This window comes from Pigmentiphaga sp. NML030171 (assembly GCF_002188635.1).
In the GTDB taxonomy this organism is placed as follows: domain Bacteria; phylum Pseudomonadota; class Gammaproteobacteria; order Burkholderiales; family Burkholderiaceae_B; genus Pigmentiphaga; species Pigmentiphaga daeguensis.
Genome location: NZ_NINX01000041.1, coordinates 114,481 through 155,502, shown reverse-complemented (window position 1 = coordinate 155,502; position 41,022 = coordinate 114,481). Strand labels below are relative to the sequence as shown.

Below are 41,022 nucleotides of genomic sequence, written 5' to 3'. Positions count from 1 at the left end.
ATGCCTTGCTGCTTCGCGCCCCGCTGCGGCTGGCCTCCGCCGATGGACGCTTCGCCTTGCGCGCGCCCCGCCTGCCCTCGCCGCTGCACGGCGTGGCCGCGCTGCTGGGCGCGCGCGGCCTGAGCGCCGGCGCGCGCTGGGCGGCGCTGCGCTTCGTGCTGGGACTGCGCGCGCAGGGATGGCTGGCGGCGGGCCGGGACCCGATGCCCGGACAGGCCGGCGGCTCGCCCACGGTCGCGCGCCTGCTCGCCACCTGGAACCAGCCACGGGAAGCCGTCGCGCGCCTGTGGCGCCCGCTGTGCCTGGCCGCGCTCAATACCCCTCCTGAACAGGCCTGCGCCCGTCTGTTCGCCGCCGTGTTGCGCGACAGCCTGGACGCGCCGCGCAGCCACAGCGACCTGCTGCTGCCGCGCTGCGACCTGTCCAGCCTGTGGCCGCGCGCGGCCGCGGCCCGCCATCAATTGCGCCGTGGACAAGCGGTGCGGGAACTGGTGCCTGGCGACGAGCGCGTGCTGGTCGATGGCGAGCCCTATGCGGCCGCCGTGCTGGCCGTCCCGCCGGGCATCGCGGCCCGCCTGCTGCCCCCCCATCCCGCCATGCAGGCGGTCCGGCAGGCGCTGCGCGCCTTCCGCCATCTGCCCATCGCCACGCTGACCGTGCGGCTCGCGGCGCCGTTCCGGCTTGCGTTTCCCATGTTGATGCTGACGGAAGACGCCGCGCGCGGGCACCTGGGCCAATGGGTATTCGACCGGCGCGCCCTGCTGGGCCACGATGAAGGACACGGGGAACTCGCCGTCGTGGTCAGCGCGGCATCGGACTTCGAAGGGCGGGACCGCGCCGCGTGCGCGGCGGGCCTGCTCGATCAATTGCGGGAACAATTGGCCGGCCAGGGCGCGGGCGGCATGCCGCCGGTGCAAGACTGGGAATTGCTGGTCGACAAGCGCGCGACCTTCGCCGCCGTGCCGGACCTGGCGCGGCCGGGCAATGCCACGGCCTGGCCGCGGCTGGCGCTGTGCGGGGATTGGACGGATACGGGCTACCCAGGCACGCTGGAAGGCGCCGTCCGCAGCGGGCTCGAGGCCGGCCGCCTGCTGGCAGACGCTGCGGACGCACGCGGCTGACCCGCGCCGCGCCCTCACTCCTGCCCGGACTCCCAGCGGCGGGCCGCCTCGTCGTCGGAATCGCGCGCCTCGACCCAACGATCGCCCCGGCCCGTGGCCTCCTTCTTCCAGAACGGCGCCTGCGTCTTCAGGTAGTCCATGATGAACTCGCAGGCGGCGAAGCACGCGCCGCGATGCCGCCCCGCCACGCCCACGAAGACGATCTGGTCCAGCGCCCGCAGCGTGCCGACGCGATGAATGACCCGTACGGCGTTCAGCGTCCAGCGTTCCCGGGCCTGCCGGACGATGTCGGCCAGCGCCTTCTCGGTCATGCCGGGATAGTGTTCGAGCGTCAGCGACGAGACGCTGTCGCCTTCGTTGATGTCGCGCACGGTGCCGACGAAGGTGACGACGGCCCCCACCGACGGATCGGCCCGCAGCGCGGCGATTTCCGCGCCGGCGTCGAAGTCGGCGGTCTGGACGCTGATGGACATGTCACCCTCCGGTGACGGGTGGAAAGAAAGCGACCTCGTCGCCGGCCTGCAGACGTTCGGAGGCCTGCACCATCGTGTGGTTGCGCGCGGCGCGCACGGCGCGCTCGGGAGCCAGCGCCGCGGCCCAGGCGCCGCCGCGCCCGGCCAGCCACGACCGCAGTTCGCCCACGGTACGCACCGTCTCGGGCAGTTCGGCCGCTTCCCTTTCCCGGCCCAGGGCTTCGCGCAGCGATGCGAAATACAGGATGTCGACGTTCATGGCTCAGCCCAGCAGTTCGGCGTAGCTGATGAATGACACCGTATCGCCTTTCCGGATCGTCTGTCCACCCGGATTGTCGATCACGCCGTCTCCCCAGACCGTCGAGGTCAGCACCGCCGACAACTGGTTGGGGAACAGGTCGAGCCCGCCCTGCTCGTTGCGGCGCACCCGCAGGAACTCGCGCCGGCGGTCGGCCTTGGGCCAATCGAAATCGGCGCGCATGGCGGTCCTCGACGGCGTCGTGGCGTGGGCCCCGGCCAGCTTGAGCAGCAGCGGCTTGACCAGCAGGCCGAAGGTCAGGAAGCTCGAGACGGGATTGCCCGGCAGCCCGATGAAGACCGCCTCGGTACCGTCGTCGCGGCGCAGGCGGCCGAAAGCCAGCGGCTTGCCGGGCTTGATGGACAGGCTCCACATGTCCAGCCGCCCCAGCGACTCGACCGCCGGCTTGACGTGGTCTTCCTCGCCCACCGACACGCCGCCGGTGGTGATGATCAGGTCGTTCTCGCGGGCGGCGTTGCGCAAGGCCTCGCGCGTCGCCTCGAAACTGTCCTGCACGGCGCCCAGGTCGGCGTGCTCGACCGGCAGCGCCGCCAGCATGCCCTGCAGCAGGTAGCGGTTGGAGTTGTAGATCTTGCCCGGGGGCAGCGGCTCGCCGGGCGCGACCAGTTCGTCGCCGGTGGACAGCGTGGCCACGCGCAGCCTGGGCTGCACGGGCAGGCGCGGCACGCCGACCGAGGCGGCCAGGCCCACGTCCTGCGCCCGCAGGCGCGTTCCGGCCCGCAGGATGCGGCTGCCGGCCTCGATGTCGCAGCCCTTGGCGCGTATCCAGGCGCCCGCCTCGACCGGCTTGGCGAATGCCACGCGGTCGTCCCGGACGTCGGCCTCTTCCTGCATCACGACGGCATCGGCCCCCTCGGGGATCTCCGCGCCGGTGAAAATGCGGGCGGCCGTCCCGGCGGCCAGCGGTTGCGGCACGGCCCCCGCGGGGATGCGCTGCGACACGGGCATGCCCGCGGCGAACAGCGCCGCGTCGGCGGTACGCACGGCGTAGCCGTCCATCGCCGAATTGTCGGCGGCCGGCACGTTGATCGATGCCGTCACGTCGGCGGCCAGGATACGGCCCGCGGCCCGCGCCAGCTCGATCTGTTCGGCGGCCCGGCCCAGGGGCTCGACCGCCAGCAGGATCTCCAGGGCCTCGTCCAGGGAAAGCAGGTTCGAACCAGGCTTCACAATCGACTCCTTCGCGGCCCGCCCCGCGGCGCGCCGCACATACTCGACGCCGCCGTCAGACGGCCTCGGCGGCGATCAGGTCCTTGATGGTCTGCACGTCGCCGTCCACGGTCTGCACGCGCTGCGGCAGCTGTTCGATGTTCTCGAATCCCGCGGGCCGCGGCGCGGGCTGCCCCAGGGCCTCCTCGATGGTGGCCGAGAACTTCACCGGCAGCGCGGTCTCGAGCACCAGCATGGGTATGCCCGGCTCGACATAAGGCAGCGCCACCTTGACGCCGTCGGCGGTATGCGGATCGATGACCACGCCGGTTTCGGCATGGACGCGGCGGATGGTGGCCAGCCGGTCGGCATGGGTGCTGGTGCCCGAGACGAAGCCGTACTGCGCGAACTGCGGCTTGTAGGCCGACAGGTCGAACGAACCCTGCGCCGCCAGCTCGTCCCACAGCGCCTTCAGGCGCGCGGGATCGCGGCCCAGCAGGTCGTAGACGAAGCGCTCGAAGTTGGATGCCTTCGAGATGTCCATGGAGGGGCTGGAGGTCTCGTAGGTTTCGCTCGAGACGCGCGGGCGGTAGATACCGGTGCGGAAGAATTCCTCCAGCACGTTGTTCTCGTTGGTGGCCAGCACCAGGCGGCGGATGGGCAGGCCCATGCTGCGGGCGACGTGGCCGGCCAGGATGTTGCCGAAGTTGCCCGAGGGCACCGCGAACGACACCTGGGCCATGGGATCGGCCGCGCCTTCGGTGGCCAGCCGCCAGCCATGGAAGTAGTACACCACCTGGGCGGCGATGCGCGCCCAGTTGATGGAGTTGACCGCGCCGATGCGGTGCGCGGTCTTGAACGCCAGGTCGCCGCTGACCGCCTTGACGATATCCTGGCAGTCATCGAACACGCCATGCACCGCCAGGTTGTGGATGTTGGCATCCTGCAGCGAATACATCTGCGCGCGCTGGAAGGCGCTCATGCGGCCGGCGGGCGACAGCATGAACACCGCCACGCCCTTCTTGCCGCGCATGGCGTATTCGGCGGCCGAACCCGTGTCGCCCGACGTCGCGCCCAGGATGTTCAGCGTCGTGCCCCGGCGCGCCAGCACGTATTCGAACAGATGGCCCAGGAACTGCATGGCCATGTCCTTGAAGGCCAGCGTCGGCCCTTCGGACAGGCCCAGCAGCGAGATGCCCTGCTTGAGCGGCTTGAGCGGCACGATGACCTCGCCGCCGAATACCTCGGGGCGGTAGGTCTTGCGCGTCAGTTCGCGCAGGTCCTGCTCGGGAATGTCGGTGATGAACAGCTTGAGGACTTCGTACGCCAGGTCGGCATACGACAGCGAACGCCACGCCTGGAGCTGCCCGGGCGTGACCTGCGGGATGGACTCGGGCACGGCCAGCCCGCCGTCGGGCGCCAGCCCTTCCAGCAGGACGTCGGTGAACGATTGCGGCGCCATGCCGCCGCGGGTCGAAAGGTATTTCATGCTGCGTCCTAGGCGAGGTTCTCTATGCGCAGGCGCGTGACGGCCGACACCACGGTGGGCAGCGCCTCGATACGGGCGATGGCGGCGTTGACGTTGCGCTCCAGCGCCTCGTGGGTCAGGAAAATGATGTCCGCCTGGGTGGCGTCCTCGCGCGGCTTCTGGATCATGGAAACGATGGAGATCGACGCGTCGGCCAGGATGCGCGTGATGTCGGCCAGCACGCCCGGCTGGTCGGTCACCGCCAGCCGCAGGTAGTACGAGGTGGTGATGTCCTCGATCGACAGCATGGGACGGTCGGTGATGGCATCCGGCTGGAAGGCCAGGTGCGGCACGCGGTGCTCGGGATCGGCCGTGTGCAGGCGGGTCACGTCCACCAGGTCGGCGACCACCGCCGAGGCGGTGGGCTCCTCGCCCGCGCCCTGGCCGTAGTACAGGGTCGCGCCCACGGCGTCGCCCTTGACCATGACCGCGTTCATCGCGCCTTCCACGTTCGCCATCACGCGCCGGGCGGCGATCAGGGTCGGGTGCACCCGCAGCTCGATGCCCTCGGGACGCGCCTTGGTAATGCCCAGCAGCTTGATGCGGTAGCCCAGTTCCTCCGCATACCGGATGTCTTCCTGCGCCAGCCTGGAGATGCCCTCGATGTGGGCCTTGTCGAAGCGGATCGGCACGCCGAAGGCGATGGACGACAGCAGCGTGAGCTTGTGCGCGGCATCCACGCCCTCGATGTCGAAGGTCGGGTCGGCCTCGGCATAGCCCAGGCGCTGCGCCTCGGTCAGCACCTCCGAGAACGGCAGGCCGCGGGCCCGCATCTCGGTCAGGATGAAATTGGTGGTGCCGTTGATGATGCCGGCCACCCATTCGATCTGGTTGGCCGACAGGCCCTCGCGGATGGCCTTGATGATGGGAATGCCGCCGGCCACCGCGGCTTCGAAGGCGACCATGACGCCCTGTTCGCTGGCGCGGGCGAAGATCTCGTTGCCATGCTTGGCCAGCAGGGCCTTGTTGGCGGTGACGACGTGCTTGCCGTGGGCAATGGCTTCCAGGACGAGTTCGCGCGCCAGGGTGTCGCCGCCTATCAGTTCGACCACGATGTCGATCTCGGGATCGCGGACGATCTGGAACGGGTCGGCGACGACTTCGGCGGCTTCGCCGACGCGGGACTTCGCCTTGGCGACATCGCGGGCCGAGACCTTGGTCGCGACGATGTGGCGGCCGGCGCGGCGGGCGATTTCTTCGGCGTTGCGGGCGAGGACCTTGAAAGTGCCGCCGCCTACGACGCCCAGGCCCAGGAGGCCTACTCGGATGGGTTCCATTGTGTTTCCGGGCAATACAGGGTTCTTCGAAAACTTCCCCGCCCTTGCTTTGGCGCGCTCCGACCCGCCGCATGGGCTCCGCCGGACGAGGCGGGATGCGGCACTGGGCTGCGGAAGGGGCGGGAATCGCCGGCCACGGCCGCCGGCTGGCAAACCTCCAGTGTAACGGACTTGGGACGACAGCAGGAAAAGCTCCCGGCGCGCCGCCGGCGGTCTTCGCGCATCGGCGTGCGGCTTCCTCTGGTTTCTCCCGATTTGTACGAACGTACAACAAACTGTACGATCGTATAAAAATCCATATCGAGACCCATGGCCGCGAAAATCGCTCCAGCGCCCCGCCGCGCACGCCCCCGCTCCGAGATCGACGAGGCGCCCGACCGCCGCCGCAACATCCTCATGGCGGCCGAGGCGCTGTTCGCGCGCCATGGCTATCACGGCGTCTCGATACGCGACATCGCCGAGAAAGCCGGCGTGCCGCTGGCGCTGGTCGGCTACTACTACGGCCCCAAGCTGGCCCTGTACGAGGAGATCTTCCGGCAGCGCTCGGGCTACATCAGGGAGCGGCTGGCCGCGCTGGAAACGCTGTGGCATGCCGGTCCGCCCGACGAACTGCTGGACCGCATCGTCCGCGCCTTCGTACGGCCGGCGCTCAAGCTCGCCGCCAACCCCGAAGGCCGGCAGTTCATGCAGCTCGTCGCCCGCAACCTGGTCGAGCAGGGGCCGGAGAACAGCGGGCCGCGCGCCGAACTGTTCGACCCCGTGGCGCACGCCTACATCGATGCGCTGATGAAGGCGCTGCCGGGTATCTCCCGCGCCCAGGCCGCCTGGTGCTACCAGTTCTCGCTGGGCGCGCTGATGCACCACATCAGCGACCAGCGCATCGAGGACCTGTCCCACGGCCAGGCCAAGGCGCGCGAGTTCGACCGTTCCGCCGATCTGCTCTGCCGCTTCCTGAGCGCCGGCATCCGCCACGCCTGCGCCGTCTAGGACCTGTCCCCGCGGCAACCGGCACCCTTTTTCCAGGAGACACCATGAAGACATCCAGACTCGCTCCCGCGCTGGGAATCGCGCTCGCCTTATGGGCGGCGGGCGCCGCGGCGCAGACCCGCATCACCGTGGCCTATACGGCGGTATCCGAGTTCATGCCCCTGTTCGTGGCCAAGGAACGCGGCTATTTCGCCAAGCGAGGGCTCGAAGTGACGCCGCAGCAACTGGCCCTGAGCGGCGTGATGCCCGCCGCGCTGCAATCCGGGTCGGTACAGATCGCGGGCGTGGCGAGCCCGGTGCTGCTGCAGGCCAACGACAGCGGCATGGACCTGGTGGGGCTGGCCGGCACGAGCGTCCACAATCCCTCGTCCAAGGCCATTGGCCTGGTCGTGCGCAGCGGCGGCGCCAAAAGCGCGGCCGACCTGGTCGGCAAGAAGATCGCTGTGCCCGGGCTGAACGCCGCCCTGCACATCATCGGCCGCAAATGGCTGGCCGACCAGGGCGTCGATCCACGCAAGGTGACCTTCGTGGAAGGCGCCTTTCCGCAGATGGGCGATCTGCTCAAGGGCGGATCGATCGACGCCGCGGTCACGGCCGACCCGTTCCTGGGCCGCATCCTGCAAAGCGGCGCCGGCACGCTGCTGTCGCCGCTGGCGCCGGACCTGCCGGCCGGCTTTTCCAACATGCTGTACATGTCGACCCGTGCCTGGCAGCAGGCGCATGGACCGGCCATCGCAAGCTTCCGCGCCGCGCTGGCCGACGCGCTGGACTTCGCCGCCGCCCATCCCGACGAGGCGCGGGCCGACATGGGCAAGTACCTGAAGGTGCCCGCCCCGGTCCTGGCCTCTCTGACGGTGCCGGCCTACAAGGTGCCGCTGGCCGGCAGCGAGCTGCAGTTCTGGGCGGACACCATGCGCCAGCAGGGCATGCTGCGCAAGGCGCCCGACCTGGCCGCGATGGTGGCCAAGTGACCGCCAGCCTGCGCGTCGTCGACGCGGCGCCCCGCGCGGGTGCCGCCGCTCCCCTGATTCGCCTGGGCGGGGTGGCGCTGGACCTGGGCGGCCGCCGCATCATCAATGGCCTGGATCTGGATCTGGGCCGGGGCGAGTTCGTCTGCGTGGTCGGTCCGTCGGGCTGCGGCAAGACCACGTTGCTGCGGCTGCTGTCGGGCCTGGTGCAGCCCAGCGCCGGCAGCATCCTGCGCGACGGCCGCCCCATCGACGGTCCGGCACAGGATGTCGCCATCGTTTTCCAGGACTATGGGCGCGCCCTGTTGCCGTGGCGATCCGTGGCGGGCAATGTCTCGCTCGCGCTCGAGGCCGCCCGCGTCCCCCGGGCCGAACGCGCTTCGCGCATCGCGCCGCTGCTGGCCCAGGTCGGGCTGGGCAATCACGCGGACAAGTACCCGGCGGAACTGTCGGGCGGCATGCAGCAGCGCCTGCAGATCGCGCGCTGCCTGGCCCAGCGTCCGGCGGTGCTGCTGATGGACGAACCCTTCGGCGCGCTCGACGCCATGACGCGCCAGTCGCTGCAGGACGATCTGCTGGCCCTGGTGCGGCGGCATGGCACGACCGTGCTGTTCATCACCCATGATCTCGAGGAAGCGATCTACCTGGGCGATCGCGTCGTCGCGCTGCGGGCCAATCCGGGCACGGGCGCCAGCAGCCTCGCGCAGGACATCGCCATCGGCCTGCCCCATCCGCGCGACCAGTTGAGCACGCGCGAGCATCCCGAGTTCCTGCGCCTGCGCCGCTTCCTGTTCGATTTCATCCAGGAGCCGCGTCCATGATCCGCGCCATCGGGCCGCGCCTGCGCGGCCTTCTCCTGCCCCTGCTGGCGCTGGCCGCCGCCGAGGCCGCCATGCGGGCCAGCGGCGCGCAAAGCGACGCGTTCGCCCGGCCCACCGAGATCCTGCGGGCCATGTGGACGGCGGCGCAGGATGGCTCGCTGGCGGCCGCGTCCGCGCAGACCCTGGGCAATGCGCTGCTCGGCCTGGCCGCGGGCGGCGGCATAGGACTGGTTCTCGGCCTGTGGTTCGGCGCCTCCCCGCGCGCCGGCCGGTGGTCGGCGCTCACGGTCAACCTGCTGCGCCCGCTGCCCTCGGTCGCGCTGGTGCCCATCGCCATGCTGGCCTTCGGCTTCGGCTACCGCATGGAAAGCGCGGTGGTGGCCTTCACCTGCGTCTGGCCCATGCTGATGTTCGCCCAGGACGGCGTGGCGCGGGTGGAGCCCCGCCTCGTCGAGGTCGCCCGCGTGCTGGGACTGGGAGGCATCCGCCGCGCCTGGAAGATCGTGCTGCCGGCCGCGCTGCCGCGTATCTTCGTCGGCCTGCGGCTGTCGCTGGGCATCGCGCTGACCATCGCCGTCACCACCGAAATCATCGCCAACCCCATGGGCCTGGGCTACGGCCTGGCCATGGCGCAGCAAAGCCTGAACCCGGCGCTGATGCTCGCGCTGGTCATCTGGATAGGCGTGCTGGGCTGGGCCGCCAATGCCGGCCTGCTGTGGCTGCAGGCGCGCCTGTTCGCCCGCCGCGGAGTCCGCGCATGAACACGCGTCGAACGCATGCTCTATGGCTGGCTGCTGGCCTCGGCCCTGGGCCTCGTCCTGGGCACGCTGATCGGCGTCTCGCCCGCCCTGCGCGCCTGGACGCAGCCCACGCTGGAGTTCGTGCGCCCGCTCCCCGCCTCGGCCGTCATGCCCGTCGCCATCGCGCTGCTCGGCTTGTCGCCCGGCATGGTGCTGGCGGTCATCGCCTTCGGCGCCATCTGGCCGGTGCTGCTGTCCACCGTGCACGGGTTCGCGTCGGTCGACCCGCGCCTGCACGAAGTCGCGCGAGTGCTGGGGCTGTCCCGGAGCTCTATGCCGGCGTCGTCCTGCTGGGCGCCATCGGGCTCCTCAGCAACAGCCTGCTCGCGCTGGCCGAACGGCTGGCCCGCACCCACCACTGCCCCCTTTCTCTTGTCCGGACGCATCATGCCACGCCGCATCGTCGACCTTTCCATCTATCTCGAGAACGACATCCTGTCGGACCCGCCCGCGCTCGCGCCACGCATCACCTACGAGAATCACGTGCAGGGCGTGGCGGGCTTCCAGCGCCTGCTGCCCGGCCTGAAGGCCGAGGATCTTCCCGACGGGGAAGCCGCGGCCGCCGAATGGGTCACGCTGACCACGCACAGCGGCACCCACCTGGATGCCCCCTACCACTTCCACTCGACCATGAACCGCGGCGAACGCGCGATCACCATCGACGAGGTCGACCTGGACTGGTGCTTCCAGCCGGGCGTCAAGCTGGATTTCCGCCATTTCCCCGACGGCTACGTCGTCACCGCCGCCGACGTCGAAGCGGAACTCGCGCGCATCGGACACACGCTGCGGCCGCTGGAGATCGTGCTGGTCAATACCCGCGCCGGCTCGCGCTACGGCCACCCCGACTATGTCGAGACCGGGTGCGGCATGGGATACGAGGCGACCATGTACCTGCTGGAGCGCGGCGTGCGCCTGACCGGCACCGACGCATGGAGCTGGGATGCGCCGTTTTCCCATACCGCGCGCAAGTACCGCGAGACCGGCGACAAGTCGCTGATCTGGGAAGGCCACAAGGCCGGACGCGACATCGGCTACTGCCACATCGAGAAGCTCCACAACCTGGAATGCCTGCCTCCCGACGGCTTCTACGTGAGCTGCTTCCCGCACAAGGTGCGCGCCGCCTCGGCCGGCTGGACCCGGGCCGTGGCGATCTTCGACGACCGGCTCTTCGCCCCGGCCTGAGCCTCACCTGCCCCGTTTCCTTTTTCGCTCCCGGAGCCTGCCATGCCCTCCCTTCTTTCCCGCCTTGCCGCCAGCGTCGCCGCGCTGGCCGCCACTTCCGCCATCGCCGCCGGCTATCCCGACAAGCCGGTCCGCGTCATCGTTCCCTACGTGGCCGGGTCTCCCGCCGACATGGTCGCCCGCAAGCTCGGAGAAGGCCTGGCACAGCAACTGGGGCAATCCTTCATCGTCGAGAACAAGGCCGGCGCCAACGGCATGATAGGCAGCGAGTTCGTGGCCCGCGCGGCCCCCGACGGCTACACCATCATGCTGGGCAACATGGACACCCATGCCCTCAACCCGCTGCTGTACCGCCACATCCGCTACGAGCCGGCCCGCGACTTCGCGCCCGTGGCGCAGGTCGGCACCCTGACCGCCATGCTGATCGCCCGTCCCGACGCGCCCTTCCAGGACGCCCGTGGCCTGATCCAGGCCGCGGCCCGCGCGCCCGGGAAGCTGACCTATGGCTCGTGGGGCTTGGGCAGCGTGGCGCACCTGTGGGGCGGCCTGCTGGAGGAATCGGGGCGCATCCAGCTGATGCACGTGCCCTACCAGGGCACGCCGGCGGCCATGAACGCGTTGATGGGCAGCCAGATCGACCTGCTGTTCGGACCGCCCACGCTGGCGCTGGCCAATGCGAAGAACGGCAGGTTGAAGATCCTCGGCGTCACCTCCGCCACCCGCCAGCCGCAATATCCGGACGTGCCCACGCTGGCCGAGCAGGGCTTCGCCGGCTACGACGGCACCACGTGGTTCGGCGTGTTCGCGCCCGCCAAGGTGCCCGGCGACGTGCTGGAGCGGCTGAACCAGGCCATCAACCGCACGCTGGACAGCCCCGCGATGGCCGATACCGCCGCCACCCTGGCCATGACCGTCACGCCCGGCGACCGCCGGCAACTGGAACGGACCATGGCCGCGTCGCGCGAGAAATGGGGCAGGATCATCGCCGACAAGAAAATCCAGCTCAACGATTGACTCCCCTTCACAAAGGCTCGCCATGAAACTCGCAACCTTGAAGAACGGCGGCCGCGACGGCCGCCTGGCCGTGGTGTCCGCCGACCTGGCCCTGGCCGCCTACCCCGACCGGCCATGCACCATGCAGGCCCTGCTGGACGACTGGGACGCCATGCGGCCCGGCCTGGAGGCGCTCTACCAGGCGTTGAACCGCGGCGCCGCCCAGGGAGCGTTCTCGTTCGATCCCGCATTAGCCATGGCGCCGTTGCCGCGCGCCTACCAATGGCTGGACGGCTCCGCCTTCGCCAACCACGGCCTGTGGATGCAGCGGGGGTTCGGCGTCCCGCCCATCGATACGACGCTGCCGCTGATGTACCAGGGTGGCTCGGACGACTTCCTGGGCGGCCGCGACGACGTGCCGCTGCCGGACGAAAGCCACGGCATCGACTGCGAGGGCGAGATCGTGGTCGCGCTGGACGACGTGCCCATGGGAGTGGACGCGGCCGCGGCCCTGGATCACGTGAAACTGGTCATGCTGGCCAATGACTGGAGCCTGCGCGCGCTGCAGCCTCGCGAGCTGAAGACCGGCTTCGGCTTCATCCATGCCAAGCCTTCGACCTCGTTCGGTCCGGTGGCGGTCACGCTGGACGAACTGGACGGACACTGGCGCGAAGGCAGGCTGCATCTGCCGGTAAGGGTGGACATCAACGGCCGCTGGATCGGCCATCCGAACGCGCGCGAGATGAGCGTGGGCTTCGGCGACCTCGTCGCCCACGCCGCCGCGACCCGGCGCCTGCGCGCCGGCACGCTGGTGGGTTCGGGCACGGTGTCCGATCCGACCGAGGGAGCCGGCTCGGCGGCGCTGGCCGAGGTGCGTGCCATCGAGAACGCCACGCAAGGCACGATCTCCACCCCCTTCCTGAGGTTCGGCGACCGCGTCCGGATGGAAGTCAATACGCCGGCCGGGGCAAGCGTGTTCGGCGCGCTGGACCAGAAGCTGGTGCAAGCCCCGGCCTGATCCCGGGGCCGCCACGCCCCCCCTCGCGGCATCCGGGAGAGCCCTCGCGCAGAGGGCATTTATAATAATCCGACTGCCGCGCAGGCACTGTCTCGTTCGCGCATCCGTGCCGGCCGTCAGCAGGCGTATAGTTTTTCCATCCTCCCGTCGAACCGGAGCCGATCTTTTGAAGTTGCATTCCGACCCTGCCTCGGCGCTGAACACCGTGACCGCCTATGGCGATGGATACGTCGAAGTCAACCGCGTCCGTTTCGAGCACGCCGTCGTGTTCGGCCCCGAGGGCGATGTCGTCGCCTGGCCCGTTTCCTCCTTCGAAGACGTCGATGCCGCCGCGATGGAACACGTGGCCCGGCCGGGCGCGGCCTCGCTGCCCGAGGTCGTCCTGATCGGCACCGGCGCCCGCCAGCGCTTCCTGGCGCCGTCGCTGCTGCGCCCGCTGCTGAAGGCCGGCGTGGGCATCGAGATGATGGACACCCTGGCGGCTTCGCGCACCTACAACATCCTGATGGCCGAGGGGCGCCGCGTCGTGGCCGCGCTGATCCCGGCCTGAATGATGCGCCGCCCCTCCCGCCTTTCCCCCCATTTTCCGGAGACCCACGCATGAGCACTGCCATCGGGCGGGCCGCCCCCGCCTTCACCGCCCCCAGCACCGACGGCGACATCTCGCTGAAGGACCTGAAGGGCCGCGTCGTCGTCATGTATTTCTACCCGCGCGACAACACGCCGGGCTGCACGACCGAGGGGCAGAACTTCCGCGACCGCTACGCCGAGTTCCAGGCCGCCGGCGCCGAGATCCTCGGGGTCTCGCGCGACACGCTGGCCTCGCACCAGAAGTTCAAGGAAAAGCAGGGCTTCCCGTTCCCCCTGCTTGCCGATCCGGACGAAACCCTGTGCGAGCTATACGGTGTCATGAAAATGAAGAACATGTATGGCAAGCAGGTGCGCGGCATCGAGCGCAGCACCTTCCTGATCGACGCGCAAGGCAAGCTGCGCCAGGAATGGCGCGGCGTGAAAGTGCCCGGCCATGTCGACGCCGTGCTCGAAGCCGTGCGCGGGCTGGCCTGAATGAGTCCGTTTTTCTTCCTGCGCATGTGTCGTACGCCGGCAGGCGTACGATATATGCAATGGAGGATGCAGTATCGTTGAGCTTCCCTACTGAGGAGATCCGCGCTCATGCCGCTTCCCAAGATGCCCACCCGGCCCGCAGCAATCCTGTCCTTCCCCTCGGGTGAACCAGCGCGCCCCGCAGCCCGCGGCAAACGTACCGAAGCCGAACCCCGACCGCCCTCCTCCACCGACATTCCCGACGTCCAGCCCCAGCTGGAAGGCATCCAGGCCGCGCCGGCCAAGACGGCCCGCAAGACCGCCGCCAAATCCAAGGCGGGCACCCTGCTGACGCCCGCCCCGCAGGCCGAGGCGCCCATCGTCGCGCGCGCGCCGCAGCCGGCGCCCGCCCCGGCTCCCGCCGCCACCGGCAAGGCCGTGGCCAAGCCCGCGCCCAGGCGCAAGGCGAAATCGGCCGGGCCTGAAGTCGCCAAGCTGTTCGTGCTGGACACCAACGTGCTCATGCACGATCCGAGCTCGCTGTTCCGTTTCGAGGAACACGACATCTTCCTGCCGATGATCACGCTGGAAGAGCTGGACAACCACAAGAAGGGCATGTCCGAAGTGGCGCGCAACGCCCGCCAGGTCAGCCGCTCGCTGGACGAGCTGGTCAGCGACATCGGCGACATGGAAGCCGGCATCCCGCTCGACAAGCTCGGCAACCGCGACGCGATGGGCCGGCTGTACCTGCAGACGACCCTGCTGTCGGCCTCGCTGCCGTCCGGCCTTCCGGCAGGCAAGGCCGACAACCAGATCCTGGGCGTGGTGCGCGCCCTGCAGGAACGCTACCCCGACCGCGAAGTCGTGCTGGTGTCCAAGGACATCAACATGCGCGTCAAGGCTCGCGCCCTGGGACTGCCGGCCGAGGACTACTTCAACGACCAGGTCCTGGAAGATTCCGACCTGCTGTACACCGGCGTGCTGCAACTGCCCGACGATTTCTGGGACAAGCACAGCAAGGGCATGGAATCCTGGCAGCAGGGCGGCAGCACCTTCTACCGCATCACCGGGCCCCTGTGCGCGCAGTTCGCCGTCAACCAGTTCGTCTATTTCGAAGGCAGCATGCCGCTGTACGCGCAGGTCAAGGAAGTCAACGGCAAGACCGCCGTGCTCCAGACCCTGCGCGAATACACCCACAGCAAGAACAGCGTCTGGGGCATCACCGCGCGCAACCGCGAGCAGAATTTCGCGCTCAACCTGCTGATGAACCCGGACTGCGACTTCATCTCGCTGCTGGGCCAGGCAGGCACCGGCAAGACGCTGCTGGCGCTGGCCGCGGGCCTGACGCAAGTGCTCGAGACCAAGCGCTACACCGAGATCATCATGACCCGCGTCACCGTGCCGGTGGGCGAAGACATCGGTTTCCTGCCGGGCACCGAGGAAGAAAAGATGCTGCCCTGGATGGGCGCGCTGGAAGACAACCTGGACGTGCTGAACATGAGCGACGGCGAAAGCGGCCATGGCGGGGACTGGGGGCGTGCCGCCACCATGGACCTCATCCGTTCGCGGGTGAAGGTCAAGTCGCTGAACTTCATGCGCGGCCGCACCTTCCTGAACAAGTTCCTGATCATCGACGAGGCGCAGAACCTCACGCCCAAGCAGATGAAGACCCTGATCACCCGTGCCGGTCCCGGCACCAAGGTGGTCTGCCTGGGCAACATCGCGCAGATCGACACGCCCTACCTGACCGAAGGCAGTTCAGGGCTGACCTACGTGGTGGACCGCTTCAAGGGCTGGCCGCATTCGGGCCACGTGACCTTGCAGCGGGGCGAGCGCTCGCGGCTGGCCGACTACGCGGCCGAGGTGCTGTGACATGCGGCGTGACCTGGACGGCGGAGCGGGCGGCGTCAGCGACGGCTACCTGCGCGCCATCTGGAGCGCGACGGGAAGCGCCACGCTTCCCGCCGGCATCGCCTGGCTCGGGACGGGCAGCCTGCCGTCCATCTTCCCGGTCACGGACCTGGCCGCCGCCTCGGTGGGCGCGGCCGGCCTGGCCATTGCCGAGCTGGTCGGGCAGCGTCACGGCAGCCTGCCCGCGGTCGCGGTCGACCGGCGGCTGACCTCGTTCTGGTTCGACACGTCGCTGCGGCCGGTGGGCTGGAAACTGCCGCCGGCGCGCGATCCCGTCACCGGCGACTACGCGGCCGCCGACGGCTGGATACGGCTGCACGCCAATGCGCCGCATCATCGCGATGCCATCCTGCGCGTGCTCGGCTGCCACGGCGGTCATGATGAGGTGGCGCGCGCGGTGGCGACATGGAATGCCCTCGATCTCGAGAACGCCATCGTCGAGGCGAAGGGCTGCGCCGCGCAGATGCGTACCCGGGAAGCCTGGGCAACCCATCCCCAAGGTGCCGCCGTGGCGGTCGAGCCGCTGCTTTGGCGCACGCCGGCACCCGCCGCCGAGGCACCCGCCTGGGCCGGCACCCCCGCCCGCCCGCTGCGCGGCATACGCGTGCTGGACCTGACCCGCATCATCGCGGGGCCCGTGGCCACGCGTTTCCTGGCGGGCTACGGCGCCGAGGTCCTGCGGCTGGATCCTCCCGCCTGGGACGAACCGGTCGCTGCCCCCGAGCTGACGCTGGGCAAGCGCTGCGGCCGCATCGACCTTCGCTCCACGGAAGGCAGGCGCCTGTTCCGCCAGTTGCTGCGCGATGCCGACGTGCTGGTGCATGGCTACCGTTCGGATGCCCTGGGCGCGTTGGGTTTCGATGCGGAGCAACGGCGCCGCATCAACCCCGGGCTGGTCGATGTGTCGCTGGACGCCTACGGATGGACCGGCCCCTGGAGAGCCCGCCGCGGGTTCGACAGCCTGGTGCAGATGAGCTGCGGCATCGCCGATGCCGGCATGCGCGAGCTGGGCCGGGACAGGCCGACTCCGCTGCCGGTCCAGGCCCTGGACCACACGACGGGCTACCTGCTCGCCACCGCGGCGATACGCGGACTGACCGAGCGCGCGCGCACAGGCTGCGGCAGCGAAGCCCGAGCCTCCCTGGCGCGCACGGCGGCCCTGCTGGTACAAGGCGTGGCGCCCGCGGACGCCGCGCCTCTTGCGCCTGAAGCCCGCGACGATTGCACCATGCCCTCGGAGATGACGGCCTGGGGGCGGGCACGGCGCGTCAAGTCGCCGCTTGCCGTGGCCGGCGCGCCCATGGCCTGGGACATACCCGCCGGCCCGCTGGGCGCCTCGCCGGCGTCGTGGCGCGCCTAAGGCCCGTTCCCGCCGAAAGCAGCCTGGCGCGGGCCGGGAATGGGTCCTAGAGTTCGATCCACTCGCGCCTGGTCGAGGCATCCGCGCGCAGGGCGGCCGGCGTCCCGGTGAACACCACGGCGCCGTGGCCCAGTACATATGCGCGATCGGCGATGTCCAGGGCGAAATCCAGCTTCTGCTCGATCAGCAGGATGGCCATGCCCTGGCGGCGCAGTTCGTCCAGGCAGGCCGCCAGCTGCGCCACCACCATCGGCGCCAGTCCCTCGGCGGGTTCGTCCACCAGCATCAGTGCCGGATCGCCCATCAGCGTGCGGCCCAGGGCCAGCATCTGCTGCTCGCCTCCCGACAGGTGCTGCGCCTGCACCCCGGCTCGTTGCGCCAGCGCGGGGAACAGCCGGTATACGTCGGCGATCGTCCAGCGCCCCGCCTTGGCGGCCTTCTGCCCCAGCACCAGATTCTGCTCGACCGTCATGCCGGGAAAGACGTCCCGGCTCTCCGGCACGTAGCCGACTCCCAGCCGCGCGATCTCGAACGTGCGCAAGCTGGCCGTCTCCCGGCCTCTCCAGAGCAGGCGGCCGCGCCGCTCGACCAGCCCCATGACCGCGCGCGCCAGGGTGGAACGTCCCGCGCCATTGCGGCCCAATAGCGCGACGATCTCGCCCGGAGCCACGCTCAGATCCACGCCTTGCAGCACGTGGGCGCGGCCGTACCAGGCATGGACGCCGCGAAGTTCCAGAAGGCCGTTCATTCCGGCTCCTGCACGATGCCGCCCAGATAGGCCTGGCGGATCGCCGGATCCGCCCGGATGTGTTCCGGGTCGCCCGTGGCAACCAACCGGCCCTGGACCATGACCGAAATGCGATCGGACAGGCCGAACACCACCCGCATGTCGTGCTCGACGATCAGCACCGTCCTCCCCTGGCACGTGCCGCGTATCAGCTCCATCATGCGCGCCGTCTCGGCCCGGCTCATCCCGGCCGTCGGCTCGTCCAGCAGGACGACGCGCGCATCGGTGGCCAGCACCATGCCCAACTCCAGGGCGCGCTGCTCGGCGTAGCTCAGTTCGCCGGCGGGCAGTTCCGCGCGCCGCGCCAGATCCAGTTGCGCCATGATCTGGTTCGCGCGCTGGGCCACGCCGCGCCCGCGATCCAGCGCACACCACCATTGATAACCCAGGCCTCCCCTGCGCATGGCGGCGCAGCGCAGATTGTCGAACACTGACATGCGGCCGAAGACGTTGGCCACCTGGAAGCTGCGCGACAAGCCCAATCGGGCCATGCGATGCGCCGGCAAGCCGGTGACGTCGCGGCCATGCAAGCGCACTCTGCCCGTCGAGGGCGGCGTCAGGCCCGATATCACGTTGAACAGGCTGGACTTGCCCGCCCCGTTGGGCCCGATCAAGGCGTGGAATTCACCCATGGGGACACGCAGGCTGACGCCGTCGAGCACCTGGACATCCCCGTAGCGCTTGCCCACGCCTTCCAGCGACAAGGCGTCGATGCCGCCCGTCTCCCGCGTCTTAGACATCGCATCGCTCCGGCGAGGGCACCGGGCGGCCTCGGCCCCGACCCAGGAACACACCCGCCGCGCCCAGCACCGCCAGCGCGCCGGCAACGCTCCACGGCAGCGGCGCGAACGGGTCCAGCATCAACCCGAACCACGGGACCGCCGCCGGCCCGCCCGCGTCGTGGACGCGGCCATAGGCCAGTTCGATCGCCAGGCTCAGCCCCGCGCATGCCGCCAGCGCCCCGAGGATCGTCCAGATCCTGGCGCCCAACCATTCCCTCGACTGGCCCCGCGCCACCAGCCGCGCCGCATCGCGCAGCCCGCCGGCCAGTCCGCCAGGCAAGACCAGCACGACCGCGGCGAAGGCGAGCCCCAGGTACAACTGCCAGGCGCCGGTGTGGCGCGACAGTTCCACCGAGAAGAACGTCACCACCACCGCGCCGGCCACCGGTCCCAGGAACAGGCCGCTGCCCCCCACCACCACCGCCAGCAGCACCATGCCCGAGCGCAGCGCCCCCAGGCCGTCGGCGCTGGCGATCTCCAGGTTGAGCGCCATCAACCCGCCCGCCACGCCGGCGAAGAAGCCCGACAGGATCAGCATGAGATAGCGGACGCGATGCGGGTCATAGCCGATGAAGGCCACGCGCTGCGGATTGTCGCGGACGGCGTTGGCAAGCTTGAGCAGCGGCGTGCGGCCCAGCGCATGGATGGCCAGCGTGCAGGCGGCCGTCCATGCGGCGGTCAGGTAATAGACGTGGACATCGGGTCCCAGGGTCCATCCCGGCCACAGGCCCGCCACGAACGCGGGGCCGGCGGTACGATCGGCCGCCAGCCCGCCCTCCCCGCCGAACCATGCCGGCAGCATGCCGGCGGCGGCATGCACCAGTTCGCCTATCGCCAGCGAAATCATCGCGAATGGCGTCCCGCCCCGGCGCGTGGTCGGATAGCCGATCAGCGCGGCGAAACCCGCGCCCGCCAGCCCGCCCGCCACGGGCAGCAGCACGGTCGGGTAGACGAACGACCCGCCGTCCATCCCGCGCAGGAGATGGATGACGGCATACCCTCCCAGTCCCGCGTAGACGGCATGCCCGAAGGACAGCATCCCGGTCTGGCCCAGCAGCAGGTTGTACGACAGCGCGAACAGCGCCATCGCGCACATCTGCGACATCAGGCCCAGTTGGAAGCCGCTGCCGAAGCACAGCGGCGCCAGCGCCAGCACCGCCAGTCCAACGGCCACGCAGGCCAGGAATGGCCTGCCGTCAGGGCGCGGACTCATGTTTCGCGCACGCCCATGAGCCCGCGCGGCCGCCATGCCAGCACCGCCACCATCAGCAGATAGGGCAATACCGGCGCCACGCGCGACAGCGGCCAATCCGCCAGCGCCCGCGCGGCGTCCGCCGCGCCCAGCCACGATGCCGGCGCGGCCAGCGACCAGGCGGACCCCACCGCCAGGGTCTGCAGCAAGCCGATCAGCAGGCTGGCCCAGAAGGCGCCCGCCAGCGATCCCAGCCCGCCCACCACCGTCACGACGAACACGATGGGCCCCAGCGCCTGCGCCATGCCCGGTTCGGTCACGAACACGCTGCCGCCTATCGCGCCAGCCATGCCGGCCAGCAGGCAGCCGGCGCCGAACACCAGCATGAACACACGGGGCACGTCGTGCCCCAGCGCCTGCGCCATGTCGGGATGACTGAGCGCCGCGCGAACGACCAGGCCGGTCCGGGTACGGGTCAGGCCCCACCACAATCCCGCCAGCATCAGGCCCGCGGCCAGCGCGACCACCAGGCGATGCACGGGAAAAGCGTGCCCGCCCAGGCTGAACAGGGGCTCGCCCCAGGCGGCCGGCATGCGGTAGGGCACGGCGGAGCGGCCCCAGGCCAGTTGCACCAGTTCGGCGATGATCATGGCGAGCGCGAAGGTGAACAGCAACTCCGCCACGTGCCCCCGGCCGCGCAAGCGGCGCAGCGCCAGCCGCTCGACCGCCGCGCCCGCCAGCCCCACCAGCACGGGCGCGATGAACAGGGCCACCCAGAATGCCGCGCCCGTGGCCAGCGCCGGCGACAACGCGCCGGCCACGGCGTGGGCCGCATAGGCCCCCAGCATGTAGAAACTCGCATGCGCGAAGTTGATGATGCCCATCATGCTGAAGATCAGCGTCAGTCCGGACGAAAGCATGAAAAGCAACAGCCCATAACTGAGACCGTTCAGCAGCGAAACGATGAGCCCGTCCAAGCAATACTCCGAGCGGCGCGCGAGGGAAAGGGAAACATGGAAACGACGGCAAATAGGTTAACCTTGATTGATACCCGGCGTGAGGCCGGACCGCCAATCACCGTTCCAACGTCGTGAAGCTCGCCAGCACTCTCCAGTCCCTGCGTACCGACAACTCGTTCGCCGCCCTGCCGGACGCGTTCTATTCACGGGTGTCGCCCCAGCCCCTGGACGACCCCTGGCTGGTGCATGCCAACCCCGAGGCCGCCGCCCTGATCGGCCTCGCTCCCGAGGCCCTGGCCACGCCCGAGTTCCTGTCCGTGTTCGCGGGCGCCCGCCCGCTGCCTGGCGGAGCGCCGCTGGCCGCCGTCTACAGCGGCCATCAATTCGGCGTATGGGCCGGACAACTGGGCGACGGCCGCGCGCTGCTGCTGGGCGAAGTGGCCGGCCCCGACGGCAACTGGGAACTGCAGCTCAAGGGATCGGGCCTGACCCCGTATTCGCGCATGGGCGACGGCAAGGCCGTGCTGCGCTCATCCGTGCGCGAGTATCTCGCCTCGGAAGCCATGCACGGCCTGGGCATCCCGACCACGCGCGCATTGGCGCTGGTCGCCTCCGACGATCCGGTCATCCGCGAGACCGTCGAGACGGCCGCCATCGTCACCCGCATGTCGCCCAGCTTCGTGCGCTTCGGCTCGTTCGAACACTGGGCCAGCCGTCAGCGGCCCGACCTGCTGCGCGTCCTGGCCGACTACGTGATCGACCGCTTCTATCCCGACTGCCGGCCGGCCCCGACCGGCGTCGCCGACACGGAGGCCGGCCCCTACCTGCGGCTGCTGGCCGCGGTCACGCGCAAGACCGCCACGCTGATGGCGGACTGGCAGGCCGTGGGCTTCTGCCATGGCGTCATGAACACCGACAACATGTCCATCCTGGGGCTGACGCTGGACTATGGCCCCTATGGATTCATGGACGGCTTCGACGCCCACCACGTCTGCAATCATTCCGACACGGCCGGACGCTACGCGTGGGACGCCCAGCCCGCCGTCGGGCACTGGAACCTGTACCGCCTGGCCGGCGCGCTGATGCCGCTGGTGCAGGACGAGGACGCGCTGCGCGCCGTGCTGGCCGGCTACGAAGGCGCCTTCCTGGCCGCCTTCCACGACAGGATGGCCGCCAAGCTCGGCCTGGCGCAATGGCAGGCCGGCGACGAGGAACTGCTGAACGGCCTGTGGTCCGTCATGCACCAGAACCGCGCCGACTTCACCTTGAGCTTCCGGCGCCTGGCCGCCGTGGCCAGCGCCGGCGACACCCCGCCGGCCCCGGGCATCGAGACCTTCGAGGACCTGTATGCCGACCGCGAAGCCGCCCGCGCCTGGCTCGCCACCTATCGCGCCCGCCTCGCGCAGGACGGGCGGGCCGATGCCGAACGCGCGGCGGCCATGAACCGCGTCAATCCGCTGTACGTGCTGCGCAACCACCTGGCCGAGCTGGCGATCCGCGCCGCGAAGGAACGGGACTCCGGCGAGATCGACCGCCTGATGCGGCTCTTGCGCGATCCCTATACCGAACGCCCCGGCCATGAAAGCTATGCCCGCGTGCCGCCCGACTGGGCGGGCGCACTGCAAGTCAGTTGTTCTTCATGAGGTAGACCATGTCCGACCGGCCCAAAGTCACGAAATCCGATGCCGAATGGCGCACCCTGCTCACGCCCATGCAATACGCCGTGGCACGCGAGAAGGCGACCGAGCGCGCGTTCACCGGCCAGTACTGGGATCATCGCGAGCCCGGCATCTACCGCTGCGTGGCCTGCGGCACGCCGCTGTTCGCCTCGGACACCAAGTTCGACTCGGCCTGCGGCTGGCCCAGTTATTTCGCCCCGCTCGACCCCGATAACGTGCGCGAGGAACTCGACACCACCCATGGCATGGTCCGCACCGAGATCCTGTGCAACGTCTGCGACGCCCACCTGGGACACGTCTTCGAGGACGGCCCGCCGCCGACAGGCCTGCGTTATTGCATCAATTCGGTCTCGCTGAAGTTCGAACCGCTGTAGCCCCCCACGCCCTTCGGGCGCCCCCTCAAGGGGGCGATGCGGGCGGACCGGCAAAGCCGGATCCACCGCATCCTGGATCTTGGTAGGCCGGGTTAAGCTGGGGCTGTAGGGTGAACGGTGGGGTGGTTTTCTTGTCCCACTCGGGTGCATTTTTTTCTCGACGATTCGATGAAATTACTTTTTGATCTTTTCCCGCTGGTTCTTTTCTTCGCCGCATACAAGTTCGCCGACATCTATGTCGCGACGGGCGTGGCCATGGCGGCCAGCGTGCTGCAGATCGTCTGGCTGCTGGTGCGGCGCAGGAAGATCGAGCCCATGCACTGGATCAACCTGGCCATCATCGTGGTGTTCGGCGGCGCGACGCTGTTCCTGCACGACGAGGTCTTCATCAAGTGGAAGCCCACGGTGCTCTACTGGCTGTTCGCGGCGGTGCTGGGTGGCGGCCAGTGGCTGTTCAAGCGCAATTTCCTTCGCAGCATGCTGGGCGCGCAGATCCAGTTGCCCGAGGCGGTCTGGAGCCGGCTCAACCTTGCCTGGGTGACGTTCTTCGCGGCGGTAGGCGGCCTGAACCTGTACGTCGCCTACAACTGGCCCACCGAAACCTGGGTCAGCTTCAAGGTCTTCGGCATCTTCGGACTGCTGCTGGTGTTCGTCGTTCTGCAATCGCTCTATCTCGGCCGCCACATGAAGCCCGCCCAGGAAGCCTCCACCGCGGACATCGCCAAGCGCGAAACCGACGCCGGGGCCGAACGTTCATGAACGCCGACCGCATCGCGGGGATCCGGCAGCGCCTGCAGGCCCTCGACCCCATCACCCTGGACGTGCAGGACGAATCCCACCTGCATGCCGGGCATGCCGGCGCGGCCGGCGGCGCCGGACACTTCCGGCTACGCATTGTTTCGCCCCGTTTCGCCGGGCTCAACCGGGTAGCCAGGCATAGGCTGGTGTATGATCGATTGGCAGACTTGATGCCGGCGCACATCCACGCGCTGGCGCTCCAGGCGCTGACACCAGAAGAAGATTCCGCACCAACCTCTTGAGCCCGGTCTTTTCAACCGACCTCACTCCCCCTCTACCTTCAAGGACTTCCATACATGAAGCGTGTTTTGATGATGGCTGCCGCGCTGACCCTGGCCGCTCCGGTTTTTGCGCAGAATGCCGCCGTGGTCAACGGCAAGGCCATCCCCTCGTCGCGCGTGGACCAATTCGTCAAGCTGCTGACCAAGCAGGGCCAGCCCGACTCCCCCCAGTTGCGCGAGCAGATCCGGGAAGAACTGATCAACCGTGAAATCTTCCTGCAGGAAGCCGACAAGCGCGGCGTCGCCAAGCAGCCCGAAGTCCAGGCCGAAATCGACCTGACCCGCCAGAGCGTGCTGATCCGCGGCCTGTTCAACGACTTCCTGGCCAAGAACCCGGTCTCGCCGCAGGACATCCAGGCCGAGTACGACCGCGTCAAGAGCGCCCAGGGCGACAAGGAATACCAGGCCCGCCACATCCTGGTCGAAAGCGAGGCCCAGGCCAAGGACATCATCTCCCAGCTGAAGAAGGGAGCGAAGTTCGAGGACCTCGCCAAGCAATCCAAGGACCCCGGCTCGGCCGCCAACGGCGGCAGCCTGGACTGGGCGCCCTCCAGCACCTACGTCAAGCCGTTCGCCGACGCGCTGGCCGCGCTGCAGAAGGGCCAGACCACGGAAGCGCCGGTGCAGACCCAGTTCGGCTGGCACGTGATTCGCCTGGACGACGTGCGCCCGGTCCAATTCCCGCCGCTGGAGCAACTCCGCCCCCAAATCGAGGAATCCCTGCGCCAGACCAAGCTGCGTGATTTCCAGACCAGCCTGCGCGAAAAGGCCAAGATTCAATAAGCTTGTTGGATTCAACCAACAAAAAACGTTGTCCCGATAATTAAATTTTCAACAATCAGGGTTTCCCTGGGTTGAACCTGATGCCCCGTAAAACAGCCCCTTGCCGGCCTGAGTTACGGGGCGTTTTTCTTGCTCAACCCTCCAGCAGAACTGGCGATTCGCGGGTTCACTCCGCCCTGGGGTTGCAATTAGGTAACAAAACCTTAGAGCAAAGCACAACACATTTTTATTGCAAGGGAATTAACTATTGGCACTCCATGGGCTTTCTGGTGAAATTCTTCGAGATTTCTTCACAGCAAAGTACATCGCGTAGAAATCGTAAGCAAGACGGGGGGCTTGTCTTGGGGGAAAGCGGCAGCAATGCTGTCTTCCGACTCGTCCCTTCGGCTTATCGAGTTACTCACTCCGCTGGAGACCTATTTAAATGAAGAAGACCCTTCTTGCCGCCGCGCTGCTGGCTGGCTTCGCAGGTGCCGCTCAAGCGCAAAGCAACGTCACGCTGTACGGTTTGGTTGACGCTGGTTTCAACTACACCAAGCTCGAAGGCAACAAGAGCAAGACCGGCATCGACAGCGGCCTGCAGAGCCAGTCGCGCTGGGGTATCCGTGGTTCGGAAGACATCGGCGGTGGTCTGAAGGCCATTTTCACCCTGGAAAACGGCTTCAGCATCGATAACGGTCAACAACTCAACGGCGGCCCCGCTCCTGGTGAAAGCGCCGGCCGTCTGTTCGGCCGTTATGCCTTCGTCGGCCTCGAAAGCGCCTCCGCTGGCCGCCTGACTCTGGGCCGTACCACCAACCTGGCCTTCATGTGGGCTGCCGGCATCGTCAACCCCTTCGGCCTGAGCTTCAGCAGCGCTACCGTCGGCTCCACCTTCGCGTACAACGACGCGGATCTGGGCCTGGGTCGTGTCAACAACTCGGCCTACTACTACTCGCCTAGCTTCTCGGGCTTCCAAGGCGCGATCGGCTACAGCTTCCAATCCAATGCCAACGGCGAAGTCGCTGGCAACAAGAACAACGACCGCCTGATCGACCTGGGTTTGAAATATGACAACGGCCCCCTGAAGGCTGTGATCACGTATCAGTACCTGAACCCGTCGCAAGCCTCTGCCAACAACGGCAAGCTCAAGAACCTGACGCTGGGTGCCAACTACGACTTCGGCGTCGTAGCTGTCTACGCTGGCTATAACAACGTCAAGGGCATCCGTACCCTGACCAACTACAATGGCTCCATCGGTGCTACGTCTGCGGACTTCACCAAGGACAACGCCTACACGATCGGTCTGAGCGCTCCTCTGGGACCCGGCAAGGCTTACGCTGCCTACCAGAAAGCCACCAAGTCGAAGACCGACAACTGGGCCATCGGCTACACCTACGACCTGTCGAAGCGTACCAACCTGTACGCCTTCTTCGTCGACGGCAACGTGCGTGACTTCGCCGCCAAGAAGGACCTGAGCAACCGCCAGTTCGCTCTGGGCCTGCAACACCGCTTCTAAGCACGTGATACCGGTCTGACCGGTATCACGGGGCTTCCGCCCTCGTGCGAACAAGCAAGAACCCCGCCTTGTGCGGGGTTCTTTTTTGCCTGTCCGATTCTGACCAGTTCCTTTCGAACCCTTTCATATTGCCAAATGTAACGCTCTTCCCCCTCTTGTTGCGCGAACAGCGACAAGTCCAATTGATTTAGACAGAATCGCAACACCGCCGAATATCGCACCAGATTTATCAGTTGGCACCCTTAATCCTTTCTGGTGAAATTTCTTCAGATTTCTTCGCAGCCTAAGCAGCACCGCCTGGAAATCGGGATCAAGACGGCGGCTGTACGCCGAAGACACTGGCCCCGCCAGCGCCGCCGGAACACCAGCCAACTTGTCGAAATGTTTTTCAGCTGGAGACCAAGTAATGAAGAAAACCCTACTCGCGACTGCCCTGCTGGCCGGTTTTGCAGGCGCCGCGCATGCACAGAGTTCCGTGACGCTGTATGGCCTGGTCGATGCAGGCTTCGACTACCGCAAGGTGGACGGCAAGACCGTCAAGGGTATCGACAGCGGCCTGATGAGCCAGTCCCGCTTCGGGATGCGTGGTTCAGAAGACTTGGGTAACGGCCTGAAGGCCATCTTCACCCTGGAAAACGGTTTCAACGTTGACAATGGCACTCAGACACACGACCGCCTGTTTGGTCGCTATGCCTACGTCGGCCTCGAAAGCAACAGCATGGGCCGCCTGACTCTGGGCCGCACGACCAACCTGGCCTTCATGTGGGCCGCCGGCGTCGCCAACCCGTTCGGCCTGAACTTCAGCACCGCCAGCATCGGCAGCACCTTCGCCTACAATGACGCAGTGATGGGCGGAGGTCGGGTCAACAACTCCGTCTACTACTACAGCCCGTCGTTCTACGGCATCCAAGCCGCCGTGGGTTACAGCTTCAACGCATTCTCGCAAGTTCCGGGCGCAGGTCCTGCAGGCGAAGGGGAAGCTGCGGAAAGCGGCAAGAACAACCGCCTGATCGACGCCGGCCTGAAATACGACAACGGCCCGATCAAGGGCGTGCTGACCTACCAGCAAGTGGAATCGCCGCTGCCCGGCACCAAGACCTTCCGCAACCTGACCGTGGGCGCATCGTACGACTTCGGCGTCGCGGCCATCCACGCCGGCTACGCCAAGGCCAATAACATTACCGGCGCCTACCTGAACGGGTACAACAACGTCGTCGCCACGGGCGGCCAATTCTCCAGCGACAGTGCCTATACCATCGGCGCGAGCGCCCCGATCGGTCCCGGAAGGCTCTACGCCGCTTGGCAGAAAGCCACCAAGTCCAAGGTCGACGGCTGGGCGCTTGGCTATACCTACGACCTGTCCAAGCGCACCAACCTGTATGCGTTCTTCGCCGACAACGACGTGCGCAACTTCGACCAGAACCGCGACATGACCTATCGCCAACTGGGCGTCGGCCTGCAACACCGCTTCTAAGAAAAAGGGCCGCAAGGCGGCCCCCATGCCGGCAGCTCAGGCTGCCAGCCCTCGCACCCCGGGCCCTGCCCGGGGTTTTTATTTGCCTCGTTGGCTCAAGCGGTCCAACGGCGCGCGTTGCGGAACATGCGCATCCACGGCGAGAACTCGCCGCCGCTGTCGCGTTCGCCCCACGAGGCAGGACTCCACGACATCTGCACGTTGCGGAACACCCGCTCGGGGTGCGGCATCAGGGCGGTGAAGCGGCCGTCCGCCGTGGTGACGCCGGCCAGGCCGCCGGCGCTGCCGTTGGGGTTGTAGGGATAGACCTCGGTCGGCTTGCCGGCGTGATCGACGAAACGCATGGCGGCCAGCGCCGCGTCGGCCCTGCCCTGCTGCGAGAAGTCGGCATAGCCTTCGCCGTGGGAAACGGCGATGGGCATGCGCGAGCCGGCCATCCCGTCGAAGAAGATGGACGGCGACTCGGGGATCTCGACCAGCGAGAAGCGGGCCTCGAACTTTTCCGAGCGGTTGCGCGTGAAGCGCGGCCAGTCCTGGGCGCCCGGGATCATGGGGGCCAGCGCAGCCAGCATCTGGCAGCCGTTGCACACGCCCAGCGCGAAGGTGTCGCCGCGGCCGAAGTAGGCCGCGAACATGTCGGCCAGCACCGCGTTGTACTGGATGGTCTTGGCCCAGCCCTCGCCGGCGCCCAGCACGTCGCCGTAGCTGAAGCCGCCGACGGCGACCAGCCCCTTGAAGCTGGACAGGTCGATGCGTCCGCTCAGCAGGTCGGTCATGTGCACGTCCCAGGACTCGAAGCCGGCGCGGTCGAAGGCATAGGCCATCTCGACCTGGCTGTTGCAGCCCTGTTCGCGCAGGATGGCCATGCGCGGGCGCGCGCCGGTGGCGATCATGGGGGCGGCGATGTCTTCCTGCGGGTCGAAATCGACCTTGGGCGACAGGCCGGGATTGGCGACGTCGTCCCACAGGTCGAATTCGGCCTGCGCGCAGTCGGGGTTGTCGCGCAGCGCCATGATGCGGCGGCTGACCTCGCTCCAGGCCTTGCCGAGTTCGGCGCGCGGCTTGCCCCAGATCCTGCGGGCGTCGCGGTAGAACTCGATCTCGTCGCGGCCGTTGGGTTCGCCGATCACGTGCGAGTGGGCCGACAGTCCGGCGCCGCGCAGTACTTCCATCACCGCGTCGCGGCTGGCGGCGGGCACCTGGATGACGGCCCCCGCCTCTTCGGAGAACAACGCCTTGATCGTCAGTTCGTCGCGCTGCACGGCGACCTGTTCCGGCCGGATCTTGAAATCGCCCCAGTCCGACGCATACGGATCCAGGGTAAGCATGTCCAGGTTGATCGACAGGCCGGTATGGCCGGCAAAGGCCATTTCGCACAGCGTGGCGAACAATCCGCCGTCGGAACGGTCGTGGTAGGCCAGGATCACGCCGCTGTCGGCCAGGGTGCGGATCGCGGCGAAGAAGGCGCGCAGGTCGTCGGGGGCATCGATGTCGGGCGCCTGCTGGCCGACCTGGCCGATGACCTGGGCCAGCACGGAACCGCCCAGGCGGTGCTTGCCGCGCCCCAGATCGACCAGGATCAGGGTCGTGTCGCCCTGGTCGGTGCGCAGTTGCGGAGTCAGGGTCTTGCGTACGTCGTCCACCGGCGCGAAGGCGGTAACGATGAGCGACACCGGCGCCACCACGCGGCGCGGTTCGCCGTTCTCGTCCCAGGCCGTGCGCATGGACAGCGAATCCTTGCCCACGGGGATGGACAGCCCGACGCGCCGGCACAGTTCGCTGACCGCGCTGACGGTGTCGTACAGCGCCGCGTCCTGGCCGGGCTCGCCGCAGGCGGCCATCCAGTTGGCGGACATCTTGACGTCTTCGATGCGGACCACGGAGGCCGCCACCAGGTTGGTGATGGCTTCGGCCACGGCCATGCGGCCCGAGGCCGGGGCGTCGATGACGGCCAGCGGAGTGCGTTCGCCCATGGCCATGGCTTCGCCGCGCGTGCCGCTGTAGTCGGCCAGCGTGACCGCGCAGTCGGCCACCGGCACCTGCCACGGGCCGACCATCTGGTCGCGCGAGGACAGGCCGCCCACGGTCCGGTCGCCGATGGTGATCAGGAAGGTCTTGTTGGCGACCGTGGGGTGGCGCAGCACGCGCAGGGCCACGTCGTCCAGGTCCAGGCCGACCACGTCCAGCGATTCGCCCGCGCCCGGCTGGCGCGCGACGTCGCGCTCCATGCGGGGCGGCTTGCCCAGGATGACGTCGACCGGCACGTCCACCGGACGCGAAGTCCGGGCCCAGTCGGCCGCGGCCACGTCGCCCGCCGAAAAGCCTTCGCCGTCGACCACGCGCAACTGGCGCTGCTCGGTGGCCACGCCCACGACCGCATAGGGGCAGCGCTCGCGGCGCGCCAGCGCATCGAAGCGCTCGAGGTCCTGCGGCAGGATGGCCAGCACATAGCGCTCCTGCGATTCGTTGCACCAGATCTCGGCCGGCGACAGGCCCGATTCCTCGAGCTGGACGTTGCGCAGGTCGAATATGGCGCCGCGCCCGGCGCCGTCCACCAGTTCGGGGAAGGCATTCGAGAGGCCGCCCGCGCCTACGTCGTGGATGGACTGGATGGGGTTGTCGGCCCCGAGCTGCCAGCAGCGGTCGATGACTTCCTGCGCGCGGCGCTCGATCTCGGGATTGCCGCGCTGGACGGAGTCGAAATCGAGGTCGGCGGTGTTGCTGCCCACGCCCATGCTGGAGGCGGCGCCGCCGCCCATGCCTATGCGCATGCCGGGTCCGCCCAGCTGGATCAGCAGCGAGCCGGGCGGCAGATCGTTCTTGTGTGTCAGGCCGTCGTCGATGCTGCCAAGGCCGCCGGCGATCATGATGGGCTTGTGGTAGCCCCAGCGCACGCCGCCCGCGGTCTGTTCGAAGGTCCGGAAATAGCCCAGCAGGTTGGGCCGGCCGAATTCGTTGTTGAACGCAGCCCCGCCCAGGGGGCCTTCGATCATGATGGACAGGGGCGAGGCGATGCGGTCGGGCGCGCCGTGGCCATCGTGTTCCCAGGGCTCGATGGCATCGTCGAAACGCAGGTGCGATACCGTGAAACCGGTCAGGCCCGCCTTGGGCTTGGAGCCGCGGCCGGTCGCGCCTTCGTCGCGGATCTCGCCGCCCGCGCCGGTCGAGGCGCCGGGGAAAGGCGAGATGGCCGTGGGATGGTTGTGCGTCTCGACCTTCATCAGGGTGTGCACGATCGCGTCGCGGCGTCCGTACACCTGGCCTTCGGTGCCAGGCTGCACATGGAAGCGCTCCGCCCGGCCCCCGGCCATGACGGCGGCGTTGTCGGAATACGCCACCACGGTGCCTTCCGGCTGCGCCTTGTGCGTGGCGCGGATCATGCCGAACAGCGTCTCGGACTGCGGCTGGCCGTCGATGACCCATTGGGCATTGAAGATCTTGTGGCGGCAATGCTCGCTGTTGGCCTGGGCGAACATCATCAGTTCCACGTCGGTCGGATTCCGTCCCAGGCCGTTGAAGGCCTCGACCAGGTAAGCGATCTCGTCGTCGGACAGCGCCAGCCCCATGCTGCGGTTGGCCGCCACCAGGGCGGGAGCGCCTTCTGCCAGCAGGGGCACGGTCTGCATGGGCTTGCCGGCCAGGGTAGCGAACAGCGGCGCGCCGTCGAAGGCGCCGTCGACCACCGTCTCGGTCATGCGGTCGTGCAAGGCGCCGGCCAGCGCGGCCAGGTCGTCCGCCGAGAACGATTTGGCGCCCCCCAGCAGGCCCCGTTTAGGGACCACCGTGTAGGCGACTGCGCGCTCTATCCTGCGGACCTGCGCCAGCCCGCAATTGTGCGCGATGTCGGTGGCCTTGCTGGCCCAGGGCGAGACAGTGCCCAGGCGCGGCACGACCAGCAGTTCCAGCCCCTGCTGGGGCTCGGGGGCCGGATCGCCGTAGCGCAGCAGGCCCTCCAGGCGCTGGCGGTCGTCCGCGGCCAGGTCGCCCTCCACGGCGACGAAATGCACGAACCGGGCCGAGACATCGGCCACCGAGGCATTCAGGGCCTGGAGTCGGCGCAACAGCCGGTCGCGGCGGAACGAGGAAAGGGCAAGGGGGCCGGAGAGGCGCAGGATGGAGGCCACGATAAGCGAGCTGGAAGCGGAGGAAATGAGGGGGAAAACGCGAGGGAAGCGCGTGACTAGCCGTGATTTTACTTCGTACCGGGGGATCGGGAAAAACCACGAGCGAATACCCGCCCTCCCCGCTTAAAATCCGGTGCCCGTTCCCCGGAATGCCCTCGCGCTCCGGCGGGAAAACGGGCTCGACCAGAAAAAGCGACCAGACCCCATGCGTGTGATTGTGATCGGTGCCGGCATCATTGGTGTGTGCACCGCCTATTGGCTCAACCGGCACGGCATGCAGGTAACCGTGGTGGACCGCCGCAGCGGCGTCGCCCAGGAATCGAGCTTCGGCAACGCGGGCATCCTGGCCGCCGACTACGCGGCCCCATGGGCCGCCCCGGGCATGCCCGGCCGCGTGCTGGCCCATCTGTTCAAGAGCGAGGCGCCGGTGGCGCTGCGCGCCTCGCTGGACCCCGCCCTGTGGAAGTGGCTGGTGAAGTGGCTGGGCCAGTGCCGGGCGGAGCGCTATGCCGCCAACAAGCGCGTCATGCAGCGCGTGGCCCGCTACAGCCGCGTCCAGCTGGCCGCGCTGCGCGAGGAATACGGCTTCGAATACGAGCGCCGGATCGGCTACCTGCAACTGCTGCGCACGCCGCGCGACGTGGAAGCGGCGCAGGCCACCCTCCAGGTCCTCCGGGAAAGCGGCATCGCCCACCAGTTGCTGGGCGCCGAAGAAGCCGTCGCGATGGACGTCCACCTGCAGGACGCGGTCCACGTCGGCACGCCGCTGGCGGGCGCCATCCACTATCCCGACGACGAATCGGGCAACTGCCCGCTGTTCGCCCGCCTGCTGGCGGCCGAATGCGAACGGGGCGGCGTCGAGTTCCTGTTCAACACCGTCGCCCAGCCCGTGCAGGACGCCGGCGGCATCGTCGCCGGCGTGCGCCTGCAGGACGGCCGCACGCTGCCCGCGCAGGCGGTCGTCGTGGCCTCGGGCAGCGACGCCGGGGACTGGCTGGCCCGGCTGGGCGTGCGCGTGCCGATCTACCCGGTGCGAGGCTATGCCGCCAACCTTCCCCTGCGCAACGACGTCATCGGCCCGCGGCGCGCCTTCGTGGACGAGACCTATCGCGTGACGGTGACGCCGCTCGGCCAGCGCCTGCGCATCGCCGGCACGGCCGAGCTGGGCGCGCGCGGTCCGGCCCTGCGCGACAAGGCCTTGCGCACCCTGGTCAGGACGGCCCAGGACTGGATGCCCGGCATGCTGGATTTCTCGCGCGCGACCTGGTGGGCCGGCACCCGGCCGATGACGCCGGACGGCCCGCCCATACTCGGCCCGACCCGGCTGCCCGGCCTGTACCTGAACGTCGGCCACGGCTCGCAGGGATGGAGCATGGCGGCGGGCACGGGGCGCATCGTCGCCGACCTGGTCGCCGGCCGGACGCCGGAGATAGACCTGGACGGGTTGGACATCGGCCGCTACGCGCGCAAGAATTAGCGCATGGACCCACACCCGCACCGGCTGCTGCGCACCCCCGCCATCAGGCTGATCGAACGCGAGGCGCAGGCCGCGCTGCCGCCCCACACCCTGATGCGGCGGGCCGCCGGCGCGGCTGCCGCGCTCATCGCCGAGCGCTGGCCCGGCCATTCGGTCGACCTGCTGTGCGGTCCCGGCAACAACGGCGGCGACGGCCTCATGCTGGCCGCGCTGCTGCACCAGGCCGGCCGCCGGGTCCGCGTCTGGGCGCTGCCGGCCGGCAGGCGGCCGGCCGATGCCGAACAAGCCTGGCAGGAATTGCCCGCCGGCCTGTTGCAGGCCGGCGAACCCGATGCCCGCGATCTGCCCGATCCATCGCGCACGCTGATCGTCGACGCCCTGTTCGGCATCGGCCTCTCACGCCCCCTGCCCGAATCCGCGCAGCGGTGGACGGCCTGGGCGGCGCGGCAGGGATCGCCGATCCTGGCGCTGGATGCGCCCAGCGGGCTCGATACCGACACCGGGGACGCGCAGCCGGGTGCCATCGTCGCCCACCATACCCTGACCTTCATCGCCGACAAGCCCGGACTCCACACGCGTGCCGGCCGCGACCATGCCGGCACGGTCAGCGTCGCCGACCTGGAACTGGAAAGCGGCATCGGCCGCCACGCCGGGCTGCCCCATGGCGGCCTGCTCGTGCGGCAAGCCGACTGCCCGGCGCTGTTCCACCCCCGGCCGCAGGACAGCCACAAAGGCAGCTTCGGCACGCTGGCCATCCTGGCCGGCGCGCCCGGCATGACCGGGGCGGCCTTGCTGGCAGCCCGCGCGGCCTTGTACGGCGGGGCCGGCAAGATCCTGGTCGGGCTGGCCGAGGCGGCACCGCCCGCGCTGCCCTGCGACCCATGGCATCCCGAGCTCATGCTGCGCGACGCCGACGGGCTGCTGGATCATGCGGCGCGACTGGGCGTCGGCGGCTGGGTCGCGGGCTGCGGCCTGGGCACCGATGCCGGCGCCGAGCGCTGGCTTGGCCGCCTGCTGGCCGAGGCGCCCGCCTCGGCCCCCCTGGTGCTGGACGCCGACGCGCTGGTCCTGCTGGGCACGCTGCCCGACCTGGCGCGCGGCCTGGCGGCCCGGGGCGGCCCCGCGATCCTGACCCCTCATCCGCGCGAAGCGGCGCGCATGCTGGGCATCTCGACCGACGAGGTGCAGGCGGACCGCATCGAGGCCGCCCGCGAGCTGGCCGCGCGCTACCGCGCCTGGGTGGTCCTGAAGGGGGCCGGCAGCATCGTGTGCGGGCCGCATGGCGCCTGGAGCGTCAATGCCAGCGGCAATGCCGGGCTGGCCACCGCCGGTACCGGCGACGTGCTGGCCGGCATGCTGGGCGCGCTGCTGGCGCAGGGGCTGGAAGCCGGCGAGGCGGCACGGGCCGGCGTGTGGCTGCACGGCGCCGCCGCCGACAGCCTCGTGGCCCGCGGCATCGGCCCTATCGGCCTGACGGCCAGCGAGATCGCGCCGGCCGCGCGCGACCTGCGCAATCGCGGCGGCCACTGATCCCTCGCCGCGGGCGCCCGGTTCAGGAAACGTCGCCGGCCGAATCGTGCACCAGGCGCCCGCCCGCCACCACCAGCTGGCGCGCGCAGCGCTGCGCCAGCTTGGCATCGTGCGTCACCAGCAGCAGGGTCGTGCCCCGCTCGCGGTGCAGTTCGAACATCAGGTCGATGACGGCCTCGCCGGTGGCCGAATCCAGGCTGCCCGTGGGTTCGTCGGCGAACAGCAGTTCCGGCTCCACCACGAAGGCACGCGCCAGGGACACCCGCTGCTGCTCTCCTCCCGACAAGGTGCGCGGATAGTGGCGCAGGCGCGCGCCCAGCCCCACGCGTTCCAGCATGGCCGTGGCGGCGGCGCGCGCATCGCGGCCCGCCAACTCCAGCGGCAGCATGACGTTCTCCAGGGCGGTCAGGTGGGGCAGCAGCTGGAACGACTGGAACACGAAGCCCACGTGGCGCGCCCGCAGGCTGGCGCGCTGGTCCTCGTCCAGCGCGAACAGGTCGCGGCCGGCCAGGTGCACCGATCCGGAGGTCGGCACGTCCAGCCCGGCCAGCAGGCCGAGCAGCGTGGACTTGCCCGATCCCGAACTCCCCGTGATGGCCACGGTCTCTCCGAAGGCCACCGTAAAATCGACCGCATCGAGAATGGCGAGCTCGCCGCTCGAATCGGCCACCCGCCTGGTCAACGATCGTACGGCGATGGCGGGCTGCGCGGCAGGCGTGGCCGCGGACTGGCTCGCGGCGGATCGGGTCGGTCCCGTCATGATTGGATCGCTGAAAGAAAGGAAAGACATGATAAAGCCTCGCTCGTCGCAGCCGCTCCGGGACACCGCCCGTACTGCGCACGGCGCCGCCCGGCGCCTGTTCGCGGGCACGCTGTGCGCGGCCGCGCTATGCGGCCTGGCGCCAGCCGCCCTGGCACAGACCGCCGCCCCCGCCGCGAGTTCCTCGCCCGCCCTGCTGGTGCTGGGCGACAGTCTGTCGGCGGAGTACGGCCTGCCGCGCGGATCGGGATGGGTGGCGCTGCTCGAGGCCCGCCTGCGCGAGCGCAAGCTCGACTATCGCGTGGTCAACGCCAGCATCAGCGGCGACACCACCAGCGGCGGCGTCAGCAGGCTGCCGGCGCTGCTCGCGCGCCATCGGCCGAGCGTGGTCGTGATCGAGCTGGGCTCGAACGACGCGCTGCGCGGGCTGTCCCTGCAGATGACCGAGCAGAACCTGAACAAGATGGTGCAGGCGTCGCGCCAGGCTGGCGCGCGCGTATTGCTGGTGGGCATGCAGATCCCGCCCAACTATGGCCGCGACTACACGCAGCGCTTCCAGCAATTGTTCGCCAAGGTCGCCAAGGAGCAGCAGGCGGCGCTGCTGCCCTTCCTGCTGGACGGCGTCGCCCAGCACATCGAACTGTTCCAGCCCGATCGCCTGCACCCCACGGCACAGGCGCAGCCGCGCCTGCTGGACAATGTCTGGTCGCGCCTGGAACCGCTGCTGGGCACCGGCAAGTCCTGACACGGCCGGCCCGCGGGCCGGCCGGGGCGATCAGCGCTCGGCGGCCGGCGCGGCGGTGGTCAGGGCCGTGCCTTCGGGCGAGATCGTGACCTTGTACTTCTCGCGCAGCGTCTGCAGCACGGCCAACTGCTCGGCCTGGGCCCAGCGGCGTTCCATCATCGACTTCTCGCCGGCGATCGCGGCGGCGTCGGGCTTGGGCGCGGCCTCGACCTTGGAGATCCGGGCAATGACATAGTCGTCGCCGGCGATCGTGCCCACAAACGCCGGCAGCTTGCCGGCCGGCGCCTTCATGACCGCGTTCAGCAGCGCGGGGGCGACGCCCTGGGGCGCATTGCGCGCCACCGTGACGACGGCGCCGAAGCCCTGGCTGGAATCCTTGGCCTGCAGGGCCTTCAGGCGTTCCTCGCCCGCCGCGCGGGCCAGATCGAGCGCCTTGTCCTGGGTCAGCTGGGCGCGGATGCCGCTGGACACGTCGGCCAGGGGCTGCACCGAAGCCGGCACGTGCTTGACCACGCGCACCGCGGCCAGGCGATTCGGGCCAAGCTCGATCACCCCCGAGTTGCGCTTCTCGCGCAGCACCTCGTCCGAGAACAGGGCCTGCGCCACCTTGGGATTGCCCAGGACGTCGTTGCCCTGCAGACCGCTGCGCGTGACGCCCTGGGCCTCCTGGATCTTCAGGCCGAATTTCTGCGCCGCGGGTTCGAGCGTATCGCTCTGCTCGTACACCAGGTTCGTGAACTGCTCGGCGGCCTCGGCGAAACGGCGGGCAGCCTGCTGCTGCTTGATTTCCTCGACGATCTGGGCGCGAACCTCGGCCAACGGCTTGACCACGGCCGGACGGATGCCGATGAGCTTGATGACATGGAAGCCGTAGTCGGTCGCCACGACGCCCGACACTTCGCCGTCCTTCAGCGCGAAGGCGGCATCCTCGAAAGGCTTGACCATCATGCCGCGGCCGAACCAGTCCAGGTCCCCGCCCTTGGCCGCCGAACCGGGATCCTGCGAGTTCTCGCGCGCCAGCCTGGCGAAATCGGCCTTGGGCGCCTTGGCCTGGTCGGCCAGGGACTGCGCCTTCTTGCGCGCTTCCTCGCGCGCGGACTCGCTGGCGCCGCTGTCGACCGTGATCAGGATGTGGCTGGCCCGGCGCTGTTCTTCCTGGCCATAGCGGCCCTTGTTCTGCTCGTAGTAGCTCTTGATGTCGTCCTCGGATACCGCGATGCCGGACGTCGACGCCCCCTGGTCCAGCACCACGTACTGCGCGTCGACCCGTTCCGGGACCTCGAAGCGGGCGCGGTTGGCCTCGTAGTAGGCCTTGACCTCGTCGTCGCTGACGCTGACCTTGGCGCGGTAGTCGGCGGCGGCCACGCGCAGGGTCTGGATGCTGCGACGCTCGGTGGCGGCGGCCACCAGGCGGTCCATGACCGCGTCCGGCATCATGGTCGACTGCGCCACCGGCCCCAGCACCTGCTGCAAGGCCAGGTCGCGCCGCAACTGGGCCTCGAACATGACCGGGGTCATGCCTTGCGCGGCCAGTGCGTCGCGGTAGCGGGCGTTGCTGAATTTGCCGTCTTCCTGCACGGCCGGAATCGCCTGGATGGTGGCGCGGAGCTGGTCGTCGGACGCCGAGAAATGGTTCTTGGTAGCCTCGGCCGAGATCAGGCGGGTGTTGATGATCTCGTCCAGCACCGCCTGGCGCATGGCCGGCGTATCGAAGGCCTGCGAATCGAACTGCGCGCCCATCATGCCGCGCAGCTGGTCGAGCCGGTTGCGCGACGCCGCGTCGAACTCCTGCTGCGTAACGGCTTCGCCCGCCACCTTGGCCAGCGACTTGTCGCCTTCCATGAAGCTGGAGTAGCCCTGTATGCCGACGAAGACGAACGACGGCAGGATCAGCAGCAGCAGGACGAACTGCATCCAGCGGCGGTGGTTACGGATGAGGTCAAACATGCGCGAATACTCCGGTCGGATGCCAGCGGCACGACGGCCATACAAGCAAAATGCCCACGGGCTCAAGGCCAATGGGCACCCATTAGTGTGGAGCCGATTCTAGCATGGCGCCTGGGGCTGGACGCCTTGCGCGACCGGCGCGGACTACGCCGGACCGACCGCGGAAAACAGTGCTGCGTCGCGCGCCAGGTCGCCGCTGGCCTGGACCCGGCGGTCGCGGCGGGCGGCGAAGTCCAGCATGCGGTCGATCGGCCGGCGCGCCTGCCGCCCCAGCGCCGGATCCAGCAGGATTTCGCCCGTGCCCCGCTCCAGGCATCCGGCCAGGTTCTCCAGTCCGTTCATGGCCATCCACGGACAATGCGCGCAGCTCTTGCAGGTCGCGCTTCCCCCCGCCGTCGGCGCCGCGATGAAAATCTTGCCGGGAGCGGCAAGCCGCATCTTGTGCAGCAGGCCCTGGTCGGTGGCCACGATGAAATGCGTGGCGTCGAGTTCGCGCGCGGCCTTGATCATCTGCGCGGTCGAGCCCACCACGTCGGCCTGGTCCACGACGGCGGGCGGCGATTCCGGATGCACCAGCACCTTGGCCTGCGGATGTTCCGCCCGCAGCAGTTCGAGCTCGATGCCCTTGAACTCGTCGTGCACCAGGCACGAGCCCTGCCACATCAGCATATCGGCGCCGGTCTGCGACTGGACGTAGGCGCCCAGGTGGCGGTCGGGCGCCCACAGGATCTTTTCCCCGCGGGCGTGCAGGTCCGCGACGATGTCCAGCGCGATGGCCGAGGTCACGGCCCAGTCCGCCCGGGCCTTCACGGCCGCGCTGGTATTGGCGTAGACCACCACGGTGCGGTCGGGATGGGCATCGCAGAAGGCCGAGAACTCGTCCAGGGGACAGCCCAGGTCCAACGAGCAGGTGGCGTCCAGGTCCGGCATCAGCACGCGCTTCTCGGGGCTGAGGATCTTGGCCGTTTCCCCCATGAACCGCACCCCCGCCACCACCAGCGTGCTGGCCGCGTGGTCGCGGCCGAAGCGCGCCATCTCCAGGGAATCCGCGACGCAGCCGCCCGTCTCGTCGGCCAGTTCCTGCAATTCGGCATCCACGTAGTAATGCGCGACCAGCACCGCGTTCTCGCGCTGGAGCAGTGCCCGGATGCGCGCCTTCAGTTCGTCCCGCCGCTGCCCCGGCAAGTCCTCGGGCACCTTGGCCCAGGCCTGCCCTACCGAGCACGAGCCGCCGGCGGCCGTGGGCGAATCGAAATCGAAAGTGCGAAGCAGCGTCTGGCTCATCCTGTCATCCGTCCATTTATGCTCATACTGAGCATTTTTTGGGTAAAAAAATATCGACCGGACTTATGCTAAATATGAGCATAACGAATGTCAATAGCGAAAACCCGAAAACGCATGGCGACATGCCGTAAAGCAAGCACCAAAAGAAAAAGGGCCTGGATGACTCCAAGCCCTTGATCCCGACACGTATGCGCTTCGACAGAGTGGTGGGTGCTACAGGGGTCGAACCTGTGACCTACGCCTTGTAAGGGCGCCGCTCTACCAACTGAGCTAAGCACCCTCTGCGATACGACTCGTGACTCGGCGCGTATTGTAGCGGATTGCCCGGGCACCTGCATCAGCCGCCCCGCGGCAGCCGGCTGGGCGGATAACCGTAGAACTTTTTGAATGCCTGCGCATACGCGCCCTCGGTGGCATAGCCCACCGCCAGCGCGATATCCAGTTGCCGCCAACCCTGCGCATGCAGTTCGGCCGCCCGGGTCATCCGTGCATAGTTGCGCCATTGCTGGAAGGACATGCCGGTATGGGCCACGAACGCGCGCTGGATGGTCTTCTCGCTGGCTCCCGCCACGCGCGCCCACGCCCCCAGCGAACGATTGTCGGCCGGATCCTGTTCCAGCGCGCGGCAGATGGGCGCGATGCGCGCATCGCCCGGGATCTGTATGCCCGGCTCGGTCCAGGGCGCCGACGCCAGTTCGTCGGCCAGCACGCGCGCCCTGCGCAGGCGCTGTTCGCCCCCGCCGCCATCCGGACTCCAGCTTGCCGCGTCCAGGATCAGTTCCCGCAGCAGCGGCCGCACGCAGACGACCACGCAGCGTCCCGCGTCGTAGAAATCCGGCTCGACGTAGACACTGTGATATCGAAAACTGCGGTCCATCAGCACGGCGTGCGGCACGCCGCGCGGTATCCACGCCGCCCTGTCGGGCGCGAGCCGTATCACCCGCTGCCGGGTCTCCAGCAGCGTCGAGCCCTGCTCGGGATAAAGCAGTTGCCCCACTTCATGGCTGTGCATGGCGGCGTGCGCCGCGCGCCCTTCCCTGACCACGATGCGCAACGGAAACCGTTGCGGGGCGACGATGCCGGACATGTCCGATCCTCAATGAAATCTGGCCGAGATGCGACGGCGCGAGAAACAGCGCCGGTCGATGATGCAGGCGTCATCAACCGGAGCCCCTCATGTACATCGACCTCACGCTTTCCATCGACATCCAGGACCCCATTATCGCCAAAGCCAGCGCCGATCCCGACAGCTACATGTCGCGCGGCCACATCGGCACCCATCTCGACGTCTACGGCGGCCAGGCCTTCCCGCCCGCCCACTACTGCATGCGGCGAGGCCTCTTGATCGACGCGCGGGACGCCGGCGACGAAATCGGCCTCACGGTCCTGGCCGGCCGCGAGTTCCAGGCCGGCGACTTCCTCATCTTCCATACCGGTCATCTCGCCCGCCACGTCTACGGCTCCCGCCCGTACTACCAGAACCAGCCGAAATTCTCGTGGGACCTGGTCCGGCACCTGGCCGAGCGCGATACCGGCTTCATCGGCCTGGACTTTCCCGGTATGCGGCCCGGCCCCGAGCACAACACCGCGGACCGCA

At 68.7% G+C, this 41,022-nt stretch carries 37 protein-coding genes, 1 tRNA gene and 1 pseudogene (1 of these 39 only partly in view); 24 read left to right on the top strand and 15 right to left on the bottom strand.

Annotated elements, in window-relative coordinates; translation table 11 throughout:
• Window positions 1-1,121, top strand: a 1,121-nt coding sequence (locus CDO46_RS21585) for an FAD-dependent oxidoreductase (protein ID WP_140416896.1), incomplete at its 5' end; no start/stop codon positions are given.
• 14 nt (window positions 1,122-1,135) lie between these two features.
• Here CDO46_RS21585 and moaE read toward each other — a convergent pair.
• The 5 genes from moaE to CDO46_RS21560 are packed head-to-tail and all read right to left on the bottom strand — an operon-like array spanning window position 1,136 to window position 5,867.
• Complete coding sequence (gene moaE, locus CDO46_RS21580; protein ID WP_087840650.1) at window positions 1,136-1,594, bottom strand: molybdopterin synthase catalytic subunit MoaE; 459 nt, start codon at window positions 1,592-1,594, stop codon at window positions 1,136-1,138.
• A gap of 1 nt (window position 1,595) precedes the next feature.
• Complete coding sequence (moaD, locus tag CDO46_RS21575; RefSeq protein WP_087840649.1) at window positions 1,596-1,853, bottom strand: molybdopterin converting factor subunit 1; 258 nt, start codon at window positions 1,851-1,853, stop codon at window positions 1,596-1,598.
• Between the two features lie 3 nt (window positions 1,854-1,856).
• Window positions 1,857-3,083, bottom strand: a complete 1,227-nt coding sequence (gene glp, locus CDO46_RS21570; RefSeq protein WP_243724325.1) for a gephyrin-like molybdotransferase Glp — start codon at window positions 3,081-3,083, stop codon at window positions 1,857-1,859.
• A 55-nt stretch (window positions 3,084-3,138) separates the two neighbouring features.
• The gene (gene thrC / locus CDO46_RS21565; protein WP_087840648.1) at window positions 3,139-4,551 is read right to left on the bottom strand and encodes a threonine synthase; all 1,413 of its coding nucleotides are present in this window, start codon (window positions 4,549-4,551) and stop codon (window positions 3,139-3,141) included.
• Window positions 4,552-4,559: 8 nt separating this feature from the next.
• Window positions 4,560-5,867, bottom strand: a complete 1,308-nt coding sequence (locus CDO46_RS21560) for a homoserine dehydrogenase (RefSeq protein ID WP_087840647.1) — start codon at window positions 5,865-5,867, stop codon at window positions 4,560-4,562.
• 309 nt (window positions 5,868-6,176) lie between these two features.
• On the opposite strand from CDO46_RS21560, the gene CDO46_RS21555 reads away from it, so the two are divergent.
• The 12 genes and pseudogenes from CDO46_RS21555 to CDO46_RS21505 all read left to right on the top strand — a co-directional run bounded on the left by CDO46_RS21555 (window position 6,177) and on the right by CDO46_RS21505 (window position 16,951).
• Complete coding sequence (locus CDO46_RS21555) at window positions 6,177-6,854, top strand: TetR/AcrR family transcriptional regulator (protein ID WP_087840646.1); 678 nt, start codon at window positions 6,177-6,179, stop codon at window positions 6,852-6,854.
• A 44-nt stretch (window positions 6,855-6,898) separates the two neighbouring features.
• Window positions 6,899-7,825 carry an ABC transporter substrate-binding protein gene (locus CDO46_RS21550; protein ID WP_087840645.1) on the top strand — a complete coding sequence of 309 codons (927 nt, stop codon included), beginning with the start codon at window positions 6,899-6,901 and terminating at the stop codon, window positions 7,823-7,825.
• A complete protein-coding gene (locus CDO46_RS21545) occupies window positions 7,822-8,643 on the top strand; it encodes an ABC transporter ATP-binding protein (RefSeq protein WP_254914650.1) in 822 nt (273 codons plus the stop codon). Before CDO46_RS21550 ends, CDO46_RS21545 begins: the two co-directional genes overlap by 4 nt.
• Window positions 8,640-9,404 (top strand): ABC transporter permease, encoded by a 765-nt coding sequence (locus CDO46_RS21540; protein ID WP_087840644.1) that lies wholly within the window; start codon window positions 8,640-8,642, stop codon window positions 9,402-9,404. Before CDO46_RS21545 ends, CDO46_RS21540 begins: the two co-directional genes overlap by 4 nt.
• 15 nt (window positions 9,405-9,419) lie before the next feature.
• Window positions 9,420-9,653, top strand: a pseudogene (locus CDO46_RS28835) (ABC transporter permease); the annotation flags it as partial.
• 174 nt (window positions 9,654-9,827) lie between these two features.
• Window positions 9,828-10,625 (top strand): cyclase family protein, encoded by a 798-nt coding sequence (locus tag CDO46_RS21535; RefSeq protein WP_132978901.1) that lies wholly within the window; start codon window positions 9,828-9,830, stop codon window positions 10,623-10,625.
• A gap of 42 nt (window positions 10,626-10,667) precedes the next feature.
• Window positions 10,668-11,639 (top strand): tripartite tricarboxylate transporter substrate binding protein, encoded by a 972-nt coding sequence (locus CDO46_RS21530; protein WP_087840642.1) that lies wholly within the window; start codon window positions 10,668-10,670, stop codon window positions 11,637-11,639.
• A 22-nt stretch (window positions 11,640-11,661) separates the two neighbouring features.
• Window positions 11,662-12,636 carry a fumarylacetoacetate hydrolase family protein gene (locus CDO46_RS21525; protein WP_087840641.1) on the top strand — a complete coding sequence of 325 codons (975 nt, stop codon included), beginning with the start codon at window positions 11,662-11,664 and terminating at the stop codon, window positions 12,634-12,636.
• Between the two features lie 166 nt (window positions 12,637-12,802).
• Window positions 12,803-13,186, top strand: a complete 384-nt coding sequence (locus CDO46_RS21520; RefSeq protein WP_087840640.1) for an Mth938-like domain-containing protein — start codon at window positions 12,803-12,805, stop codon at window positions 13,184-13,186.
• Between the two features lie 50 nt (window positions 13,187-13,236).
• Window positions 13,237-13,701 (top strand): peroxiredoxin, encoded by a 465-nt coding sequence (locus CDO46_RS21515; RefSeq protein WP_087840639.1) that lies wholly within the window; start codon window positions 13,237-13,239, stop codon window positions 13,699-13,701.
• A gap of 108 nt (window positions 13,702-13,809) precedes the next feature.
• Window positions 13,810-15,552, top strand: a complete 1,743-nt coding sequence (locus CDO46_RS21510; RefSeq protein WP_087840638.1) for a PhoH family protein — start codon at window positions 13,810-13,812, stop codon at window positions 15,550-15,552.
• A 1-nt stretch (window position 15,553) separates the two neighbouring features.
• Window positions 15,554-16,951, top strand: a complete 1,398-nt coding sequence (locus CDO46_RS21505) for a CoA transferase (protein ID WP_087840637.1) — start codon at window positions 15,554-15,556, stop codon at window positions 16,949-16,951.
• A 46-nt stretch (window positions 16,952-16,997) separates the two neighbouring features.
• Here CDO46_RS21505 and CDO46_RS21500 read toward each other — a convergent pair whose 3' ends face one another.
• Genes CDO46_RS21500 through CDO46_RS21485 form a run of 4 tightly spaced genes read right to left on the bottom strand, consistent with a single transcriptional unit; the run spans window position 16,998 to window position 20,689 of the window.
• Entirely contained in the window at window positions 16,998-17,699 is a 702-nt protein-coding gene (locus CDO46_RS21500) for an ABC transporter ATP-binding protein (RefSeq protein WP_087840636.1), read from the bottom strand.
• The gene (locus tag CDO46_RS21495; protein ID WP_087840635.1) at window positions 17,696-18,478 is read right to left on the bottom strand and encodes an ABC transporter ATP-binding protein; all 783 of its coding nucleotides are present in this window, start codon (window positions 18,476-18,478) and stop codon (window positions 17,696-17,698) included. The genes CDO46_RS21500 and CDO46_RS21495 overlap by 4 nt, the downstream gene beginning before the upstream one ends.
• The gene (locus tag CDO46_RS21490) at window positions 18,471-19,733 is read right to left on the bottom strand and encodes a branched-chain amino acid ABC transporter permease (RefSeq protein WP_087840634.1); all 1,263 of its coding nucleotides are present in this window, start codon (window positions 19,731-19,733) and stop codon (window positions 18,471-18,473) included. Before CDO46_RS21490 ends, CDO46_RS21495 begins: the two co-directional genes overlap by 8 nt.
• Complete coding sequence (locus CDO46_RS21485) at window positions 19,730-20,689, bottom strand: branched-chain amino acid ABC transporter permease (protein ID WP_087840633.1); 960 nt, start codon at window positions 20,687-20,689, stop codon at window positions 19,730-19,732. Before CDO46_RS21485 ends, CDO46_RS21490 begins: the two co-directional genes overlap by 4 nt.
• A gap of 113 nt (window positions 20,690-20,802) precedes the next feature.
• On the opposite strand from CDO46_RS21485, the gene CDO46_RS21480 reads away from it, so the two are divergent.
• The 7 genes from CDO46_RS21480 to CDO46_RS21450 all read left to right on the top strand — a co-directional run bounded on the left by CDO46_RS21480 (window position 20,803) and on the right by CDO46_RS21450 (window position 27,558).
• Window positions 20,803-22,314, top strand: a complete 1,512-nt coding sequence (locus CDO46_RS21480; protein ID WP_087840632.1) for a YdiU family protein — start codon at window positions 20,803-20,805, stop codon at window positions 22,312-22,314.
• A gap of 8 nt (window positions 22,315-22,322) precedes the next feature.
• Window positions 22,323-22,724 (top strand): peptide-methionine (R)-S-oxide reductase MsrB, encoded by a 402-nt coding sequence (gene msrB / locus CDO46_RS21475; RefSeq protein WP_087840631.1) that lies wholly within the window; start codon window positions 22,323-22,325, stop codon window positions 22,722-22,724.
• Between the two features lie 168 nt (window positions 22,725-22,892).
• Window positions 22,893-23,483 carry a septation protein A gene (locus tag CDO46_RS21470; protein WP_087840630.1) on the top strand — a complete coding sequence of 197 codons (591 nt, stop codon included), beginning with the start codon at window positions 22,893-22,895 and terminating at the stop codon, window positions 23,481-23,483.
• On the top strand, window positions 23,480-23,764 hold the full coding sequence (locus CDO46_RS21465; RefSeq protein WP_087840629.1) for a BolA family transcriptional regulator: 285 nt from the start codon (window positions 23,480-23,482) through the stop codon (window positions 23,762-23,764). Before CDO46_RS21470 ends, CDO46_RS21465 begins: the two co-directional genes overlap by 4 nt.
• Before the next feature lie 54 nt (window positions 23,765-23,818).
• Entirely contained in the window at window positions 23,819-24,586 is a 768-nt protein-coding gene (locus CDO46_RS21460; protein WP_087840628.1) for a peptidylprolyl isomerase, read from the top strand.
• Between the two features lie 424 nt (window positions 24,587-25,010).
• Window positions 25,011-26,084 (top strand): porin, encoded by a 1,074-nt coding sequence (locus CDO46_RS21455; RefSeq protein WP_087840627.1) that lies wholly within the window; start codon window positions 25,011-25,013, stop codon window positions 26,082-26,084.
• Window positions 26,085-26,490: 406 nt separating this feature from the next.
• A complete protein-coding gene (locus CDO46_RS21450; RefSeq protein ID WP_087840626.1) occupies window positions 26,491-27,558 on the top strand; it encodes a porin in 1,068 nt (355 codons plus the stop codon).
• A gap of 95 nt (window positions 27,559-27,653) precedes the next feature.
• Here the strand turns inward: CDO46_RS21450 and purL are convergent, their stop codons facing one another.
• The gene (gene purL, locus CDO46_RS21445) at window positions 27,654-31,682 is read right to left on the bottom strand and encodes a phosphoribosylformylglycinamidine synthase (RefSeq protein ID WP_087840625.1); all 4,029 of its coding nucleotides are present in this window, start codon (window positions 31,680-31,682) and stop codon (window positions 27,654-27,656) included.
• 133 nt (window positions 31,683-31,815) lie between these two features.
• Between purL and CDO46_RS21440 the strand changes: the two genes are divergently transcribed.
• Both CDO46_RS21440 and CDO46_RS21435 read left to right on the top strand, forming a co-directional pair.
• Window positions 31,816-33,159, top strand: coding sequence for a D-amino acid dehydrogenase (locus CDO46_RS21440; RefSeq protein WP_338615398.1), 1,344 nt, complete (start codon window positions 31,816-31,818; stop codon window positions 33,157-33,159).
• 3 nt (window positions 33,160-33,162) lie between these two features.
• The gene (locus CDO46_RS21435) at window positions 33,163-34,689 is read left to right on the top strand and encodes an NAD(P)H-hydrate dehydratase (protein WP_087840623.1); all 1,527 of its coding nucleotides are present in this window, start codon (window positions 33,163-33,165) and stop codon (window positions 34,687-34,689) included.
• Window positions 34,690-34,711: 22 nt separating this feature from the next.
• Here CDO46_RS21435 and CDO46_RS21430 read toward each other — a convergent pair whose 3' ends face one another.
• Window positions 34,712-35,449 carry an ABC transporter ATP-binding protein gene (locus tag CDO46_RS21430; protein WP_087840661.1) on the bottom strand — a complete coding sequence of 246 codons (738 nt, stop codon included), beginning with the start codon at window positions 35,447-35,449 and terminating at the stop codon, window positions 34,712-34,714.
• A 28-nt stretch (window positions 35,450-35,477) separates the two neighbouring features.
• Here CDO46_RS21430 and CDO46_RS21425 point away from each other — a divergent pair, with 28 nt between their 5' ends.
• Window positions 35,478-36,194, top strand: a complete 717-nt coding sequence (locus CDO46_RS21425) for an arylesterase (protein WP_087840622.1) — start codon at window positions 35,478-35,480, stop codon at window positions 36,192-36,194.
• A gap of 30 nt (window positions 36,195-36,224) precedes the next feature.
• On the opposite strand, the gene CDO46_RS21420 is transcribed toward CDO46_RS21425, so the two are convergent.
• From CDO46_RS21420 to CDO46_RS21405, 4 genes are all read right to left on the bottom strand, one after another.
• A complete protein-coding gene (locus CDO46_RS21420) occupies window positions 36,225-38,141 on the bottom strand; it encodes a SurA N-terminal domain-containing protein (RefSeq protein WP_087840621.1) in 1,917 nt (638 codons plus the stop codon).
• 144 nt (window positions 38,142-38,285) lie between these two features.
• Window positions 38,286-39,425: a quinolinate synthase NadA gene (gene nadA, locus CDO46_RS21415; protein ID WP_087840620.1), complete on the bottom strand. Its 1,140-nt coding sequence runs from the start codon at window positions 39,423-39,425 to the stop codon at window positions 38,286-38,288.
• 204 nt (window positions 39,426-39,629) lie between these two features.
• Window positions 39,630-39,705: transfer RNA gene (locus CDO46_RS21410), tRNA-Val, on the bottom strand.
• Window positions 39,706-39,762: 57 nt separating this feature from the next.
• Entirely contained in the window at window positions 39,763-40,512 is a 750-nt protein-coding gene (locus CDO46_RS21405; protein ID WP_087840619.1) for an AraC family transcriptional regulator, read from the bottom strand.
• An 89-nt stretch (window positions 40,513-40,601) separates the two neighbouring features.
• On the opposite strand from CDO46_RS21405, the gene CDO46_RS21400 reads away from it, so the two are divergent.
• Window positions 40,602-41,022 carry the 5' portion of a cyclase family protein gene (locus CDO46_RS21400; protein ID WP_087840618.1) on the top strand. 158 nt of this gene lie beyond the right edge of the window, so the window shows 421 of its 579 coding nt (coding positions 1-421); the start codon lies at window positions 40,602-40,604; its stop codon lies beyond the right edge, outside the window.

Coding starts and splice junctions, on each gene's coding strand:
- nadA (WP_087840620.1), bottom strand. CDS start 39,425: ATGAGCCAGACGCTGCTTCGCACTTTCGATTTCGATTCGCCCACGGCC.
- thrC (WP_087840648.1), bottom strand. CDS start 4,551: ATGAAATACCTTTCGACCCGCGGCGGCATGGCGCCGCAATCGTTCACC.
- CDO46_RS21525 (WP_087840641.1), top strand. CDS start 11,662: ATGAAACTCGCAACCTTGAAGAACGGCGGCCGCGACGGCCGCCTGGCC.
- msrB (WP_087840631.1), top strand. CDS start 22,323: ATGTCCGACCGGCCCAAAGTCACGAAATCCGATGCCGAATGGCGCACC.
- CDO46_RS21505 (WP_087840637.1), top strand. CDS start 15,554: ATGCGGCGTGACCTGGACGGCGGAGCGGGCGGCGTCAGCGACGGCTAC.
- CDO46_RS21420 (WP_087840621.1), bottom strand. CDS start 38,141: ATGTTTGACCTCATCCGTAACCACCGCCGCTGGATGCAGTTCGTCCTG.
- moaE (WP_087840650.1), bottom strand. CDS start 1,594: ATGTCCATCAGCGTCCAGACCGCCGACTTCGACGCCGGCGCGGAAATC.
- CDO46_RS21460 (WP_087840628.1), top strand. CDS start 23,819: ATGAAGCGTGTTTTGATGATGGCTGCCGCGCTGACCCTGGCCGCTCCG.
- CDO46_RS21540 (WP_087840644.1), top strand. CDS start 8,640: ATGATCCGCGCCATCGGGCCGCGCCTGCGCGGCCTTCTCCTGCCCCTG.
- CDO46_RS21450 (WP_087840626.1), top strand. CDS start 26,491: ATGAAGAAAACCCTACTCGCGACTGCCCTGCTGGCCGGTTTTGCAGGC.
- CDO46_RS21510 (WP_087840638.1), top strand. CDS start 13,810: ATGCCGCTTCCCAAGATGCCCACCCGGCCCGCAGCAATCCTGTCCTTC.
- CDO46_RS21550 (WP_087840645.1), top strand. CDS start 6,899: ATGAAGACATCCAGACTCGCTCCCGCGCTGGGAATCGCGCTCGCCTTA.
- CDO46_RS21500 (WP_087840636.1), bottom strand. CDS start 17,699: ATGAACGGCCTTCTGGAACTTCGCGGCGTCCATGCCTGGTACGGCCGC.
- CDO46_RS21555 (WP_087840646.1), top strand. CDS start 6,177: ATGGCCGCGAAAATCGCTCCAGCGCCCCGCCGCGCACGCCCCCGCTCC.
- CDO46_RS21490 (WP_087840634.1), bottom strand. CDS start 19,733: ATGAGTCCGCGCCCTGACGGCAGGCCATTCCTGGCCTGCGTGGCCGTT.
- CDO46_RS21530 (WP_087840642.1), top strand. CDS start 10,668: ATGCCCTCCCTTCTTTCCCGCCTTGCCGCCAGCGTCGCCGCGCTGGCC.
- CDO46_RS21435 (WP_087840623.1), top strand. CDS start 33,163: ATGGACCCACACCCGCACCGGCTGCTGCGCACCCCCGCCATCAGGCTG.
- CDO46_RS21465 (WP_087840629.1), top strand. CDS start 23,480: ATGAACGCCGACCGCATCGCGGGGATCCGGCAGCGCCTGCAGGCCCTC.
- CDO46_RS21515 (WP_087840639.1), top strand. CDS start 13,237: ATGAGCACTGCCATCGGGCGGGCCGCCCCCGCCTTCACCGCCCCCAGC.
- CDO46_RS21470 (WP_087840630.1), top strand. CDS start 22,893: ATGAAATTACTTTTTGATCTTTTCCCGCTGGTTCTTTTCTTCGCCGCA.
- CDO46_RS21560 (WP_087840647.1), bottom strand. CDS start 5,867: ATGGAACCCATCCGAGTAGGCCTCCTGGGCCTGGGCGTCGTAGGCGGC.
- moaD (WP_087840649.1), bottom strand. CDS start 1,853: ATGAACGTCGACATCCTGTATTTCGCATCGCTGCGCGAAGCCCTGGGC.
- CDO46_RS21405 (WP_087840619.1), bottom strand. CDS start 40,512: ATGTCCGGCATCGTCGCCCCGCAACGGTTTCCGTTGCGCATCGTGGTC.
- CDO46_RS21495 (WP_087840635.1), bottom strand. CDS start 18,478: ATGTCTAAGACGCGGGAGACGGGCGGCATCGACGCCTTGTCGCTGGAA.
- CDO46_RS21425 (WP_087840622.1), top strand. CDS start 35,478: ATGATAAAGCCTCGCTCGTCGCAGCCGCTCCGGGACACCGCCCGTACT.
- CDO46_RS21455 (WP_087840627.1), top strand. CDS start 25,011: ATGAAGAAGACCCTTCTTGCCGCCGCGCTGCTGGCTGGCTTCGCAGGT.
- CDO46_RS21430 (WP_087840661.1), bottom strand. CDS start 35,449: ATGACGGGACCGACCCGATCCGCCGCGAGCCAGTCCGCGGCCACGCCT.